This window comes from Paracidovorax citrulli (genome assembly GCF_900100305.1).
GTDB lineage: Bacteria > Pseudomonadota > Gammaproteobacteria > Burkholderiales > Burkholderiaceae_C > Paracidovorax > Paracidovorax citrulli.
Genome location: NZ_FNEY01000009.1, coordinates 1 through 53,855, shown reverse-complemented (window position 1 = coordinate 53,855; position 53,855 = coordinate 1). Strand labels below are relative to the sequence as shown.

Below are 53,855 nucleotides of genomic sequence, written 5' to 3'. Positions count from 1 at the left end.
CTGCAGGCCCTGCCCGAAGGCCGCACGCCCACCGTGGCCGACTGGCGGCGCCTGTCGGCCGCCTGGCGCGAGGAACTCGACGAACGCATCGCCACGCTCACGCGCCTGCGTGACCAGCTCGATGGCTGCATCGGTTGCGGCTGTCTCTCGTTGCGCGCCTGTCCGCTGCGCAACCCGGACGACGCCCTGGGCGCGGAGGGGGCGGGTCCGCATTTCTCCCCCGACCCGGCCGCGCGCCGGCGGACACGCTGACCCTCCGCGGCCCCGGCTGTCCGCGCTGCCGGGCCTGCGAAAGGCGGGGCCTGGAAAACTTCAGGACGCGGCGGGCGGCCCGCCGCCCGTGGAGCCGGTCTCGCTGCCATGGTCCTGCGCCGACGAGGGCGATCGCGCCCCTGCCGCGGCCCGGCGTTCCCCGGCTGCCGCCGCGTCGTCCTTCGCGGGGGCGCTGCGCCCGTACAGCAGCCGCTGCGCGATCGGCTCCGCGGCCAGCACCAGCAGGGCCAGCAGCGTGCTCAGCAGCGCGGTCGCCTCGCGGCCCAGCCCCGCCGCCACGCCGATCGCCGCGGTGAGCCAGATGCCGGCGGCGGTGGTGAGCCCCCGGATCTGGTGCGCGCCGTCGCTCTTGAGGATGGTGCCCGCGCCCAGAAAGCCCACGCCCGCGATGATGCCCTGCAGCACGCGGCTGTTGTCCGCGGGCGCGATGCCTTCCTGCTCGGCCACCAGCACGAACAGCGCCGCGCCCATCGACACCAGCATGTGCGTGCGCACCCCGGCGGCCTTGCCACGGTGCTCGCGCTCCCAGCCCAGCAGCCCGCCCAGCAGCCCGGCCATGCCCAGGCGCACCACGATGCGCGTGGCCTGCTCCAGGTCGGGCAGGTCGGAGAATTCGCCGGCCGCCGTGGCCAGGATCACCTCCCACCACTCCGTCATGCGGCGCCTCCGCACCGGCATGGGCCGGAAGGTGCCTGGAGTCTCCTGCTGTCAGGGCGGCGGGATGCGGTGCTGTGCATGGCGGGAATCAAGTCTTCGGAAGTGGCCCCGACTGTGCGCCGCGGGCAGCCGGCATCCCGGCAGCACCCGTCGCGACAGCGGGTAGGACGGCGCCTACCCGGGCGCGGCAAGGTCTTCCTGCCGGGCTCGACATGCGCGTTCCCCGACGGACTGCGGCGTCAGCGTCCCGGGGCGGCTGCATCGCCGCGGGGGACCCAGTCGAGGCTGAGGACGCGCGCCTGCCAGTCGTGCAGGTCGGGCGCGGCCGCCGGCATCTCCGCCGGGCCCGCCCCGCCCGGCGCAGCCGTCGTGCCGGGCAGCGGCCCGCCCCGCAGGCCGCTGTCCACCACCACCGTCTCGCCCGTCGCCGGATGCGGCAGCGCCAGCCGCCAGGCGTGCAGCCAGAGCCGCTGCAGACCCAGCCGCTGCGCCCACCAGCGGTTCAGCGGGCCCTTGCCATGGGTGGCGTCGCCCAGGATCGGATGGGCGATGTGCTTGAGGTGCCGGCGGATCTGGTGGCGGCGGCCGGTTTCCGGCAGGGCTTCCACCAGCGAGGCCCGCGTGGTGGCGAAGCGCGCATCGCTGGCCTCGGGCAGCTCCAGCCGCGCCAGGCAGCGCAGCGCCGTGCGGGCCGGCTGCACGGCGGCATCGGGCGGCGCATCGTCCGGGCGCAGGGCATGGTCCACCTGCACCCGGTCCGGTGCATGGCCGCGCACCAGGGCCAGGTAGCGCTTGTCCACCCGGTGCTGCTCGAAGGCCTGCGACAGCGCGCGGGCTGCCTCCGCGTGCAGCCCCATCACCAGCACTCCGCAGGTGCCCTTGTCGAGCCGGTGCACCGGGTACACCCGGCGGCCGAGCTGGTCGCGCAGCGCCTGCATCACGAAGCGGGTCTCGCCCGCGTCCAGGCCCGTGCGGTGCACGAGCCAGCCGGCGGGCTTGTACACGGCGACGAGGTCGTCGTCCTGCCGGAGGATGGCCAGGGGCGGATGGCGGGGGGCGTTCGGAAGCGGCATCGGGCGCGCAGCATACCCCGGGGCGCGTCCACCGCGGCCCGGCCGCTCAGCGCAGCACGCGGCAGTTGCCGAACTCGCAGCGGATCGCCAGCGCGTCGCCGCTGTCGCAGGCCACGGTATAGGTCTCGAAGCCCGGCCCCTTGGCCGCCAGCGCCGCGACCGGCTGGGCGCTGCAGGCCTGGGCGCGCGCCAGCTGCTGGGCGCTGAAACTGTCCACCCCCAGCGCGATGGCGGGCAGCGCGGGCCCGGTCACCGTGCCGGGAGCGGGTTCGGCGGGCGGCGGCGGGAGCGGCGCCGCGGGGTAGGGCCCGGCCGCGTGGCCGCGCGCCTGCATGCAGCTGTCCACCGCGCGGCGGCGGCGCTCCAGTGGCTTCAGCCCCTGGGTGGCCCCGAGCGCGCCGCCCGCCACGGCCCAGTCGCGCACCGCATCGTGGCTGCCGCCCGCGGACCATGCGAGCGATGCCAGCACCAGCGCGCCGGTCAGCATGCCGTCCAGCGTCTCGATCACCACGCCGATCTGCTGCGCATAGCGCTGGCATTCGGCCAGGTCGGCCGCATGGCGCTGCACCTCGGCCGGGTCCGCGCCGGAGGGCGCGGGCACCGCGCTGGCGCATCCCGCGAGCGCCAGCGCGGCCGCCAGCAGGCCGGTTCAGGCCAGGCGTGCAGGGGCCTTGCGGCCGGGGCGGAGGGGGTGGATTGCGGGCATGCGGGGCTCCTCGGGCGGAGTGGGGCGGGGGGCAGGGCGGGGCGGCACCGGATGCCTGCCCCGCCGATTGCGCCATTGTTCCGCGCCGCGCGCGAGCGCGCCAGCCCCGATGTCGCCGACAATCGCGCCCCTATGACCACCACGACGACTTCCGCCCCCGCCATCGCGCGCACCCTGCTGCCCCAGACCCTGCTCATGGCCCCGTCGCCGGACGACCCTTCCCCCCTGGTGCTCTACCACGGCCGCTGCGCCGACGGCTTCGGCGCCGCGCTGGCCGCCTGGCGCTACTACGGCGGCGAGGTCGAATGCGTGGGCCTGTCCCACGGCCAGGCGAAGTCCGTGGACGACCTGCCGCCCCTCGAAGGCCGGTACGTGTACATCCTGGATTTCTCGTTCCCGCCCGATCTGCTGCGCGCCATCGACGAGCGCGCCGCCCGCCTCGTGATGCTGGACCACCACAAGAGCGCCGCCGAACAGCTCACCGGCTTCGCCTGCCGCTGCGGCGTGGTCCATTTCGACATGGACAAGTCGGGCGCGCGCCTCGCCTGGGATTTCTTCCACGCGGAGACGCCGCTGCCCGATCTGGTGCGCTACATCGAAGACCGCGACCTCTGGAACTGGAAGTACCCTGAAACCGCCGGTTACGTCGCCGCGCTGGACATGGAGCCGTTCGACTTCGCGCGCTGGGACGCCATCGCCCGTTTCACGCCGGACCAGACGCAGGCCTTCGTCGCGCGCGGCGAGGCCATGGACGAGAAGTTCCGCCACCTCGCGGCAGATGTCGCGGGCGGCGCGCAGCCGCTGGTGTTCGACGGCGAACAGGGCCTGATGGTCAATGCGCCGGGCGCCTTCCACAGCCTGATCGGCGAGATGCTCTCCCAGCAGTCCGGCACCTTCGCGCTGATGTGGGTGCTGGGCAAGGACGGGCAGGTCAAGGTCGGCCTGCGCTCGCAGCGCGGCTACGACTGCTCGGTGCTCGCCACCCGCATGGGCGGCGGCGGCCATGCGCAGGCCTGCGGATTCCGCATGGGGCGGGATCGGTTGCCGGAATTGCTGACTGGCGTGTTCCAGTCCAGTGCGCCGGCACAGGGCTGAGGCACGGCGCCGCCACGGTTCCGTGGCCGGGCCCGGGCGCGTCTTTCACGCCAGCCGCAGGTCCTTCGGTTTCGCTCCCGGGAACACCCGGGCGAGCGCGTTCCCGTTCAGCCCGTACATGCGCCCGAAAATGCCGCCCAGCACGCCGCGGTAGTCGTTGAGCACGGGGTAGTCGCGGTTCTGGAACAGCGTGGTCGCGGCCAGCGCCTGCTGCTCGCCCACGATGCGCCCGCCGGCGATGCCGCCGCCCAGCACCCACATCACGCTGCCGTGGCCGTGGTCCGTGCCGCGGTTGCCGTTCTCGCGGAAGGTGCGGCCGAATTCGCTCACCACGACCACGGTGGTGCGGGCCCAGGCCGGGCCCATCTCGTCGGCGAAGGCGGCGAGCCCCCGGCCCAGCTCCTCGAAGCGGTTGGCCAGCGCGCCCGTGGCGTTGCCCTGGCCCACGTGCGTGTCCCAGCCGCCCACGTCCACGAACCCCAGGTTGTAGCGCGACTGCATGAGGCGCGCCATGCGCCGCGCCGTGCCCTCGAAGCCCTTGGTGCTGAGCGCGTTGCGGCTGGCGGCGTCCATCTCGCCCTGCATGGTGCGCGCCACCTCGTCGCGCGTCTGGAAGCCCTCGGCCACGGGCGCGGCCAGCGGCGTGCCCTGGTACATGGAAGCGATCAGCCCCGCCTGCCGTTCGTCGATGCCCGGCTTGGACACACCGGCCGCGGCCAGGGCCGTGTTGGGCACGTCGTAGCCGCCGCGCAGCACCAGCGGCAGCGTGTCGGTGAAGGCCATGGGCGAGAGATGGTCGTGCCAGCGCGGCTGGGCACCGAGTTCCATCGCCAGCCGGTTCAGGAAGCCCGAGCGGTAGTCGCGCCGCGCGCCCACGGGCTGGCCCAGCTCGATGCTGTCCTGCGTGTCGAAGTGGCTGCGCGTGAGATCGTCGGTGCCCGAGAACGGCACGAAGGCGACCTGCTTCTTCGCGTAGAGCGGCTGCAGCGAACCGGCCAGCGCCGGGTGCAGGCCCCAGTCGGCGGTGAGTTGCAGGGCGCCGCCCTCGGCGCCGGGGCGGGCGATGGCGATGTTCGGGCGGCTCTCGTAGTAGAAGTCGCTCGAGGTGGGCACCAGCAGGCTCGCGCAGTCGTAGCCGCCGCGCAGGAAGACGAGCAGGAAGCGCGCGTCCGCCGTGCCCTGCGGCGTGGCCGCCAGGCTGGCCTGCAGCACGCCCGGCGCGGCCAGGGCGGCGAGCGCCTGCAGGCAGCGGCGGCGCGTGGGCGCGATGCCGGCGAGGCCTGGCGCGGCGCTGGCGGCGTCACGGGGCAGGGAAGAGCGTTCGGGAGTGGCGGAATGCGGCATGGCAGGCCTTTCCTGGATCAACGGGCAGCTCCGTGGGCGGTTGCATTCGCAACGCCCTGGCGGCCGTCAGGCGTACATGAATTCGGGGGCGGACAGCAAGAAAGTGTTCCATTCCGCGGGCGAGCCGGCACGCGCCAGCGCCACGCGCGTGGCCGGCGCCAGTTGCGGCTCCATGGCGCGGAAGGCGGCGTTCTGCGCGATCGCGGGGGGCCGCACCTTCGGCGGCGGCGCCCCCTCGGCGCGGTAGAGCGCGCCGGTCCCGGCCCCGCCCAGCGCCCGCGCGATCTCGAAGCGCACGGCCATCTGGCCGGAGCTGGTCCAGGCGGCCGCGTCCAGCGGATAGCCGTCCGGCGTGACGCGGCCGTAGAGCGGCTCGGCCAGGCGCTGCAGCCACGAGAGCGCCGGATCGGGGTTGGCCAGCACGCGGTCGGAGTAGCCCAGGCGCAGGCCGGCCATCACGTACTGCACGGGGTCGCGCAGCCGGGTGCCGAGCGAGGCCTGGAACGCCTCGCTCGTGAACAGCGTCTGCAGCACCGCGCCGATGTGGCCGTCGGTCTGCTGGAAGCGCTCGGCCATCGCCTGCAGCAGCGCGGGCGGCGGTGCATCGCCCACCAGGTAGGCGGCCATCTTGCGGGTCACGAAGCGGGCGGTGGCCGGCGCGCGGGCGAGCCGGTCCAGCGCCTCGTCCAGCTCCGCCATGCCCTGGCCCTGCAGCGGCTGGCCGAGCAGTTCCTTCGGGTCCCAGTCGTGGCGCTGCGGATGGAACTCGTACAGGCCGCGGCGCACGTACTGGCGTGCCCATTCGGGCTTGAGCTTCGGTGGCGGCTCGTCCAGCGGGCGCAGCGACACGCCGTGGCCGGTGAGCACGCGCGCCATCTCCTGCACGTCGCGCTGGCTGTATCCGCCGTCCACGCCCAGCGTGTGCAGCTCCATCAACTCGCGCGCGTAGTTCTCGTTGATGCGGCGGGCGGCATTCTGCGCGTTGTCCAGGTAGCGCAGCATGGCCGGATGCCGCACCGTGGCGCCCAGCAGGTCGCGGAAGCGCCCCAGCGCATGCGGGCGGATGGCGCGGTCCTCGTAGTCGCCCACCATGGCGCGGATGTCCGCCTTGCCGGCGAACACGTTGAAATGGTTCATCCAGAACCAGGTCATCTTCTCCTGCAGCTGCGCCGGGGAGTACACGGCCCGCAGCACGAAGCGCCGCTCGGCCTCGCGCTGCAGCGCCCGCATGTCGCGCTGGTAGGCAGCCTGGGCGGCCTTGCGGGCCTCCTCGGTCGGCTCGTTCCTGATGGCCTGCTGGCGGGCCTGCATGTCGATGGCCAGGGTTTCCATCGGCGTGAGGGTGATGGCCATGGCGTCGATCTGCGCCTGCGCCTCGGGCGGCAGCGGGGCGTTCGGGGCAGGGCGCAGCAGCGCCGCCACGGTGGCCGCCGGGCCGACGTGCTGCAGGCCCTCCAGTGCCGCGGCGTTGGCGCCCCAGGTGAGCCGGTCCAGCAGGCGCGCGCCCTCCGCGGGAGAGCGGGGCGCGTCGCGATCGCTTTCGGCGGCGAAGGCCCCGGGCGGTGCGGCCAGCGTGAGCCCGGCGGCACCGCACACCCCCACGGCAGCGGTGGCGAGCCATTGGCGGCGCCCGACGGCGGGATACCCGGGCCCGGGATCTTCGGGATCGCGCAGGGACGCGGCACGGGCAACAGCGGCGTTCACGAAGGACAGCATGGTGTTGGAGGAAGAGTGGCTGTGGCGCGCATGGTGCGCCGCCGCGCAAGGCCCCGCAAGGGGGCCGGCGAGGTTTTACCCGGCGGACACAGATGTATCGCCGCGTGCCCTCCATCTCATCAGGAGAAAAGCACGGAATCCCTTGCCCGCAATGGACGGGGTGCTATTGATTTGATGGCGAATGGGCGGCGCCGTGCCGGCGCCCTCATCGCTCGGGCCCGACCGGCCCGGTGCCCAGGATCAGGTCCTTGAGCCGTTGCGTGGCGCGCGCGTCGTCGATGCGGCCCTGCAGGTGCTGCATGACGATATCGTTGATGTGCTGCTGCACCGAGCGCGGCGACAGCGCAGAGAAGGCCGCGAGCACCGTGCGGCGCATGTTCGCGCTGCGCAGGTCCCGGATGGCCTGGCGGCCGCACAGGTCCGCCCCCGTGTCGGGCACGTCCACGCGCGCGGGCGCCGCGCCGCTGGCGATGCCCATCTCGCGCTGGAAGTCCGTGTCCATCACCATGCGCATGAAGACGCGCTGCGCGGCCGGGTCCACCTGCGCGCCACGCACGAAGCCGACCTGGTCGCCGATGTAGAGCACCATGCCCTGCGTGTCCGGAAAGCGCGGACACAGGTAGTCCTGGCCGGCCTCCATCCCGCGCTGGCGCAATTCGCCGTTCAGCCAGCTGCCCTGCATCTGCAGCAGCGCCTTGCCCTCTTCGACCATGTCGCTGGCGCTGCTCCAGTCGCGGGAAGCGGCGTTCGCGCGCAGGTAGGGCCGCAGCTGTGCCATGCGCGCGAAGATGCGGCGCACGATGGCTTCGTCGTACGCGCGCCGGTCGTGCTCCAGGAAAAACCGCCGGTAGAACTCCGCGCCGCCCGCGCCGGCCGCCACGGACTCGAACCAGAACGAGTATTCCCACGCATCGGCGCCGATCCCGACCGGCACGATGCCCGCCGCCTGCGCGCGGCCGAGCAATTCCAGCAGTTCGTCCCAGGTGTCGGGCACGGTGCCGCCCAGGCGGTCCAGCAGGGGCTTGTTGAACCACAGCAGGTTGGTGGAATGCACGAACAGCGGCGCGGCGATCCAGTGGCCGCGGAAGCGCGCCCAATCCTGCAGGGCATAGGGCACGACTTCCTCCCACTCCTGCTCCCGCGCGATGGCGTCCAGCGGCAGCAGCAGGCCCTTGGCGGCCAGCGGCGGCGCGCCTTCGCCCGCCGTCATCACCGCGGCGGGGCGCGGCAGGCGATGCTGGAAGCGCTGGGTGAACACCGACAGCGCGCTGTTGCCGTTGCCGCACACCGGCTCCTCGATCGTCCAGTGCAGGCCGTGCCGCGCCAGGTGCCGCGCCAGCACCTCGCTGCGCTGGTGCTCGCCGGGCGAGGCCCAGCAGTGCCAGATGTGCAGTGCCGTGGGCTCGGCCGCCCGCGGTGCGGGCCGGGCTGCTTCCCGTGGCTTGACGGGCGATGCGCCCGCGGCCGCGGCGGCCCAGGCCGCCAGCAGCAGCCCGGCCAGCCATCCGGCAACCCGCGCGGGCAGGCGACCTGCGCGGAAATGAGCGGCAGTGCCGCGGCCCGTGGCGGAGTGCATGGAGAACGCGTGTCGTGGAGGTGGAACGGAGGAGGTGGCGCGGATTCTAGTGCGCAGTCCACCTCGTCCCCTTCCGCGGCGCCCCCGGCCGCGGGCCGGGTCAGCGCAGCGCCAGCCGGTGCCCGGGCTGTGTTTCGGAGCCGATGCCGGCACCCGTTGCCGCCGCGCCGCCGGCGATCCCTGGCACCCGGAAGACCGACACCGATTGGTCCAGCCGCCGGGCCTGGTCGCGCAGGCTGGCCGCCGCCGCCGCGCCTTCCTCCACCAGCGCGGCATTCTGCTGCGTGGCCTGGTCCATCTGAGCCACGGCCTGGCCCACCTGCAGCACGCCGTCGCTCTGCTCGGCGCTCGCCACGCTGATCTCGCCCACGATTTCGCTCACGCGGCGGATCTCCGCCACGATCTCGGCCATGGTGGTCCCCGCCTGGGAGACCAGGGCGGCGCCCCTGTCCACCTTCTCCACGCTGCCCAGGATCAGCGCCCGGATCTCCTTGGCCGCCTGCGCGCTGCGCTGCGCCAGCGTGCGGACCTCGGCGGCCACCACGGCGAAGCCGCGCCCCTGCTCGCCCGCGCGCGCGGCCTCCACGGCCGCGTTCAGCGCCAGGATGTTGGTCTGGAACGCGATGCTGTCGATCACACCGGTGATGTCCGTGATCTGGCGTGAGCTGGCGCTGATCTCCTGCATGGTGTCCACCACCTGCTCGACGATCTGGCCGCCGCGGTTGGCCACGTCGGTGGCGCCGGTCGCCAGCTGGCTCGCGGTACGGGCGTTGTCCGCGTTGTGGCGCACCGTCGCGCTCAGTTCTTCCATGGCCGATGCCGTCTCCTGCAGGGCGCTGGCCTGCAGCTCCGTGCGCCGGCTCAGGTCCGCGTTGCCGGTGGCGATCTCGCTCGATCCCGTGGAGATCGAATCCGAGGCGAGCCGCACGTCCGTCACGATGTGGGCCAGCGTCGAATGCATGCTCGCCAGCGAGGCGAGCACGCTGCCGGGCACGACCGCGCCCTGGCGCTGCATGGGGGAGAGGTCGCCGCTGGCCACCTGCTCGGCGATCTGCCGCAGCTCCGCGGGCTCGCCCCCGAGCGCGCCCGTGAGCCGGCGCGTGATGACGAGGCCAGCCACGGTGGCGATGATGAACGCCAGCACGGCGGCGGCGATCAGCGCGGTCCGCTCCGCCCCGAGCCGGTCCTCGGCGTCGTCGGCCAGCTCGTGGGCCCTGCTTCGGGACAGCTGTGCGTACTCGGAGGTGACGGCCGCGAACTGGTCGAGCAGCGGGCGGCATTCCCGGTTCAGCTTCGTGATGGCGGCGTCGCGTTCCCCGCGCGCCGCGAGGTCGATGATCCCGAGGGCGACGGGCGCATAGCTCTGTTCGATCCGGTCCATCTGCGCCACCAGCGCGCGTGCCTTGTCGGAGGTGTCCGTGGCCTGCGCCATCAGCTGCTTGAGCTCCGCCATTGATTTCTGGACCTGGGCGTGGGCCTGCTCGCCGCGCGACTTCTCCGTCTGCACCTCGGCCGGCGTGGTCGCCAGCACGATGTTGCGCGCGGCGATGGCGCGCTCATCGATCGCGGTGCGCAACTGGGCCGTCATGGCGGTCCGCGCTCCGATGCCATGCACGTAACCCTGGAAGCGCGTGGTCGCGTCGCCCAGCGCCGCGAGGCCGAACAGCGACATGAAAAGGATCAGCACCCCCATCGTGCCGAAAGCCACCATCAGCTGGGTGCGCACTTTTGCATTTTTGTTCATACGGTTCTCCCGAAAAATGATTCCATCAGAAAACGATGGTCCCGCATTTCCGGAGAAGCCCCGAACTACACAAAAGATCACATCGGTGAATTGGTAAAAATACCACATTCACCAAGGAGGGATCGAGAATCAATGGGGACGCGGTGGCTCCGCGCCCGGCCGGGGCGATGCTTCTTCGAACCGGTCCACCCGCCGCAACGGCTTGAACATCCAGGCCCAAGCCCCCACCACTCCGAGCGTGCACAGGCCGCCCACCACGGCCGCGGGCACGGTGCCCAGCCAGGCAGCGCTGGTGCCGGCGCGGAATTCGCCGAGTTCATTGGATGAGCCGATGAACAGCATGTTGACCGCGCTCACCCGGCCGCGCATGGCGTCGGGCGTGGAGAATTGCACCAGCGAACCGCGGATGTACACGCTCACCATGTCCGCCGCGCCCGCGACCACCAGCGCCGCGAACGACAGCCAGAACACGGTCGAGAACGCGAACACCAGGTTGGCCACGCCGAACACGGCCACCGCGATGAACATCGTCGCGCCCACCCGGCGGTTGAACGGCCGCAGGCTCAGGTAGAAGCCCATGCCCACCTCGCCCATGGCCATGGCGCTGCGCAGCGCGCCCAGGCCTTCCGGCCCCACGTGCAGCACCTCGTGCGCGTAGATGGGCAGCAGCGCGATCACTCCGCCCAGCAGCACGGCGAACAGGTCCAGCGAAATCGTCCCCAGGATGATGGGCCGCGACCGGATGAAGCGGATGCCCTCGCCGAAGCGCTCGCGCATCGTGCCCAGCACCGGTCCCAGCGGGGTCGCGTGCGCCACCGGCACCCGCAGCATCAGCGCGGCCCCCACGGCGAACGCCACCAGGCACACGGCATACGTCAGCTCGCCACCCCCGGCCGCGTACAGCAGGCCACCCAGGAACGGACCGGCGATGGCCGCCGTGCGCATCAGCATGGAATTGGCTGCGATGGCCGAGGCCAGCCGCTCCCGCGGCACCACCTGCGGCAGCAGGCTCTGCAGCGCAGGGGCCGAGAACGCGCGCGAGGCGCCGAACAGCACCAGCACCGCATAGATGCCCGTCACCCCCGCGGCGCCGTGCCCGGCGAGCCACCACAGCGCCGCGCTGCACACGGCGCCCACGGCCCAGCTCGCGCAAAGAATGCGCTTGCGCTGCACGCGGTCGATCAGGTCGCCTGCGGGCAGCAGCAGCGCCAGCATGGGCAGGAACTGCGCCAGCCCCACACAGGCCAGCGCCAGGGGTTCGCGGGTCAGGTCGTACACCTGCCAGGCCACCACCACCGCCTGCACCTGCGTGGCGAACATGGCGGCCACCCGCGCCACGATGAACGCGAGAAAGCCGGGATGCTGGTAGATGCTGGAGGAGCGGGGCGCCGGGACGGACGGGGCGGGGGAGGGCTGGGGGGACGGAGGAACAGGCACGGCCCGCATGCTACCGCTTCGCATGCCCCGCCGACCGGAATCCGCCGCCGGCGCCGCCATGCCCGCCCCGGAACCGGCACGGCGCGCGCCTGAACGTCGTTCCGGAGATCGTGGCCAAGGGCCTGCGCGCCGGCCAGCCGGTGGAAATGGCCGGCGCCGCGCCGCCCGTGGGCTTCAAGACCGACCGCAAGCTCGCGCCCGTGGCGGAATTCGCTGCCGCCCGCGACCTGCGCATCGACCGGGTGCGCATCGAGGTCTGGTCCGGCATGCGGCCCTCGTCGCTGCTGGAAACCTTCATGGCCTGGATCCCGCTGTTCTTCGGCCTGACGTTCCTGGCGCTGTTCCTCTGGTGGCGCAGGCGGTGATGCGCTCCCGCTGACCTGCCGGCCCGCGGGGTCAGAGATCCAGCGGCTGGCCCGGCTTCCACGCGTCGGCGCGCCGCTGCGCTTCCGCCGCGTCCTGCGCGCCCAGGGCGCCCAGGGCGCCTGCCAGCCGCGTCTGGGCGGCCCGCGCGGCCAGGGCACTGTGACCCGCCGGCAGCAGCACGTCGTCCCGGCCCGATCCCGCATGGGCGCGGGCCGCGAGTTCCATCAGCATGCAGGCGGTGATGGGCCGCTGCACCACGGTGTCGCTGCCCCGCGCATACAGCGCGCCCAGGCTGTAGAGCCCGGCGGCATCGCCCTGGCGCGCCGCGCGCAGGTACCAGTTCTCCGCGGCCGACAGCTGGCGCGGCTCGCCGTCCCCGCCGCGCTCGTACATCGCTCCCAGCCGCACCGCCGCGAGCGCGGAGCCGCCGTCCGCCGCCTGCGCCAGCCAGCGCACCGCCTCGGTGCGCTCCGCGGGCGTGCGGCGATGGTCAGCGGGCGAGGAGGGGCCTGGTGCCATATGCGTCCTGTGCGGGTGGCGTTGCCGCGGCGGTGCTGCCTGCAGCGGCCGTGCGCGGTGGAATGGCCGCGATTGTCTCTCCTGCGCAGCCGCCTGCGCGGTCATTGCCCGGTTCGCCGCGACCCGCTGCCGCCCGGCGTCACATCCGGTGGGTGCCGGGCCGCCGGACCGCGAGGGCCGCGGGAATTTCCGCCTCTGCCCAGGTGCCGGGTGCCAGCCCGTCGAGCGCGAAGGGGCCGATCGCCGCGCGCACCAGCCGCAGCGTGGGATGCCCCACCGCCGCCGTCATGCGCCGCACCTGCCGGTTGCGGCCTTCGCGGATCACCAGCTCGATCCAGGTGTCCGGAATGTGCTGCCGCACGCGGATCGGCGGCTCGCGCTCGCCCACGGGCGGCGGCACATCCAGGCGCCGGGCGCGCGCCGGCAGCGTCGGGCCGTCGTTCAGCTGCACCCCGCGCTCGAGCGCCTGCAGGGCCGCCGCATCCGGCACGCCCTCCACCTGCACCCAGTAGGTCTTTTCCATCTTGAAGCGCGGATCGGCGATGCGCGCCTGCAGCCCGCCGTCGTCGGTCAGCAGCAGCAGCCCCTCGCTGTCGGCATCCAGCCGGCCCGCCACGTACACGCCCGGCAGGTCGATGAAATCCTTCAGCCCGCGCCAACGGCCCTCGGGCGTGAACTGGCTCAGCACGCCGTAGGGCTTGTGGAAGCGCAGCAGGCGGGACGGCCCGGCCCGTTCCACCGGTTCGAGCCGCACCCCGGGCCGCGGGCTGGGTCTGCGCCGGCCGTCGCCAGGCCGCATCGGCGGCGGAGCGCCATGTTCGCGGCGCGTCATGCCGGCAGGAACAACGCCGGATCCACCATGGTCCGGTTCAGCATCACGCCCCAGTGCAGGTGCGGCCCGGTCACGCGCCCCGTGGCGCCCACCTTGCAGAACGGCTGGCCGGTGGCGAGCGTATCGCCCACCTGCACGTCGATCGCGCTCAGGTGGCAATACATCGTCAGCAGGCCGCCTCCATGGTCGAGCCACACGGTGCCGCCGTTGAAGAAATAGTCCCCCGTGTCGATCACCTTGCCCGGCAGCGGCGCCACCACTGGCGTGCCGGTGGCCGCCGCGATGTCCATGCCGCTGTGCGGATTGCGCGCCTGCCCGTTGAACACGCGCCGCAGCCCGAACGAACTGGACCGCCGCCCGGGCACCGGCTGGCGCATCGCCAGGTCCGCGGCGCGCGGCAGCGGCGTGGAGAAGGTAGCCATCACCTGCTGCTGGTGCGCCCGTTCGCGCTCGTAGCGCGCGTTGTCCTCGGCGGACAGGTCCACCGTGCGCGGCGCCACCGTCAGCCGCTGCTCCTTGTACCGCTTGGGCTCCACGCGGTAGGCGATGTCGCGCGGGGCCTCGCCCTTGGACTGCACCCGCACCGACGCCGTGCCCGTGGGCGCCGACAGCGCGATGCCCACGATCGCCGTCCATTCGATGGCATCGCCCAGCACCAGCAGCGGCACCTCGCCCGCATGGGCCTGGGGCCGCTCCGCAGCCGGGCCCAGCGACAGGCGCGCCACGCCGCCCGGCACCTGCAGCGCCCGGGGCCACACGCCTTCCGGCGCTCGGCCCGCGGCTGGTTTCGCCTGCACCGCCCCCGCCCGCACGGCGGCCGCCAGCGCGGCGCCGGCGGCCAGCACCCCGCGGCGCGAGGGCATCCATGGACCGGCGGCCGCGCCGGAAGGCCCGGCGGTGTCCGGGGAAGGCAGGGAAGGGAAGGCGAAGCGGGAGGATGGCGGAGGCATGGTCTGCAGGAATTCAATCGATGGCGCGCGGCGCCCGTCCGGGTAGGCCCGCCAGTGTAGGCGGCTGGAGGCGCCGGCCTACAGGGGCGGCCCGCGGCGGCTTCGACAATCCCCTGCCATGCAGACACCCGGCCGTACGCTGCGCACAGCGCTGATCACCTTCATCGCGACCGCCGCCGCGGCGTTGCTGGTACTCAATTTCACCGCGGGCGAGCCGCAGGTCCGCCAGCAGCTGCCGCGCCTCTACGGCACCTCCAGCCCCCAGTTCGAGCGGGCCATGGGCAACCTGCTGGGGCCTTCCATCGTGGAGGGCAACGACGTGATGGACCTGCAGAACGGCGACCGCATCTTCCCGCCCATGCTCGCCGCCATCCGCGCCGCACGCCGTTCCATCACCTTCGAGACCTACATCTACTGGTCCGGCGACATCGGCAAGCAGTTCGCCGACGCCCTGAGCGAACGCGCCCGCGCGGGCGTCAAGGTGCATGTGCTGCTCGACTGGGTGGGCAGCTCCAAGATGGAGGACAGCTACCTCGACGAGATGCGCGCCGCCGGCGTGGAGATCGAGAAATTCCACAAGCCCCACTGGTACAACCTCGCGCGGCTCAACAACCGCACCCACCGCAAGCTGCTCGTGGCGGACGGCGTGGTGGGCTTTACCGGCGGCGTGGGCATCGCGCCCGAGTGGACCGGTAACGCGCAGGACCCGGACCACTGGCGCGACTCGCACTACCTCGTGCGCGGCCCGGCGGTGGCGCACCTGCAGGCCACCTTCCTGGACAACTGGCTCAAGGTCACCGGCCGGGTGCTGCACGGCGACGCCTATTTCCCGAAGCTCGCGCCCGCCGGCACGCAGCGCGCGCAGATGTTCTCCAGCTCGCCATCGGGCGGCAGCGAGAGCATGCAGCTCATGTACCACATGGCCGTCACCGCGGCCGAGCGCAGCATCGACCTTTCCGCGGCATATTTCGTGCCCGACGAACTCACCCGCGCCCTGCTGCTGGACGCGCTGCGCCGCGGCGTGCGCGTGCGCATCGTCACCCCGGGCGAGCACACCGACACCGAAACCGTCAAGTCCGCCTCGCGCGGCACCTGGGGCCCGCTGCTGGAGGCGGGCGCGGAGATCTACACCTACGGCCCCACCATGTACCACTGCAAGGTCATGATCGTGGACCAGCGCCTCGTCTCGGTCGGCTCCACCAACTTCGACAACCGCTCCTTCCGCCTCAACGACGAAGCCAACCTCAACGTCTATGACGAGGCCTTCGCCCGGCGCCAGACCGAGGTCTTCGAGCAGGACATCCGCCAGTCCCGCCGGGTCACGCACCAGGAATGGCTGAACCGGCCCCTGCGGGAGCGGCTCGCCGAGCGCATCACCGGCCTGCTCGAGTCGCAACTCTGAATCAGCCAGGAATCTCCGGCTCCACCAGCAGCGCCAGCAACTGCAGCGACTCCTGCCACCCGAGATAGCAGGCCTCGGTGGGAATCATCGCGGGAATGCCTTCACCACGCGCAGCTCCGTGCCCACCGACACGGCACGGAGCTCGACCGTGGTGCGCATCTCGCCAGGCAGTTGCGCCGCATCGAAGCGGTCGGTGTGCACGATGCGCTCGCCCGGCACCAGCTCCAGGTACTCGCCGCCGAATGCATGCACCTGCCCGTTGCCCCAGTGCGTGAACTGCATGCGGTAGCGTCCGCCCACGCGGGCATCCATCTCCAGCACCCGGCCGGTGAAGCCGTGCGGCGGCAGCCACTTCACCATCGCGTCCGGGTCCAGGAACGCGCGATAGATCCGCTCGGCCGGCGCGCGCAGCACGCGGTGCAGGGTCACGGTGCCGGTACCGGCGGGGGTGGAAGCAGGCATGCGTCTCTCCTTGCGCAGGGTGCGCGGAACGGGGAAAGCCGCCAACTTAGCTGCCCGCCGAAGCGCCTTCAAGCGGGGCTTCCCGCATATTCGGTGCCGGCGCCGCGGGCGGGGCCGAGGCGATGAACCCGGCCACGTCGTCCAGTACCGGCGCCACCCAGCGCAGCGGCCATGCGAACGCGCCCACCAGCGTCGTATGGCTGGCGCGCGGATAGAGCTGCAGCACCACGGGCACGCCGGCCGCCTGCAGTGCCTGCGCCAGCTGCAGCGTGCTGCGCTGCGGGCTCACCAGCCGGTCCTTCTCCGGCGCGCCCAGGAAGGCCCGGGGCACCTGCGCGGGCACGGCCGGGTGCGCGAACTCGATGGGTTGGGCGCGTGCGGGGTAGTTCGGGTGGAAGAACACCGGCTGCGCCTCCGGGTTGTCCGTGGGAAAGAAGTCGTACGGCCCCGCCAGCCCGATCCAGCCCGCCAGCTCGCGCGGCGCATGCCCCGTGGCTGCCAGCCAGCGCGGATCCAGCGCCACCATCGCCGCGTTGTATGCGCCTGCGCTGTGCCCCATCGCGAACACCCGGCGCGGATTGCCGCCGAGCCGCGCCGCATGCTCGAGCCCATAGGCCACCGCCAGCGCGCTGTCGGCGACGAAATCCGGATACCGCACCTCCGGATACAGCCGGTAGTCCGCCACCAGCGCCAGCACCCCGCGCGACGCCAGCGCCTGGCCCAGAAACAGGTAATCGCCCCGTTCCCCGCTGTTCCAGGTGCCGCCATAGAAGAACACCACCACCGGCCAGCCGCCGGCCGGGGCGGCCACCGAGGGACGGTACACATCCAGCCGCTGGCGGGGCAGGGTGCCGTAGGCCACGCCGGTGTCCACCGCGGCGGCGCTGCGCGGCGCGAGGGCATTCAGAGTACCGACACCGGAGCAGGCGCTCAGCCCGGCGGCCAGGGCCAGGAGGCCGGCAAGGCGGGCGGCGCGTTTCCAGAAGGACGTAGGGGGCGGAAATATAGGGGGCACGTGAGTTTCCCATGCAAGGGGTTTACAGTTTTGTACGTTTTCTGCCGAATTCTGGATTTTTGAATGAAAAATTTTGTTTCATTCCCTTGACAAAATATTATAAATGGCCGGGTTTTTCGAAATTTTGTGATCGAGATCGATTTATAAATAAATTTTATGAATTAATTCATTGAATTTTTTATAATCATACTTTGATGCTTGATGGACTGGTTGAAAGCTGGGAAATAATATTTGTGAAGGATGTGCACATCTCTAGCACATTTGTTGCAAATGAAATTCATCAGCGAAATAAATGAACCCATAGTCGTTGCGGTTGCCAGAGATAGATATCTATCCCCCATTCATCCATTTGCCGACGGCGTGCATCTGCCTTCCGTTCCCGCTCCTCGATATGGATAGGATATTACCTATGGCTGTAGAGCGTCGGCGCCGCAGCGGCAGAGTGTCGGGGACACGGTAGACGTGCTGAAACCCAAGATGGAAAATTGCTGGGAATTTTTGCCAGGGCAGATACCACCGGAGTGGCGCGAACATTATTTTTCGAATTTCTCAGAGAAAATCGGAAGGGCGTTGAGTATTTTGAAGATCCACGTTTGACGGGGCTGGTCTCCAGTCATACCAACATGGAGTATTTTTGCAGTGCAGCGCTGTCCGCTCCCAATCCCCCTATAAGACCCCTGGCAGGATTCGTATTCACCAGGCACTCAAGGATGCTGATTGGAACATCAGGAACCTGCAGGTGCCGATGGACCTGGGTGTGCCTGCATTTAATGCCGGTAGCCAATTTTTCGCAACCCAGGACTATGGCAACGGCCTCGGTCTGATGATCAACGGCGTCCAGCATGTCTATGTGATAGCCACTGCCTACGGGTATGATCGTGAGAGAGGGCAGTACCAAATAACATTGAAGTTTGTCTTGTACGACGTTTTTGGCCTGGATGATGATGACTTGAGAGAATATGGCGCTCAATCCGATGGTGGTTTTTCTTTCGCTCAAAGTGTCGGTATCACGGCTTGGTGGCAACTCCAGCACCAATTCGCTTACCCTCCGCTGGTCACCCGGGTGGTATTGACCAGAAGCTACGAAGCGCCTGCAGTATGAAATGATGCAACAACATTCTTGCGCCCGTTGGGGTTCACTCGGCTTGGCTTCCGTCATGCTCGGCTTGGCGATGATGCCGTTTTTCTATCTCGGTATCGGTGCATGGCAGGAGTTGTCGACTGTCGCGAGTGCGACGGTTTTCCTGGCCGCCTTGGTTTGCCTTGGTTTCATTTGCCTGCGACTGCTACCCCATGGAAATCCCACTTGGGCCGGAGCGCCCCGTCTGTGGTGGGTCGAGGCTGCCGCTTGGATCATATTGGTTTATCTGGGAGCCATGCTGACAGGCATGCGCCTGCAGACCGGGTTTGCACGGTTCGGGAGCTTCGCTCTGGTGTGGCTGGTGGCCAGCGCAGCGATGTTTCCGGTGGTGGGTTGTTTCTTCCGTAGGTCGGTTTTGGTGCGGCGTGCATCCGCTTGGCGTTTTTCCGTGCTCGCAACCGCAGTCTGGCTGTTGATCGCTTCCAACATCGCCACGGCATTCATTTTCATGCCACAGAGGTTTGTCTGACGAAGCCATCAGCTAGAGCGAGCGGCCTCGCCTCGGAAACACAGTGAGGGCAGGGCAGCTGCCCCGGCCGCTTCGTCAGGATGAAGCCGCGGGCACCAGCCGCACCCCATAGGCCACGTCGCCCTTCGCCCACTCCACCAGCCGGTCGATGTTGGGATGCTTGCCGGGATGCGCCTGGGCATCCGCCGTGTGCTCCGCATACCACTCCAGTCCCAGCGTGGCCGCGGCGGGCGTGATGCGGACGCCGTACAGCTGGCCCAGCGCGTGGTACACGGCCAGCGAGCCGGCCTGGCCAGGCTTGTTCTCCAGCGTGGCGACGGTCTCGCCGCCGGGTGCCAGCAGATGCAGGGCGGAAAGGTGGGCGACGGAGGGGAGTTGCTTCAGGCGCTCGGAAAAATGCATGGTGGTGAATTGGAAAAATTGCGTGGAAGCGCGGCCTTCCGCATGGAGGCTGCGGGCAATCGCCGGTCTGTCGAGAGTGCGCTCGGCTGCGTATTGTGACAGCGTTCATCGCCAGCAGAGGCGATGCTCCATGAATCGCGTCGCGGATTTATTTGATTGTTTGGGGCTCGAATCGCAATTCTTCGCCTTGTTTGTTCTTCAGGATCAGTTCGGTATTGGTGCCGCGAATGATCTTGTAGCTGTCAACCTGTGAAATGAAATGAATTATGTTGCCTTCCAGGTTCATGATTTCTGGTTTGCAAGCTATCAGCGTGACTCCTGTAATGCGAAATCGGATCCGATTGTTTTTCTTGGGAATGAAGTTGAAGCTGATACCATTGCATGAGTTGACCACGAATAATATGTCCGGCTCCTCGAATGCCAGTTCGATATTTTTCTCCGGGCTGAAGTCATCGCTCTTCATCCAGTCTGGCAGCTGTTTCAGTGTCCATCTGTTTTGAGTGAGTTCTTTGACGGCCTTGCGTTGGTTCGGTCGATGAATGGCTTGTGATTCCTCTTTGGAATTTGCTTCCAGAGAGAATGCCATGGAGAAAATTAAATAAACCATCAAGCAAAATGATGATTTGATTATCGATCTGTTTCTGTCTCTCATGATGATTGGTTCAGCCGCTGCAGGTAGGGAAGGCCGCTTTCCATCGACTGGCGCGGCATGCCCGGTCCGCAGGCGGGTCAAGGTGCCCGCGACAACGCGGGCCCCGTCGCTGCAATGGAAAGAAGATCGGTGCATCGTAGCGTCCGGGCGTGGCCCGGGCCCGCGCCACGTAGTCGGCCAGGCTGGCGATGCTGGTGCCCGGATGCACCACGAGGATCTGCGGATTCACCACCGCCTTGTGGATGGGCTTGAAGCTCTTGTCCCTGTCGTAGGGCAGTCCCCGGGAACAGGATGAGGGTGGGCGCTGCCAACCCTCGTGCGTTCTGTGATCGATCGCGCGCCGCTCGCGGGACCGGGATGATTGCCGGTTCTCCGTCGCAGCCTCGAGATCTGCCGTTCGGGTTGCTCCGAGGCCTGCGATCCATTGATCACCGGATCTGCATCTGTCAGCAAGTCTGCGTTGACGTGACTATCTACTAGTAGGTAGAATTGGCGCCATGGGTACTTCAGACACTGCTGCCGAGATCCTCGCAGCCGCGAGGACGCTGATCGTGGCTGGCGGCTATGACAGCTTCAGCTACGCCGACATCGCCAAGGTGGTCGGGATTCGCAATGCCAGCATCCATCATCACTTTCCGAGCAAGGCTGAGCTGGTGCAGGTGCTGGTCAGGCGGTACCGCGAGGAAGCTGCGGCTGGCATGGCAGCTTTGAGCGCGAGCGTGCCGGACGCCCTGGCGCAGCTTCGCGCCTATGTGGACTATTGGCAAAGATGCATCCTGGACGGCAGTGCGCCTTTGTGCATCTGCGCATTGCTCGCAAGCCAGATGCCCATCCTTCCCGGGACTGTGGCGCTGGAGGTCCGTGCGCACTTCAATGCCCTGTCGGCTTGGCTGGTGCAGGTCCTGCGAGCCGGCATGCGGCAGAAGTCTGTGCATTTGACGGGGACTGCCGCCGCCGAGGCCGAAGCCTTCATGGCCACGGTCCACGGGGCCATGTTTTCAGCACGCGCCTACGGAGATCCAGCCGTGTTCGACACGATCGTCGGCCCGCTGCTTCAACGCCTTGGAAAGCCTTCCCAGGCCTGATCCCGCGCCGCAGTCGTGCGGTCGGCTCGCGCCGAAGCTCTCAGTTCACCCACTACAGGAAACCCCATGTCCGGAATCTCACCCCTCGGTTGGCTGCACACGCTGGGCAGCCTGCCCGCGATACCCGCGGCCGTCTACATGTTTGCGCGCAGCGGGAGGATCGTGCCCCGGTCACGTCCCGGCTTGCTCTACCTGGTCTGCATGCTGATCGGCGCCAGCACGGTGTTTCTGGTGACTCGGCAGGCGGCCGGATATGCTGTCGGCGCGCTGACGCTCTTCTTCCTGGCGATCGGGTATGGCGTCGGACATGTCCGTGCTTTGAAGCGAGCTTCGATCTATATCGGGACGATCGCTCTCACGCTGACGGTCTTCCTGCTGATGGTTCCTACCGCGACCGAAACGCTGAGGCGTTTTCCGCCCGGTGATCCCGTCGTGTCGAGCCTTCAATCGCCGTTGCTTCGGGGCGTACACATAGCGCTGCTCGCTTCTCTTGTGGTGGGTCTCACGGTCCAGATCCTGCGTCTTCGCAGGAGGAATGGTTCCCCCGGTCAGAGCGATCTTCTCTGAAACCTCGCCTGGGGGCGTCCCGGCGAACGGTCGATCGCGACGCGGCCCGTGAGCGTCTCCAGCGGCTGGCCATGCAGGTGGAAATGCAGCGCGGGCTCGGTGCCCGCTGCGGCGGTGCTGTGGATGTCGTCGGGCAGGAAGACGATGGGCGCGCCCGGCTGCACAGTGAATCCGCGTGCCATGTGGATGCGCACGGCGGCCATCTCGCAGCAGGGAAACCATGGGCCACCCGGGGCGGCCCCGGTATGGGGGGCGGAAACGCCCCGGCCGCGCTACAGCCAGAACGGCCCTGCCGCCGGCCCCGTTTGGATCGTGAAACGCAGTCCCTTGAACACATGACCGGCCACCCACAGCGCGAACGCCGTGATGGCCCGGTGGAGCAGGAAGTGCGTGAGGTCGGGCAGCATGGCGGGGCGCCTGCGTTCCGCGGGTATCGCCGGGGCTACTTGCCCCAGCTGTCCTTCAGGCCGGTCGCCCGGTTGAACACCGGCTTGCCCGGCGCATGGTCCTCCCGGTCCGCCACGAAGTACCCGAACCGCTCGAACTGGAACTTGTCGTCCGGCTGCGCCCCGGCCAGCGAGGGCTCGACATAGGCGGTCACCACCTTCAGGCTGTCCGGGTTGAGCAGCGCCAGGAAGTCCTTGCCGCCCGCGTCGGGCTGGGCGTCGGTGAACAGGCGGTCGTACAGGCGCACCTCGGCGGGCACGCCGTCGGCCACGCCCACCCAGGTGATGGCGGCCTTCACCTTCACGCTGTCGGCCCCGGGCGTGCCGCTTTTGGTGTCGGGCACCACGGTCGCGAGCACCTTGGTCACTTTGCCTTCGGCATCCTTCTCGCAGCCCGTGCATTCGATGACGTAGCCGCCCTTCAGCCGGACCCTGTTGCCCGGGAAGAGGCGCTTGTAGCCCTTGGGCGGGGTTTCCTCGAAGTCCTCGCGCTCGATCCAGACGTCCCTGCCGAGCGTGAAGTGGCGCACGGGCGCTTCCGTGCCTTCGGGCGGATGGGGCAGGGCGGGCAACTGGCAGGGCTCGAGGTGACCGGCGCCGAAGAGCTCGTCCCAGTTGGTGAGTTCGAGCCTCACCGGGTCCAGCACGGCCATGCCGCGGTGGGCCTGGTTCTCCAGGTCCTCGCGCAGGCAGCCTTCCAGCGTGGCGTAGTCGATCCAGGAATAGTCCCTGGTCACGCCGATGCGCTCGCAGAACAGCTGCAGGGCCTCGGGCGTGTAGCCGCGGCGCCGGAGGCCGACGATGGTGGGCATGCGGGGGTCGTCCCAGCCGCTCACGATGCCGTTGTCCACAAGATGCTTGAGCTTGCGCTTGCTGGTCACCACGTAGGTGAGGTTCAGGCGCGCGAACTCGTACTGGCGCGGCTGGGGCGTGGCGATCAGGCCGCCTTCGGCCAGGCGGTCCAGCAGCCAGTCGTAGAAGGGCCGCTGGTCTTCGAACTCCAGCGTGCAGATGCTGTGGGTGATGCGCTCCAGCGCGTCCTCGATGGGGTGCGCGAAGGTGTACATCGGGTAGATGCACCACTTGTTGCCAGTGTGGTGGTGCTCGGCGTGCTTGATGCGGTAGATGGCCGGATCGCGCAGGTTGATGTTGGGCGAGGCCATGTCGATCTTCGCGCGCAGCACGGCGGCGCCGTCGGGCAGCTTGCCGTCGCGCATTTCCCGGAAGCGTGCGAGGTTCTCGGCGGGCGTGCGGGCGCGGAAGGGGCTGTCCACGCCGGGTTTGCCGAAGTCGCCGCGGTTGGCGCGCATCTCCTCCGGGCTCTGCTCGTCCACGTAGGCGTGGCCGGTCTCGATCAGGTACTCGGCCGCGCGGTACATGAAGTCGAAATAGTCGCTGGCCTGGTAGGGCGCGGCGGTGCCGGGGGCCTGGCCGATCTGCGCCCAGTCGAAGCCCAGCCAGTGCACGGCGTCGATGATGCCATCGACGTATTCCTGGTCTTCCTTCTCGGGGTTGGTGTCGTCGAAGCGCAGGTGGCACACTCCGCCATAGTCGCGCGCCAGCCCGAAGTTCAGGCAGATGCTCTTGGCGTGGCCCACGTGCAGGTAGCCGTTGGGCTCGGGCGGGAAGCGGGTGCGGATCTTCGCGGGGTCGGGCTGGCCGCAGGCGTGGTGGGCGGCGTCGCCCGGCGTGCCGGCCCAGCGGGCCTGGGCGTAGGTGCCCTGGGCAAGGTCGGATTCGATGATCTGGCGCAGGAAATTGCTCGGTTTGGCGGACTCGGCCGTCGCGGGGGAGGGGGCGTGCGAACTCATGGACGCATTCTAGGGCGCTGCCCCTGCCGGTAACCCCCTGCAACAAACGCCGCTACGTCCGGAAACAAGATTGTTCGGCATTTGTGCCATCCTGCGGGGCATCTGGCGCGTTATAGAGCGCACGGGGCCGGTCCCCCGCCTTCCCGGCGGCGCCGGGCCATTTCCCAAGGAGAACTTCCATGACCAAAAACCGTTCCTTCGCAGCCATCGCCGCCGCGGCCGGCGTGGGGCTGGCCCTGCTGGCCGCCTCGGGTGCCGCGCAGGCGCGCGACGTGTTCTGGTCCATCGGTGTCAATTCCCCCGGCGTCTCGGTGGGCGTGGGCGCCGGCCCGGGCGTCATCTACAGCCCGCCCGTGACCTACGTGGCCCCCCCGCCCGTGTATTACTCGCCCCCGGCGCCCGTGTACTACGCCCCGCCGCCCGTGGCCTACGTGCCGCCACCGCGCCCGGTGTATTACGCGCCGCCCCCTCCGGTGGTGTATGGCGGGTACGGCTATTACAGCCGGCCCCCCCACTGGCACCGCGGCGGCTACTGGCGCTGAGCCCGGCCTGCGCATCCTCCCGGGCGGCCCGTTCGCCACGGCCGCCCACTTGGGCCCCCGCAAGGGGGCCCTTCTTTTTTGCGGCATGGATAATGAAGGACGACGGATGCGCGCGGCGGGCCGTGCCGGAGAGTCGGCAGGGCGCCGGTGCCCGTCCCAGGAGTGAAGCCCCCGTGACCACGCCCCGTTCCGTTTTCGTTCTCAACGGCCCCAACCTGAACCTGCTGGGCACCCGCGAGCCTGCCGTCTATGGCTCGCAGACCCTCGCCGACGTGCAGCAGCTCTGCGAAACCGCCTGCGCCCGCCACGGGCTGGCGCTGCAGTTCCGCCAGAGCAACCACGAAGGCGACCTGGTGGACTGGATCCACGAGGCCGGCCGCCTGCATGCCGCGGGCCAGCTGGCCGGCGTGGTGCTGAACGCGGCGGCCTACACCCATACCAGCGTGGCGCTGCTCGACGCAGTGAAGGGTACGGGGGTGCCGCTGGTCGAACTGCACATCAGCAACGTGCATGCGCGGGAGAGCTTCCGTCACCATTCCCATATCGCCGGCGCGGCACGCGCCGTGATGTGCGGCTTCGGGGTGCCGGGCTATGCCCTGGCGATCGACGCGGTGGCCGGCTGGTGATGGCTGCTGCCTCGCCGGTACCTCCCATGCCCGCCGAGGCGGCCACGCTCGCCGCGCAGGCCTACATCCGCACCACACCCTGCGGCGACGGCGCCATCGTCTGGCACGTCTGGCAGGCCGCCGGCCACCCGGAGCCTGCAGCGCCGCCGCTGGTGCTGCTGCACGGCGGCAGCGGCAGCTGGACGCACTGGGTGCGCAACATCGATACGCTGCGCTCCTGGGGACGCACGGTCTGGGTGCCTGACCTTCCGGGCTTCGGCGATTCGGCCGTGCCACCCGGAGGTGCCGACGCCGATGCGCTGGTGGCCCCGCTCGCGCAGGGCATGCGCGCGCTGTGGGGCGATGCGCGCTGCGACCTGGTGGGTTTCTCGTTCGGGGGGCTCACGGCCGGGCTGCTGCTCGCGGCCGAGCCGTCGCTGGCCCGCCAGCTGGTGCTGGTGGGCGCGCCCGCCATGGGCGTGGTTCCTGAGCGCCAGATCACGCTCAAGGGCTGGCGCCACCTGGCGTCCCCGGCGGCGCAGGAGGCCGCGCACCGCCACAACCTGGCCGAGCTGATGCTGCACGATACGTCGCTGATCGACGGGCTCGCGCTGGACCTGCACCGGGCCAATGTCGTGCGCGACCGCATGCCGCGCCGGCGCCTGGCCCATACCGACGCGCTGGCCCGTGCGCTGCCGTCCGTGCGCTGCCCGGTGCATGCCATCTATGGCGCGCGCGACACGCTCTACCGCGAGTGGATCGCAGCGCTGGAAGGCGCCTACCGCATGGCCGCGCCGGATTTCCGGGGGCTGGCCCTGGTGCCGGACGCCGGGCACTGGGTGCAGTTCGAGCGGCCGGGGCCCTTCGAGGAAGCGCTGCGCGCCGCGCTGCACGCCGGTGCCGCGGCTGCCCGGGGCGCCTGACGCCATGGCGGACGGTACGCCCCGTATGCCCCCTGCGGCCGGCCGCGCGCCCCTGCGGGTGGACGAGCGCGAGATCGTCTTCACCGCCATGCGGGCCCAGGGTCCGGGCGGCCAGAACGTGAACAAGGTGTCGAGCGCCGTGCAACTGCGCTTCGACATCGCGGCCTCGTCGCTGCCCGAGGACGTCAAGGCCCGGCTGCTGGCCCTGCCCGATGCCCGCATCACGCAGGCAGGCGTGGTGGTCATCAAGGCGCAGCAGTTCCGCACGCAGGAGGCCAACCGGCTGGATGCGCTGCAGCGGCTCGACGCCCTCGTGGCCCGTGCCGCCCGGCCGCCGCGCGTGCGTCGGGCCACCCAGCCTTCCTACGGCGAGCGGCAGCGCCGCCTGCAGGACAAGCGCGAGCGCTCCGGCACCAAGGCGCTGCGGGGCCGGGTGCGGGACACGGGCTGAGCCTTGTCCCGGCCGGGCTGCCTTCCTGCCCGGATTGGTGCGACAGCTGCAACGATGTGTTTGCCGCGCGGGCCTTGGGTTCGTGGCTGCGCGCGCATACATTCGGACAGGGCACTGTCCCGCGCCATCTTCCGTTGTCCTGCCACGCCGACCGGGCCGCCATGTCTTCGACCGCACCGCTCTCCGCCACGCCTTCTTCTTCCCCTGTGCCCGTCACTGCGCCGGGGCGCGAAGTGCCCGCGCTGTTCGTTTCCCACGGCTCGCCCATGTTCGCCCTGGAAGCAGGGGAGACCGGCCCGGCGCTGCGTGCCTGGGCGGACGGGTTGCGCCGGCGCTTTCCCGCGCTGCGCGGGGTGGTGGTGATGTCGCCGCACTGGATGGCCCGCGGCGTGCGCGTCATGACCGGCGCGCAGCCGGCCACCTGGCATGATTTCGGAGGCTTCCCGGAGCCGCTCTATGCGCTGCGCTATCCGGCATCCGGCGCCCCCGGCCTGGCCGGGGAAGTCCTCTCGCTACTGCAGGCCGCCGGCTTCGACGCCCAGGGTGACGCGCAGCGGCCCTTCGACCATGGCGCCTGGGTGCCGCTGATGCACCTCTTTCCAGATGCCGATCTGTCGGTGGTGCAGGTCGCGCTGCCCGCCGGTGCGGGCCCGCGCGAGGTGTATGACCTGGGTACGGCGCTGCGCGGCCTGCGCGCGCAGGGCGTCCTGGTGATGGGCTCCGGCAGCATGACGCACAACCTCTCCGAGTTCTTCGGCGGCGCGCGCGGTGCGCAGCCCTATGTGGCCGAGTTCTCCCGGTGGGTGGAAAGCGCGCTGCAGCGAGGCGACGTGGAGGAACTGCTGGAGTACCGCAGCCGGGCCCCGCACGCCGTGCGCGCGCATCCCGGCGACGACCATTTCCTGCCGCTGTTCTTCGCGCTCGGCGCGGCCGGCGAACACCGCGCGCCGGCCTACCTGAGCCGGGAGGTGATGCATGGCTCGCTGGCCATGGACGCCTTCGCCCTCGGGCCCGGCGCCGCGGCCGCGTGAAACTCCGGGACGGCCAGCCGCTCCAAGTCCCGATGACCCAGTCCACTTCCTTCGCGCCGCCCCCCCTGCTGGATTTGCCGCTCGCCTTTCTCGGCCGCCGTGCCGCGCCGGATACGGCGCAGCCCTGGCTGCTGGTGCTCATGCACGGCGTGGGCAGCCATGAAAAAGACCTTTTCTCGCTCGTGCCCGCCGTGCCCGGGCACTTCCACGTGCTGAGCCTGCGTGCGCCCTACGCCATGGGGCCGGGGGCGAACACCTGGTTCGAATTCTCGGTGGAGCCCGATGGCAGCCGCACCATCCATGAGGCCCAGGAGATCGCCAGCCGCAGCCTGCTGGCGCGCACCGTGGAAAGCGCCGCCGCGCAGCTCGGCGTGCCGCCGGAGCGCGTGGTGGTGGGCGGGTTCAGCCAGGGCGGCATCATGGCGTTGTCCCTGCTGCTCACCCGGCCGGAACTGCTGCAGGCCGCCATGGTCTGGCACAGCCGGCTGCTGCCCCAGGTGCTGCCCCATGCGGTGGAACCTGCCGCGCTGCGGGGCCGTGCGCTGTGGGTGAGCCATGGCGAGCAGGACAACGTGATCCCGCTGGCGAGCGCCCGCGCCCTTCGCGACCATGCGCGCGGCCTGCCGCTGGCCCTGACCTACCGGGAATACCCCGGCATGCACGAGATCCGCCCCGGCGAGCTGCGCGAGGCGATGGACTGGCTGGCCGCCCTCGGTGAGGCCGAGGCGCTCGCGCGCTGACGCCGCCGGGGTGGCGGCTGCCTGCGCATCCGGTCACATGCGCTTACCGCGCCGCTCGCGGCGCGGCTCCACAATGGGCGGTGGCGGGGCTGCTTTCGCAGGCCCTGCATTCCGCCGCGGCGCGCGCCGCGTTTCCGTTCGCGAAAGACATCCGCATGCCCGATTCCGATCCCCAGGATTTCCGCCCGCCGTCCTCTTTGCCGCGCCGCGCATCGCCCGTGGGCTGGGTACTGGCGGGCGTGGCCGGTGCCGCCGCGCTGGCGGGTGCCGCCTGGTGGTTCGGGTGGATTCCGCCGTCCTCCCGCATGGCGGAGCCTCCACCGGCCACCCGGGCGCCCGAGCCCCCCGTGGCCGAGGCGCCGGCATCCGTGCCGGAGCCCGTGGCCTCCGGGCCGCAGCACCCCGTGGACTCCGCGCAGGCGCCGCCGCCGCCCGCGCCGAAGGACTCCGACGCCTTCATCGCACAGGCGCTGGGCGAATGGCTGGGGAGCGATCGCATCGCCGCCCTGCTGCATCTGGACGACATCGTGCGGCGCATCGTGGTCACCGTGGACAACCTGCCCCGGACCCAGGCGCCGTCGCGCCTGTGGCCCGTGCAGCCCGCGCCGCAGCACCTGGCGGTGCAGGCGGAGCCCGGCAGTGCGGTGGACGAGAACGGCGCGCCGCTGCACGCCACCATCGCTGCGGCCAATGCCGCGCGCTACCAGGCCCTGGTCGCCCTCGTGGAAGCGGTACCGCGCGACCGCGCGGTGGCCCTCTACCGGCAGCTCTACCCGTTGTTCCAGCAGACCTATGTGGACCTGGGCTATCCCAAGGGCTACTTCAACGACCGGCTCGTGGCCGTGCTGGGTCACCTGCAGGAAACGCCCGAGCCGCGCGGGCCCCTGCGCCTGCAGCTCACCCGCGTGCAGGGCGACGTGCCGTCCACCCGGCCCTGGGTGCGCTACGAATTCGCCGATCCGCACCTGCAGGCGCTGTCCAGTGGCCAGAAGATGATGCTGCGCATCGGGCCGGAGAACGCACGCCGGGTCAAGGCCGTGCTGGCCGACCTGCGCCGCCGGCTGGTCTCGGCCAATGCGCCTGCCCAGGCCGCCGCCGTGCCTGCTCCGTCGGTGGCCGCGAGCGCCGCACCCTGATCAACCCACGACGCCCGCCATGCCTCTTTTCATCGCCATGAACCGTTTCCGCATCGTCCCCGGCCGCGAGGACGAATTCGTCGAGATCTGGCGCCAGCGCGACAGCCACCTGGCCCAGGTGCCCGGCTTCCAGTCGTTCCACCTGCTGCGTGGCGAGACCACCGCGGAGCGCACGCTGTTCGCCTCGCACACGGTGTGGCAGTCTCGCGCGCACTTCGAGGACTGGACGCGTTCGGAGGCCTTCCGCGCCGCGCATGCGAACGCCGACCAGAAGCGCGACTTGTACCTGGGCCCTCCGCAACTGGAGCTGTTCGACGCCGCGTGGTGAGGCCGCGGTGGCCGCGGCCCTGCGCAGTCACGCGGGCGGCAGTGGAAGCGGCAGGGCGGTCTTGTAACGCACCTGCTTGAGCGCGAAGCTGGAGCGGATCTTCTCGATGCCCGGAATGGGCGTGAGCTGCTCCAGGATGAAGCGCTCCAGAGCGCCGATGTCGGCGACGGCCACGCGGATCAGGTAGTCCGAGTCGCCGCTCATCAGGTAGCACTCCATGACCTCGTCATGCTCGGCGATGCGACGCTCGAACTGCGCCAGTGCCTCCTTGGCCTGCGATTTCAGGCTGATGCTGATGAACACGTTCAGCCCCAGGCCCAGCACGGCCGGGTTCGCCAGGGCGACGTAGCGCGCAATCACCCCCGAGGCCTCCAGCGCCTTGACGCGCGCGAGGCAGGGCGAGGGCGAAAGATGCACGCGCCGCGCCAGCTCCACATTGGAGAGCGAGCCGTCGGCCTGCAGTTCGGCCAGGATGCGCAGATCGATCGTGTCCAGCTTCATGTGCCGCAGTTTAGAAGATCGCCGGCATGAAATGCTGTCATTCGGGGTTTGCCAGGATGCCGAACAGCCGCCCATGCCGCGCCGGGGCCGGTAGAGTGCTTCGGCATGAACGCTCCGCTGCCGCTCCATGCCCTGGGTGCCCAGGCCGCCACCACGGCCTTAGGCACTCCCGTTGCCGATGCCGATCCGCAGGAAACCGCCGAATGGCGCGATGCCTTCCTGGCCCTGGTCGCCACCCAGGGGCCCGAGCGCGCCCGCTTCGTGCTGGACGAACTCGCTGCCCTGGCGCGCCAGCAGCACACCGGCTGGCAGCCCACGCTGAACACGCCGTATGTCAACACCGTGGCCGTGGAGGCGCAGCCGGTGTTCCCCGGCGACCTGGCCATCGAGGAGCGGCTGGCCTCCCTCATGCGCTGGAATGCCCTGGCCATGGTGGTGCGCGCCAACCAGGCCTATGGCGAGCTGGGCGGTCACATCGCCAGCTACGCGAGCGCGGCCGACCTGTTCGAGGCCGGCTTCAACCACTTCTTCCGCGCACGCGAGGGCACCGGCCCCGGCCAGCACCGGGGCGACCTCGTGTTCTTCCAGCCGCACAGCGCGCCGGGCGTCTATGCGCGCGCCTATCTCGAAGGCCGGCTGACCGAGCACGACCTGCAGCACTACCGCCAGGAGATCACCGCGCCCGCGGCGGGCGCGCAGGGCCTCTCCAGCTATCCGCACCCCTGGCTCATGCCCGACTTCTGGCAGTTCCCCACGGGCTCCATGGGCATCGGCCCGATCAGCAGCATCTACCACGCGCGCTTCATGCGCTACCTCACGCACCGCAACCTGCTCGATTGCCAGGGCAGGAAAGTGTGGGGCGTATTCGGCGATGGCGAGATGGACGAGCCCGAAAGCATGAGCGCATTGACGCTCGCCGCGCGCGAGGGGCTGGACAACCTCGTCTGGGTGGTCAACTGCAACCTGCAGCGGCTCGATGGCCCGGTGCGCGGCAACGGCCGCATCGTCGATGAGCTGGAGCGCCTTTTCGCGGGCGCGGGCTGGAACGTGGTCAAGCTGCTCTGGGGCAGCGACTGGGACGGCCTCTTCGCGCGCGACCTGACCGGTACGCTGGCGCGCACGCTGGGCGGCACGGTGGATGGGCAGATGCAGACCTTCGCCGCCAAGGACGGGCGCTACAACCGCGACCATTTCTTCGGCCAGTCGCCGGAACTGGTGGCGCTGGCCCAGGGCCTGACCGACGAGCAGATCGACCGCCTCAAGCGCGGCGGCCACGACCTCGTGAAGATCCACGCCGCGTATGCCGCGGCCGCCGCCCACCGCGGCCAGCCCACGGTGGTCCTGGCCCATACCAAGAAGGGCTATGGAATGGGCACGGCAGGCCAGGGCAGGATGACCACGCACAGCCAGAAGAAGCTGGATGAATCCGACCTGCTGGAGTTCCGCAACCGGTTCAACCTGCCGCTCACCGATGCGCAGGCCACGGGCCTGGCTTTCTACCGCCCGGCCGGTGACAGTCCTGAAATGCGCTACCTGCGCGAGCGCCGCGCCGCACTGGGCGGCACGATGCCGCGCCGCGAGACCGCCTGCGACGTGGTGCCCGTGCCACCCGTGGCGCAATACGCCCAGTTCGCGCTGCAGGCCCAGGGCAAGGAGATGAGCACCACCATGGCCTTCGTGCGCATGCTGGGCGCACTGCTCAAGGACTCGCAGCTGGGCCCGCGCATCGTGCCCATCGTGGCCGACGAGGCGCGCACCTTCGGCATGGCGAATCTCTTCAAGCAGGTGGGCATCTACAGCAGCCTGGGCCAGCGCTACGCGCCGGAGGACATCGGCTCGGTGCTGAGCTACCGCGAGGCGCTGGACGGCCAGATCCTGGAGGAGGGCATCAGCGAGGCCGGCGCCATCGCCAGCTGGACGGCCGCGGCCACCAGCTACAGCGTGCACGGCCTGGCGATGCTGCCGTTCTACATCTACTACTCCATGTTCGGCTTCCAGCGCGTGGGCGACGCCATCTGGGCCGCGGCCGACCAGCGCGCGCGGGGCTTCCTGCTCGGCGCGACCTCGGGCCGCACCACGCTGGGCGGCGAAGGGCTGCAGCACCAGGACGGCTCCAGCCACCTCGTGGCCGCCACCATTCCCAACTGCAAGGCCTACGACCCGGCGCATGCGGGCGAGCTGGCCGTCATCCTGGATGCCGGCATGCGCGAGATGCTGTTGGAGCAGCGCGACGTGTTCTATTACGTCACGCTCATGAACGAGAACTACGCCCAGCCCGACCTGCCGCCGGGCGCGGAGGAAGGCGTGCTGCGCGGCTGCTATGTGTTCAGTGGTCCCACGCCCCCCACGGCCAGGCCGACGCGCCCGCGGTCACCCTGCTGGGGTCCGGCGCCATCCTCACCGAAGTGGTCCATGCCGCGCAGGCCCTGGCGGCCGAGGGCGTGCAGGTGACGGTGGTGAGCGTGACCAGCTGGAGCGAGCTGGCGCGCGACGGCGTGGCCTGCGAGCAGCGCCTGCTGCAGGGCGACGCCGAGCCGGGCACGCCCTGGCTCGCGCAGGTGCTGAAGGGCACGCACGGCCCCGTGGTTGCCGCCACGGACTACGTGCGTGCCGTGCCCGAGAGCGTGCGTGCCTTCCTGCCCGAAGGCCGCCGCTACGTCACGCTGGGCACCGACGGCTTCGGCCGCAGCGACACGCGCGCCGCGCTGCGCAGCTACTTCGGCGTGGATGCGGCCAGCGTGGCCGAGGCCGCGCGCAGCTTGCTGCGCCGGGACGGCGCAGCGGCTTGATCCTGCGTGGGCTTCAGCGGTCCCGACCGGCTGGGGCACTGGCTGCGGATGGGCTCGCCATGGTGGCCTCGGTGATGTGCTCCACGAAAAGCCGCACGGCCTCCGAGGCATGGTCGCGGCTCCAGACCACGCCCACCGGGCCGAAGGGGATGGCACGGTCCAGCGGCAGCACCCGCAGGTTGCCCAGCGTGGCCTGGTACTCGGCCATGGCCCCGGAGCACACGCCCACGTTGTCGCCCTGGTGCAGCAGGGCCTGCAGCGTGGTGATGGCGGCGGTCTCCACCTTGGGCAGCAGCCAGGACGCACCGCTGTCGAGCAGGGCCGTGTCCAGCTGCGAGCGCATCAGCGTGCCCTTGGGCGGCATGATCCAGTTCTCCTGCAGCAGGTCGGCCAGGCGCACGGGCCCGGGCGCATCCCAGAAGCGGCTGGCGCGGCCCACCACCAGGCAGACGTTGTCCTCGAACAGCTCGCGGTGTTCCAGCCGCCCCTGCCAGGCGCGCGCGTCCAGCGAGCCGATCACCACGTCCAGCTGCCGGTTCTCCAGCCCCTCCAGCAGGTTCCCGAACGGACTCTCCGACACGGTGACCGAGATGTACGGGTGCAGGGCCTGGAACTGCGCCAGCGCCTGCGGCACCCCGCGTGCCACGCCGGCCCACACGCTGCCGATGTGCAGGCGCGCGCTGCGGCCCGCGGCCACCGCGCCCAGCTCGAGCTGCGTGCGCGAGATGTCGCCCAGCACGCCCACGGCCAGCCGCTTCATGATGACCCCGGCCGGCGTGAGCTGGATGCGCCGCCCGCGCGTGACCAGGGGCATGCCCACCAGTTCCTCCAGGTCCGCCAGCCAGTGCGACATGGCCGACTGCGTCATGTGCATGCGCGCGGCCGCCTCGGTCAGCGTGCCGGCCTCGTCCAGCACGAGGAAGGATTCGAGGTGCCGGATCTTCAGCCGGCGTGCCCAGGCCACGTGTTCAAGAGACATGAGTAAATGCTAATGGATCCATCGGGCGAATTCGCTGGTCCCGGGGCATGCACCTCCGAATAATCGCTCCAGGAAGGCCGGCATGGGCACGGCTGCACGCACCCTGTTTCTTCGGAGATTGCATACCATGAACAAAACTTCTTGCCTGGCCCGGTGGGCTGCCGTGGCGCTCACCTGGGCCGTGGCCGGCGCCCCGGCCCTGGCGCAGGACGCCGCGGGTTACCCCGGCACCCGTCCCATCCGCCTCGTGGTGTCCCAGCAGGCTGGCGGCAGCTCCGACACGGTGGCCCGCCTGTGGGCCGAACACGCCGGCAAGGCGCTGGGCGCCAATATCGTCGTGGAGAACAAGCCCGGGGCGGGCGGCATCATCGCGGCGCAGCAGGTGCTCGGCCAGCCGGCGGACGGCTACACGCTGATGTTCGGCGGGGTGTCGCAAATGGTGCTCAACAAGTTCGTGTACAAGCCGCTGCCATACGATCCCGAGAAGGACTTCACCGGCGTGGGCATGCTCAGCACCGTGCCCTTCGTACTGGTGGCCAACCCCGCCACGGGCTTCAAGTCGCTGGACGATCTCGTGAAGTACGCCAAGGCGCACCCGGGCGAGCTGAACTTCTCGTCCTCCGGCCTGGGCAATTCGACGCAGCTGGCGGTGGAACTGCTGCAGAAGAAGCTCGGCATCTCGATGACGCACGTGCCTTTCAAGGGCGAGCCCGACGGGCTGATGGCGACCATCGGTGGCCAGACCCAGGTGATGGCCCCGGTGGCCGGCACCGCGCTGCCGCACATCAAGAACCGCAAGGTGGTGCCGCTGGTGGTGCTGGCGCCTTCGCGCCTTGCCGAACTGCCTGATGTGCCGGCCGCCAACGAGCTGGGCGTGAAGGACTTCGATACCATGGGCTGGAGCGGCATCGTCGCCAAGGCCGGCACGCCCCCCGCGATCATCGCGAAGTTGCACGAGGGCACGCGCGCCTTCCACGCCAGCACCGAGGTGCAGGCCAAGCTGCGCGCCATGAACGCGATCCCCATGGCCGGCCCCGCCAGCCAGCTCATGGAGGTGGCGCGCCGCGACACCCAGGCCTGGGGTCCGGCGCTCGACGCGCTGAACCTGAGCGGCAAGTGAGGTCTGAGATGTCCCTGAACAAGCAAGCCATGGTGTCCTGCCCGCAGCCCGAAGCGGCCGAATCGGGCATCGAGATCCTGCGCGCGGGCGGCAACGCGGTGGACGCCGCCGTCGCCACCGCGCTGGCCCAGACCGTGGTGGACCCGCTGATGTGCGGCATCGCCGGTTTCGGCACGGCGGCCGTCTACATGCAGGGCGCCAACGGGCCGGCGGCGCATGAATACTTCGACTTCCACGCACCCGCGCCGCTCGCCTGCCGCGAAGACATGTGGGCCGGCCTGCTCGAAGGCGAGACCCGGGACGGCTTCGGCTTCATCCTGAAGGGCCGCGTCAACGACATCGGCCCGCAGTCCATCGCCACGCCGGCCACGCTCAAGGGGCTGGAGGCCATGCACGGCGCCCATGGCCGCCTGCCGTGGAAGGATGTGGTCGCGCCTGCCATCGCGTGGGCGCGCGACGGCTTCTTCGTGCGGCCCGGCATGCATGCCTTCTGGATCGACGAGCCCACCATGGGCCGCGTAAGCAACCTCGACCGCCTGCGCTACAGCGACGAAGGCCGCGCGCTCTACTGCCGTCCGGACGGCTCGCCCAAGCCCATCGGCACGCCGCTCGCCAATCCCGGGATGGCGGACGTGCTGGAGCAGGTGGCGCAGGAGGGCATCGCCTCCTTCTACGAAGGCGAACTCGCGCGCCGAATGGTGGAGCATGTGCAGTCGCTGGGTGGCCTGCTGTCGCTCGACGACCTGCGGCGCTATGCCGTGCGCCGCGTGGCGCCGCTGGTGGGAAGCTACCGCGGCCGCTCCGTCACCACCAACCAGCCTCCGGGCGGCGGTGCCATGCTGCTGCAGATGCTGAACATCCTGGAGAACTTCCCGCTCGCGGAGATGGAGCACAACGGCCCGGCCTACCTGCGCCTGCTCAGCGAGGCGATGAAGAAGGCCACATCGGACAAGGACCGCCACATCGGTGATCCGGCCTTCGTGGAGGTGCCGCTTCAGGAACTGCTCTCCAAGGACGGCGCGGCGCGCGTGGCCGAGGCGATCCGGGCGGGCGAGCGCTTCCGCGTGGAGCGCGTGAACCCGGGGGCGCCCGTGCCGCGCGACACGACGCACCTGAGCGTGGTGGACGGCGACGGCAACTGCGTGTCGATGACGCATTCGCTGGCCATGCCCTCGGGCGTGATCACGCCGGGCATGGGCTTTTTCTACAACGGCTGCATGGGCGTGTTCGATCCGCGGCCGGGCCGCGCGGGCAGCATCCAGCCGGGCAAGAGCCGTTTCACGTCGTCGTGCCCGAGCATCGTCTTGCAGGACGGCCGGCCGGAAATCGTACTGGGTGCCCCGGGCGGCACGCAGATCGCGATGGGCGTGCTGCAGGTGCTGCTCAACATGATCGACCATGGCATGGGCATGCAGGAGGCCGTCTCGGCGCCGCGCTTCTCGTCCACCAGCAATTCCATCGACGTGTGCAACCGCATTCCGCGCCACGTCACGCGCGCATTGCAGGCGGACGGCTACGAGGTGTTCCGCAACCCGTACAACTACACGATCGGCTGGGTGCACGGCGTGCAGGTCGGGGCGGATGGCCGGCTGCACGGCGGTGCCGATCCGGGGCGCGACGGGGTGGCCTACAGGACGTCGGTGGACTGAGAGGCCGACCGGCGGAAGAATGCGTCCAGCATGGGCATCAGCGTCGGGAATTCCTGCGCGAAGCGTTCGCGGCTGACGAAATAGGCCTCGCAGGCCACGGCGAAGAATTCCGCCGGCGCGGTGGCGCCGTAGGCGTCCAGCCAGGGCCGCTCGCCGCCGAAGCGCTCGGCGATGATGACCCGCTCCCTGAAATCCTGGTAGGCCGGTTCCCAGGCTGCGCGCCACCGCTCGCGTGCCGCACGGGCGCCCTGCGTGCCAAGGAAACCCGGGGGCAGGGGAGGATAGCCGTCCGCGCCGCCGTTGCGCATGTCCAGCTTGTGCGCGAACTCGTGCACGACCACGCTCGTGCCGCTGCCCTGGTCGCCGACCGCCAGGGGCCGGCCCGCGCCGTCCACCGCGGGCCAGCTCAGCATCACGGGGCCGCGGTCCATGGCCTCGCCCAGCAGCACCTCGTCGTAGTCATGCACCACGCCGGCCTCGTCCACGGACTGCCGGCGCGCCACAGCCTCGCCGGGGTGGACGACGATGCCCACGAAATCGTCGTACCAGGCCAGCGCCCCGGCGGGCTCTCCCCAGTGCAGCAGCGGCAGGCAGGCCTGCGCGGCGATGGCCACCGCCATGGCATCGGTCACCTCCAGCCCGTGGGCACCGGTGAACTCCTTGCGCTGCAGGAACAGGGCGCTCAGCGCGCGCAGCTTGGCCTGGTCGTGCAGGGGCAGTTCCGCGAGGAAGCGGTAGCGCGATACCGTCTGCAGCCACAGCGCGGCGGGAATGTCGGGAACCGGGGCGATCGTCGAGCGCACGCGCCGGGAGAGCTTGCGCACCAGGCGCGTGAAAGCGGAGGCAGGGGCCATGCCGCTATCTGGGGACGAGGCTGATGCGTTCCAAGCCCGCGGCCGTGAGGCGCAGTGCCTCAGCGCGCGGCGTCCGTGCGGACAGGTCCCAGTCGGTGAGCACGTGGCGGGCGAGGGCGGTGTCGCCGTCCCCCTGCAGCACGTGGTCGGCGGGCAGGTGGGTGTGGCCGTGGATCAGGGCGCGCGCCTGCGCGGCCTGCAGCCATTGCACGGCCGCGGCATTGTCCACGTCGCCGTAGAAGGCGGTGCCCGACTGCTTGCGGGATTCGCTCTCGGCGCGCGCGCTGCGGCCCTGGGCGCGGCGCGCGGCCAGCGGCAGCGCGAGCAGTTGCGCCTGCCATTGCGGGTCGCGCGCCATGGCGCGGAATTTCTGGTAGGGCAGGTCCGCGAGGCACAGCGCATCGCCATGGCTCAGGAGCCAGCGGCCGCCAGCGAAGACCAGCACCGTGGGGTCCTGCAGCACGGGGATGCCCGTGGCTTCCGTGAACCCGGCACCTACCAGGAAATCGCGGTTGCCGTGCATGAAGTACAGCGCCCTGCGGGACGCGGCGCGGCGCAGCACCGCGCAGCACGCGGCCTCGAAGCTGCCGGCCTCCTGGATCGCGTCGTCGCCCACCCAGACCTCGAACAGGTCGCCCAGCAGGAACACGGCGTCGGCGGACGTCGTGTCCAGGTAATGCGAGAAAGCCTCCACCGTGGCCGGGTGGTCCGCCTCCAGGTGCAGGTCGGAAATGAAATCCACCGTGCGCCACGCGCCGGGCGCAACGAACTCCCGGATGTCGGGTGCAGGCATGCTCATGACCATACGGGAGCAGGAGTGCGCTTGCGCCAGGCTCATGGCCCTCTCACCCGCGCGGCGCCCGCGGTCGGAAGGCCGCGGAGCAGGCCACGCCAGCAGGCGCCGCAGAACCGGCTTTGCCGGGCTGCCGGCGTCGTCCCCCAGGGGGGAAGGCGCGAAGCGACTCAGGGGGGAATCAGGCCACCACGGCCTTTTCGATGATGACGTCGTCCTTCGGCACGTCGTCGTGGAAGCCCTTGCGGCCCGTTTTCACGCCCTTGATGGCGTCCACGATCTCGGTGCCCTTGACCACCTTGCCGAACACGGCGTAGCCCCAGCCCTGGGCGGACGGCGCGGTGTGGTTCAGGAAGCCGTTGTCGGCCACGTTGATGAAGAACTGCGCGGTGGCCGAGTGCGGATCGCTGGTGCGGGCCATGGCCACGGTGTACTTGTCGTTCTTCAGGCCGTTCTGGGCCTCGTTCTCGATGGGCGCATCGGTGCCCTTCTGGTTCATGCCGGGCTCGAAGCCGCCGCCCTGGATCATGAAGCCGGGGATCACGCGGTGGAAGATCGTGTTGTCGTAGTGACCCTTCTTCACGTAGGCGAGAAAGTTCTCCGTGGACTTGGGCGCCTTGTCGGCGTCGAGTTCGAGGACGATCACGCCGTGGCCGGCGATATGGAGTTCGACTTGCGGGTTGCTCATTGCGTTTCCTTATGGGGATCCCGGGTGGGGATGTTGCAGATGCGGGCGAGGGTGGCTCACTGCACCACGGTGGCGGATTTGATCACGACCGGCGTCGCGGGCACGTTCTGGTGCATGCCGCGGCTGGCGGTCTCCACCGCCTTGATCTTGTCCACCACCTCCTTGCCGCTCACGACCTTGCCGAACACGGCGTAGCCGTGGCCGTCGGGGTTGGGCGCGTTCAGCGCGGCGTTGTCCTTCACGTTGATGAAGAACTGCGAGGTGGCCGAATCGGGGTTGCCGGTGCGCGCCATGGCGATGGTGTAGGCATCGTTCTTCAAGCCGTTGCCCGCTTCCAGCGGAATCGGGGCGCGCGTGGGTTTCTGCTGCATGCCGGGCGTGAAGCCGCCGCCCTTGATCATGAAGCCGTCGATGACGCGGTGGAAGATCGTGCCATCGTAGTGCTTGTCCTTCACGTACTGCAGGAAGTTCTCGACCGTCTTCGGTGCCTTGGCGGGATCGAGCTGCAGCACGATGTCGCCCAGGCTGGTCGCCAGCCTGACCTTCGGCGCGGCCGCGGCGGTCTGCGCGGAGGCGGCGGGCGCGAGCGCCGCGAACGCGGCGCCGGCCAGCGCCAGGGCGGCGAATCGTCTGGAAATCAGGGTCGTCATCCAATCACTCCTTCGAAAAATATCTGCCATTGCTGGCCCTTGCGCGTCCAGTACTGGCGCTTGACGGGGCCGGTGCGGGCCCCTTCGGCGACTTCGCCGAACGTTACCACCATGGTGTCGGTGGCATCCGTCCAGCGCAGCAGCGTCCGGTCCTTGAGGTGCAGAGGACGGCCGCGCAGCGCGCGGACCTCGGCTTCGAGGCTCCTGGCGTAGTCGGCGATCGCCATCTTGCCGTAGCTCTGGAAATCAGCCGCATAAAACGACAGCAGGCGGCGCACGTCGCCCTGCGACTTGGCGGCTCGCCAGGCATCGAGCACGGCCTCGAACTGCCGGCGCTCGGCCAGCACCGCCTGGGGCTGCACCCACTGGATCTGCCGGGCGATCACCACCGGCGTGGAGCGGGGCTCCACGGTGCGCAGGATGCGCTCCAGGTCCGGATTGGCCAGGGCCAGGCAACCGTCGGTGGACAGCGGCGCTCGCGAGAACTGCTCGGGCGGCGTGCCGTGCAGCCAGATGCCGCTGCCCGTCTTGCCCCGGCTCACGTCCAGCGGATTGGGGTAGTTGATGGGCAGTGCGCCGGCGCCGTAGAAATCCTTGAGCGTGGCGGGGTCGAGCCGGCTGGTGATGAAGTACACGCCCAGCGGCGTGCGCTGGTCGCCTTCCAGCGCCTTCTCGATCCCGAGCTTGCCGACCGAGGCGTAGTAATCCGCGATCAGCTCCATGCCTTGCTCGGTGTTCTGGAACAGGTACAGGCGCGAGCGCGAGGCATCCACGGCGATCGCATGGCGGGACCGCGCCGAGAGTTCGATGAACTGGGCAGGAATGGCGCGGGCCCCGGGGCGGACGCGCAGCGCGTCCGAGCGCTGCCGGGATTCCGCGCGCAGCTCGGCCAGCACCTCCGCGGCAGTGGGCGAGGGGGACTGGGGCGCATCTCCCTGGCCTGCCGGGACGTCGCCGAACTGGCGCACCGGCCGGGTGCGGGCGGACAGCAGGTCGCCCAGCGCGAGCTGCGCCAACTGGAAATTCGGATAGTCGCGCGCCAGGCTCTCGGCCTTGGCGAGCGCCTCGCGGCTGCGGCCTTCGCCCGTGAGGCGATAGACCTCCATCAGGCGCTGTTCCGCCTGCCCGTCGCGCAGGGGCGCCGGCTGACCGCGCGCCGCGGGCTTGGCCGCAGCGCGCTTGTTGCGCGCGAGGACGCGTTCCTTGTCGCCCTGGGCCAGGGCCGCGGGCGCGCAGAGCGCGCCGCAGACCACCGACAAAGCGGTTGCCGCCGCGAGCGCGCGGCTACGGAAGGGAATCGCGATCGACATCGGCTCAGCGGAGGGGGGTGCAGGCCGGCGGCAGGCCGGAGCCGGCACCGCCGCACGGTGCCTGGAAGAAAAAGGGCCAGGGCGCCCGCCGGACCGCCATCAGCCGCCGGTGGTCTCGCGCACGATCAGCCAGCGGCCGCCGGTATGCACCAGATCGAGGGTCTTGCGGCTGTTCACGCTGTAAGAGCCGGAACTGTAGCCCTGGCGGAAGCGTGCCTGGGCCTTGTTGTCCTTGACCGTGACCTGGAGGTCGTTGATGCTGACATTGATCTTGGCGCGGCCCACGATGCGGTCGCGGCGCTCCTTTTCCCAGGCGGCGCGGCTCTGCTTGCCGGAAGGGGTGAAGGACGGGTCGTAGGCACCCAGGTAGCCATGCATGTCCTGGCTTTCCCAGGCGCTGGCCCAGGCGCGCACGGCGGCCGCGACTTCCTTCTCGGCCGCGGCCGGGGATGCCGCCGCGGCAGGCGCCGGTGCAGGAGCGGGCGCCGGTGCCGGCGATGGGGCGGGCAGGTTGGCAGGGGCCGGCGCGGGGGGCGTGGAGGGTGCGGGAGCCGGTGCTGCGGCACGCGTGGGTGCCGCTGCCGGAGATGCCGCCGGTGCTGGCGACGACGCGGGGGCGCGGGCGGTCGCGGTGGCCACCGGGGTGGCCGATTTCGCCGCGGCGGACTTGCCGGCGTCGCCCGAGAACAGGTCCCGGATCAGGTTCAGCTTGGGCCGCAGCGTGTTGGCGTTGGAGGCGTCCAGCTGCAGGGCCTTGTTGTAGGCCTGGCTGGCGAGCTTCGCGTAGATGTCGCCCAGGTTCTCGTGGGCCGTGGCGTAGCTCGGGTTGGTGCGGATCGCCATCTCGAGGGCCGTGCGCGCCTTGTCGAGCTGGTTCTGGTTCGCGTAGAGCACGGCCAGGTTGTTGTAGGGCTCGGGCAGCTCGGGGTAATCCTCGGTGAGCTTGGTGAACGTCGCCACCGCATCCGCCTGCTTGCCCGAATCCGCCTGCGCCACGCCGCGCAGGAAGCGCAGCTGGGGATCGCGCGGATTGGCCAGGAGGCGCTGGTCCGCCTTGGCCAGCGCTTCCTGGCTCTTGCCGGACTTGAGCAGCTGGGTGATCTCTGCATAGTCGTCAGCGTGGGCCAGCGGCGCCCCCAGCAAGGCCGACAGCACCAGCAGTCGCAGGAGATGGGGGAGTGGGCGGCGGGCTTGCGTCATGGGTGGTGGCAACGGGTATGAAAGTGTCGATCGGTAACGGGCCTTATACTGCGGCGGATTGTAGCCGAGGGGTTTTGCCATGCCGGTGCGCTGTTGCCGCTCCTGATTCGCGTGTCGCGCAGATGCTGCGCATACCTCGCACGCCGGCCCGTCCGGCGCCACGGTCCGCTGAGGCCGGGGCCGCCGGCCCGCAGTCCAACACCCCCTCTTCACTGATATTCCATGAGTTTGCGCATCTACAACACGCTGTCGCGTGCGATGGAGGACTTTTCCCCGCTCGAACCCGGCCATGTCCGCATGTACGTCTGCGGCATGACCATCTACGACCTCTGCCACATCGGCCACGCCCGCATGATGATGGCGTTCGACGTGGTGCAGCGCTGGCTCCGCAGCAGCGGCTTGCGCGTTACCTATGTGCGCAACATCACCGACATCGACGACAAGATCATCCGCCGCGCGGTGGAGCGGGGCATCACCATCCGCCAGCTCACGGACGAGATGACGGCCGCCATGCACGAGGACATCGGCGCCCTGGCGATCGAGCCGCCCACGGTCGAGCCGCGCGCCACCGAATACGTGCCCCAGATGCTCTCGCTCATCGGCACGCTGGAGCGCAAGGGCCTGGCCTACCGCGCGGGCAGCGGCGACGTGAACTACGCCGTGCGCCGGTTCGAGGGCTACGGCAAGCTGTCGGGCAAGTCCCTGGACGAATTGCGCGCGGGCGAACGCGTGGCCGTGCAGGACGACAAGCAGGATCCGCTCGACTTCGTGCTCTGGAAGGCCGCCAAGCCCGGCGAGCCGCCCGAGGCGAAATGGGACAGCCCCTTCGGCACCGGCCGGCCGGGCTGGCACATCGAGTGCTCGGCCATGAGCTGCGCCACGCTCGGCGAGAGCTTCGACATCCACGGCGGCGGGGCGGACCTGCAGTTCCCCCACCACGAGAACGAGATCGCCCAGAGCGAGGGTGCCACCGGCAAGCCGCTGGCGCGCTTCTGGATGCACAACGGCTTCGTGCGCGTGGACAACGAGAAGATGAGCAAGTCGCTCGGCAACTTCTTCACCATCCGCGAGGTGCTGCAGCAGGTCGATGCCGAGACGCTGCGCTTCTTCATCGTGCGCACGCACTACCGCAGCCCGCTCAACTACAGCGACGTGCACCTGCAGGATGCGCGCGCTTCGCTCAAGCGGCTCTACACCGCGCTCGCCCTGGTCGCGCCGGAAGACATCGGCGCCATCGACTGGGCCGATCCCCATGCGGCCCGTTTCAAGGCGGCCATGGACGAGGATTTCGGCACGCCCGAGGCGGTGGCCGTGCTGTTCGAGCTGGCGGGCGAGGTGAACCGTACGCGGTCTGCCCGTCTGGCCGGCCTGCTGAAGGCACTGGGCGGCTGCCTGGGGCTGCTGCAGGGAGATCCGCAGGCCTTCCTGCGGCAGGGGGTGCAACTGGACGCGGCCGAGATCGCCGCCCGCATCGCCGCGCGCGCGGCCGCCAAGGCAGCGCGCGACTTCGCCGAAGCCGACCGCATCCGCAACGACCTGCTCGCGCAGGGCATCGTGCTCAAGGACTCCCCCGCGGGCACGACCTGGGAGGCCGCGCAGTGAGCCCGGGCCGCCCCTTCCGTTTCCCGCACCGCCGGTCTCCCCTCCAGACAAGGTAAGCCGTGGCCCCCAGCAAGAAAACAGCGGGGACGGCCGAGCCGTCCACCGCCCCGGGCTACTGGGCGGACGCCTGCCGCCACCTGGTCAAGAAGGACCGCGTCATGAAGCGGCTGATCCCGCAGCTCGGCGACGTGGCCCTCGTGGCCCGCGGCGACGCCTTCACCACGCTGGCGCGCAGCATCGTGGGGCAGCAGGTCTCGGTCGCGTCCGCGCAGAAGGTCTGGGACAGGTTCGCCGCGCTGCCCCGCAGCATGACGCCGGCCGCCGTGCTCAAGCTCAAGGTGGACGACATGCGCGCCGCGGGCCTGTCCGCCCGCAAGGTGGACTACCTGGTGGACCTGGCGCTGCATTTCGACACCGGCCGCCTGCACGTCAAGGACTGGGATGCGATGGACGACGAAGCCATCGCGGCCGAGCTGGTCGCCATCCGCGGCATCGGCCGGTGGACGGCCGACATGTTCCTGATCTTCCACCTGGCGCGGCCCAACGTGCTGCCCCTGGACGACGCTACCCTGCTGCAGGGCATCAGCCAGCACTATTTCTCGGGCGACCCGGTCAGCCGCAGCGATGCCCGCGAGGTCGCCGAGGCCTGGAAACCCTGGTGCAGCGTGGCGAGTTGGTATATTTGGCGGTCGCTCGCCCCCCTGCCGGTGGACTATTGACCGTCCGCCAGGACACTGCGTGCCGCGCGTTCCGCGCGCGCCGAGGCTACAGCCCAAGGAGAAAACAATTGGCGAAAAAGACTTTTCTGGACTTCGAGCAGCCCATCGCCGAGCTGGAATCGAAGATCGAGGAACTGCGCTACGTGCAGACCGAAAGCGCGGTGGACATTTCCGAGGAAATCGACCAGCTCAGCCGCAAGAGCCAGCAGCTCACCAAGGACATCTACAGCGAGCTGACGCCCTGGCAGATCACGAAGATCGCCCGCCACCCCGAGCGGCCCTACACCCTCGACTACGTGCGCGAGATCTTCACCGATTTCGTCGAGATGCACGGTGACCGGCACTTCGCCGACGACCTCTCCATCATCGGCGGCCTCGCGCGCTTCAACGGCCATGCCTGCATGGTGATCGGCCACCAGAAGGGACGCGACACCAAGGAGCGTGCCGCGCGCAACTTCGGCATGAGCCGCCCCGAGGGCTACCGCAAGGCCCTGCGCCTCATGAAAACGGCCGAGAAGTTCCGCCTGCCCGTGTTCACCTTCGTGGACACGCCGGGCGCCTACCCCGGCATCGACGCCGAGGAGCGCGGCCAGTCCGAGGCCATCGGCCGCAACATCTTCGAGATGGCGCAGCTGGAAGTGCCCATCATCACCACGGTGATCGGCGAGGGCGGCTCCGGCGGCGCGCTGGCCATCAGCGTCGCCGACCAGGTCGTGATGCTGCAGTATTCGATCTATTCGGTCATCAGCCCCGAGGGCTGCGCCTCCATCCTCTGGAAGACCGGCGACAAGGCCCAGGACGCGGCCGATGCCATGGGCATCACCGCGCACCGCCTCAAGGCCCTGGGCCTGGTGGACAAGATCGTGAGCGAGCCCGTGGGCGGCGCCCACCGCGACCACAAGCAGATGGCCGCCTTCCTCAAGCGCGCGCTGGGCGACGCCCACCGCCAGCTGGCGGACCTCAAGCCGCGCGAACTGCTGGACCGCCGCTACGAGCGGCTTCAGAGCTACGGCCGGTTCAACGATACCCGCGCAGAAAGGTGAAGCACCCCCCCGAGGCCCTGCGGGCCTTCCCCCCGCTCTCGCCGTGCTGCGCACGGCGGGCAGGAGGACGACGCCGGTGGCCCGGCGGAGCCGGTTCCACGGCGTCTGCTGGCTTGGCCTGCTCCGCGGCCTTCAGACAGGTAAGGCCGCTGGGGGCCTCCACTGGCCCCGGGGTTTTGGATTACCGCCGACTGCTGCATTCGGGTTGGCACTCTTCGTCGCTGCCATGTGCGTGGGCGAGTCGAGCGTGCTGCGCCACGAATGATTGATATGTTCAGGGCATTCGTATCCATGCCTGCTGCACGGCCCTTCGGGGCCGTTTTCGTTTTCCCTGGGCGAGGGGCGGCGCGATGACGCTGGCTTTCGATACGGCCATGGACCGTTTCCGGCCGGCGCTGCCCCTGGGCGTGGCGCTGAGCGGCGGGGCGGATTCGACGGCGCTGCTGCACGCCTGCGCGCAGCGCTGGCCGGGGCAGGTGCATGCGCTGCACGTGCACCATGGATTGCAGGCCGCGGCGGATGGTTTCGAAACTCATTGCCGGGCGCTCTGCGGGCGGCTGGGTGTGCCGCTGCGCATCGCGCGTGTGGATGCGCGCCATGCTGGGGGTGAGAGCCCCGAGGATGCGGCCCGGCAGCGGCGCTATGAAGCCCTGCGGGACCTGGCCGGCGGCCAGCAGGGAGCCCATCAGGCAGGTACGGACGGGGTCATGCCGGAGATGGAAGCGGGGCAGGGCGGACCGGGAGGCGATGGGGACCCGGATAGGCCCGCGGCCGGGCGACCCGTGCTGGCCTCCGTTGCGCTGGCCCAGCATGCCGACGACCAGGTGGAAACCGTGTTGCTCGCGCTCTCGCGCGGCGCCGGGGTGGCGGGGCTCGCCGCCATGCCGGCCTTCTGGCGGCGGGGCGGCATCGACTGGCACCGGCCGCTGCTGGACGTCGCAGGCGCGGACGTACGCGCCTGGCTGACCGCGCGCGGCGAGGGCTGGGTCGAGGATCCGACGAACGCGGACGAGCGCTATACCCGAAACCGCATCCGCGCGGGGCTGCTGCCGGCGCTGCAGGCCGCGTTTCCCCAGTTCCGCGACACCTTCGCGCGCAGTGCCTCGCACGCGGCGGAAGCTGCCGTGCTGCTGCGCGAACTGGCCGGGGCCGATCTGCAGGCCACGGGCCTTCCTCCGCGCATCGCCGTGCTGCGCGCGCTGGGCCGGGAACGCCAGGCCAACCTCCTGCGCCACTGGCTGCGCACGGCGCATGCCACCACGCCCACGGCTGCGCAGTTGGGCGAACTGCTCGACCAGATCGCTGCCTGCGCCACGCGCGGCCACCGCATCCGCATCAAAGTGGGACGGGGCTTCGTGGTGCGCCAGGGCGACGAGCTCGGTTGGTACAATTGACGGGTTTTGGTCTTCTCTCTCATTCGCACGAAACACGGCGGCGCGCCAAAACACCTCAGCCACAGAGCATAGGGTGCCTACGAGGTCCCGGGGCCTGTGAGGCGCAGGGGGCCTTCCATCCCGCAGGTCCGCTCCTGTGTCTTTCCCTCCTTTCGCGCCGCGGCCTTCGTACCGTCATCCCGGATATCCAATGGCATTGATCGTTCACAAATACGGCGGCACATCGATGGGCTCCACGGAGCGCATCCGCAATGTCGCCAAGCGCGTCGCCAAGTGGGCACGGGCGGGCCACCAGATGGTGGTGGTGCCCAGCGCCATGAGCGGCGAGACCAACCGCCTGCTCGGCCTGGCCAAGGACCTCGCTCCCTCGCGCGCCTCCTCCGCCTACCACCGCGAACTCGACATGCTCGCCGCCACCGGCGAACAGGCTTCTTCCGCCCTGCTGGCCATCGCGCTGCAGGCCGAAGGCATGGAGTCGGTGAGCTACGCCGGCTGGCAGGTGCCCATCCGCACCGACAGCTCCTACACCAAGGCCCGCATCGAATCCATCGACGACCAGCGCGTGCGTGCCGACCTCGCTGCCGGCAAAGTGGTGATCGTCACCGGCTTTCAGGGCATCGACGAGCACGGCCACATCACCACGCTGGGCCGTGGCGGCTCCGACACCTCGGCCGTGGCCGTGGCGGCGGCCATGAAGGCTGCCGAATGCCTGATCTACACCGACGTGGACGGCGTGTACACCACCGACCCGCGCGTGGTCGCCGAAGCACGCCGCCTGCACACCGTGAGCTTCGAGGAAATGCTCGAGATGGCCAGCCTCGGCAGCAAGGTGCTGCAGATCCGCTCCGTGGAGTTCGCCGGCAAGTACAAGGTGCCGCTGCGCGTGCTCTCCAGCTTCACGCCCTGGGACATCGACATCGAGGAAGAGGCCCGCTCCGGCACGCTCATCACTTTTGAGGAAGACGAAAAAATGGAACAAGCCGTCGTATCCGGCATCGCTTTCAACCGCGACGAGGCCAAGATCTCCGTGCTGGGCGTGCCCGACAAGCCCGGCATCGCCTACCAGATCCTGGGCGCCGTGGCCGACGCCAACATCGAGGTGGACGTCATCATCCAGAACCTCAGCAAGGACGGCAAGACCGACTTCAGCTTCACGGTGAACCGCAACGACTTCGCGCGCACCGTCGATCTGCTCAAGGAAAAGGTCGTGCCCGCCCTGGGCGCGCAGGAAGTCGTCGGCGACGCCAAGATCTGCAAGGTGAGCATCGTCGGCATCGGCATGCGCAGCCACGTGGGCGTCGCCTCCAAAATGTTCCGCGTGCTGAGCGAGGAGGGCATCAACATCCAGATGATCTCCACGTCCGAGATCAAGACCTCCGTGGTCATCGACGAGAAGTACGTCGAGCTGGCCGTGCGCACGCTGCATAAGGCTTTCGAACTCGACCAGCCCTCCGCTGCCTGAACGCCCAAAAGCGCGCAAATTTTGGGTTAGAATAGTGGGATTGGAAACGTGACCGAGTGGCCGAAGGTGCTCCCCTGCTAAGGGAGTATGGGGTGTAGAGCCTCATCGAGGGTTCGAATCCCTCCGTTTCCGCCAAAGCATGAACCCCTAAGTGATTGATTCTCTTAGGGGTTTTTTGCATCTGGCTCACGGCCTTGGGAGTCCATCCCTAATCCATCCCTAAATCGCCTTTTTCTGGTCTTGCGCCGGGCCAGAAATCGCAGCGTTCACGGCGGCGCGATTCGCCCCGCGGTCGGCCGACGGGATCCACTTGGCATAGTCCCGCATCATCACCTGCACGCTGTGGCCATGCTGCAGGGCCACCCACATCGGGTTCGCCCCGGCCATCAGCGCGAGCGTCACGCTGGTGTCGCGACACTCCTTCGGCGCGCGGTATCGCACCCCCGCCTTCCGGAGGGCGGCGCGCCATACTCGGCGCTGCGACTGCTCATCAACGAAGGGCTTGCCGGTGTTAGGGTTCCAGAACACCTCCCGGCCCGTGGCCTCGGTGCGGGCACGCTGGCGCCGGATGGCGTTGTAGGCCCGATCGTTCAGCTCCACCTGCCGCTCGACATTGGTCTTGGTGCGGTCCTTGTCCTTGGTCAGCACCCTGGTGCGCCACACCGGCGCCGTCCGGCTGCGATGGTCCACATCCTCCCAGAGGAGTGCGATCTGCTCGCTTGCACGGAAGCCGGCGAAAAAAGAGAACTCGAAGTAGTTGGCCCATGCGCTTCCGGCTTGCTCTTCCAGCGCGCGCAGGATCGCCTCCACCTCGTTGGGAGAGAAGGGGCCGGGCATGGCCTTCTGCACCTTCTGGTTGTCGATCCCGTCGGTTGGATTCAGCACATCGCTGCGGGCCTTGCAGATCAGCTCGAACACCCCCCGCAGCGGGATCAAGATGTTGTTCTGCGTCTTGCGCGCCAACGCGCGGCGCTTTTTGCCCGTCTTCTCGTCCAGGCGGGGTGCTGACAGGTCGGCCAGACGCTCGAGCACCATGACGTGCGTGATGCGCTCCGGCGGCAGGTGGCCGAACACCGGGAGCCAGTAGGCGGCCAGGTGGCGGAGGTAGACGAGGTGCGAGGAGTGCTCCAGCCCACGGGCCGACAGCCGGCCCCATACCTTCGCCCAGTCCTGGAAGAGGCGGGATTCCTCGTCCGTAGCGGGCTGCGCGACCGCCAGGTTCTTGTAGTCGGGGAAGTGCTCGGCGAAGCGAAACTTGCCCTGGTTGATCTCCTCCACGATGGTGGCGCGCAGCCGCGCCGCGTGCTTGCCTGCGGTGTCGGCCAGCCCGTCAGCCAAAGCGGCACTGCTTGCCCCAGCGCCAGGCCGAAGCCATTCCCGTTGCCCGTGCGCGCTTTGCATTCCTCGCGCCGCTGCTGCAGGCGCTCCACGTCCTTTGCTTCGAATCCGCTCGCGCTGGGCATCGGCCACGGCGCACCAGTAAAGCCTGTCTCGGATATGCGGAGCACCGACGCCCGCAGCCGGGAACGGGACCGCTCCGACCCGGTATCCCAGGCCTTCCAGGTCATCCTGTACAAGGTCGATCCAAGGGTCTGCGTCGCGGCTTGCAACCTGCTCTCCAAGGACCGCTGGAGGTCGGCGCTCCGCGATGAGGTGGTGGAAGTCCGGCCAAAGGTGCCGCTCGTCAGCAAACCCAGTTCCCGCGCCTGCCGCGCTCAAAGGTTGGTAAGGACAGAACCGGTCCAAACAGGTCGGTCGTCTGGCCAGCTGGCGCGGCGCAGGGCCAGGGACCAGACCCCAATGCCGGCGAAGAAATGGCACTGCGCGAATCCGCGCAGATCGTCGGGGTGAACATCCTCGGTGCTCCTTTCGTCCACCACTCCGGACGCGATGTGCCCGGCAGCGATGAGGTTGCGCAGCACTGGGCCGGATACGGGTCGATCTCGTTGTAGTAGGCGCTCATTGGAAGAAAATAAATAATGCCGCTCGCTTTGCATGGATAATTCGCCATGTTTTGTTCGAGGGACCGCCATGGTTATAAAAGCTAGAGGCTCAACGCTGATTTTTATAGCTGTAGCTGCTGCTATGGCTGGGGTTTTATTTTTGTTTATTTATAGCGATTGGGCTTGGAAGTCTGCGGCGCCCAACAATCTCGATCGCATCATTGCAGCCTTTTCGGCAATTGGAACTTGCGCAGCAGCAGTGATTGCATTGTGGTTGTCGCAAATGCAAACACGGCGAAGTCATAAAGAGGCTCTCGAGCGAGCGCAGCTTTATGCTTCAGGAATGTCAGTGCAATTGCTGAAGACAGGAAGAGATCTTGAGTCAGCCGAAACCCTGTATGGTTTCGAGGATGCGTCAATAGAGAACAAAGATCATCAAGACCATGAATTCGTAAGACTGGTTCAACTTTTTAGCCGTGTGCTATACAAACCATCACATGAGGAACTTGTGGCGATTTTGCCTCTTCCTAATCAATGTGCGCATCGCATCGCTCGAGCATATGACATTATTTCGAAGTTGAGGACGGATTTGACGGATTCGTGGGAAGCGAAGACTTTCGGTTATGCTGCCGTCCACGCCCGTCAAGTCTGGTTGGACGCGTGGTATAGGCAAGTGCGCGAAGCGGCTGAATTGCTTTTGGCCGCAAGCATTCAGTTGGATGAGGCTTCAAAATCGTCCGCAACTCGTCCATCCTTGGAAGAGCTGGATCGGACTCCTTTCTAATGGAGGAGAAGAATGACGCAGAAGAATGAAACAGAAGCCGAAACAGGCGAACAGAAGGAGGGAGGGAATTGGTTCAAGTTTTTCTTTCCAGATGTGCCGGCGGCAGTTGCTCAAGGCCGTTTGCCATTAAAGTTCCATTCGCTGCATGAAGTCGCTGCCTGGGCCAAGAGCCACAAACAGGACGGTGAGACCGCGCTCCGACTTTGGCTCACCACCGAAGGAGTGGACGATTTATCTAGGCGACTCGTAACTGTCTGGATCGAACAGGCGGGAAGCCGTTCGAGCCGATGAAACCCGGCGGATTGGTTGACGCAGGCCATTCCGCAGCCGCAGCGCTGCCGGGCACCTTCGCTTCCACGAGGACAACTGCTTCGCTCAGCGAAAGAACTGCAACCTCCCGGGCGGCACGACCTACGCCGCTTTCAGGGCCTGCGTGGTGGCGCGCATCGGGGAAGAGCGTGTGCAGGCGCTTGAGCAGAACAACGGCGTTCGCAAATGGACGCACGACGAGCTGCGCGGCATCCGCGACCACTACCGCGCGGCGCTGAAGGCGCTGAAGCAGAACGCCTGATGGAGACGACCACAGTGAGCGACCCCATGGATTGGTTGGCGGCTCAGATTGGTGCGCGCCAGGAGCCCCCGCGCCCGCAGCACGCGAACCCTCGGCCGGCCGGCGTGATCCGCCCGGGCAGTGGGACGGACGTGCTGCTGCGCTTCCTGCGCCTGCATCCCCTGCGCTGGTTCTTCCACTCCGAACTGGTGCTGGCCCTGGGCCGGTCAAAGGGAGAGTGGATTGGGCTCTGCAGTACCTGACGGGGCAGGGTTTCATCCTGGCTGAGATGGCCGAGTTGCCGGGACGCAAGGCGGTACTGCGTTATCGTTTAATGTCTGGCTCCGGCGGGATCGCCTGAGTGATAATTTGTCTCTTGTTAAAATGGAGGAGCTATGGATTTCAGTCATAAAAATAAGCGCTTATTTCTTTTGAAAGAAATTAGGCCCATTATTAATGCGCTAGAGGCAGATCTACAGAGATTGGCTGAAAATCCAAAATTTCGATTGACAGGTGCGGTCGATCTGGAAATTAAAAAAATACTTGACTCGTTGAAGAGGTTGGCCGAATTGATTCGGCTGGATGATGATTATGTACGGTACGCAAAAATTTCTTTTGAAATACTGGCTTCTATTCGTCATTTGTTGGACGGTTTTGTAAATAAAATACTTCTTGACATTGATGAGGTGCAGCTTATCGATCGCTTAGGTGAAAATGCAGCATTACTAAATGATAGGTTGGCAAGTAACGCGGATGATGCAGAGAAGGAGGCAAAGAAGTTAAATAGTAGGCAAAATCAGATTGAAGCCTCTGAACTTCGGGCAAAATATGCCGCTCTCTCAGGCGCCGCTGAATCTATGGGGCAGAAGCTGGCTGCTGCGGAAGCTCGGATAGCTGCTTTAAGCGAGTTCGGTAGCAAGTCAGCGGAGACGATAGATGAGGTGACTAAGAATCTGGGGAGCGAAGCGAGGAAAGAGCTTGGTGTTCAGTTGGCTGCAATGAATGTTGATATAAATAATTTCTATGAAAACATTCGCTCACGTTCAGAAGAGTTCGAAGGCTATCAGAAGCAAGCAATTGATATGCTTGGGCAGATGAGTGCCACAGTTTTGTCTGGCGGGTATCTGGGCAGCGCTCAGCGCGAGGAGTCAGCCGCTAATTTATTCAGATGGCTCTGCATAGGGTTGATGGGCATCACCGTTGTTTTGCTGATATCCACTATTTATAAGTTGAGTTTCGATGGTCTTGATTGGAAGATTGCGTTGACGAGGTTGTTGGCGACCTTGTTAATGGCAGTTCCAACTGCATACTTGGCTAGAGAATCGGGAAAACATCGTATTCAAGCAAATAAACTAAGGAAGACGTCATTAGATTTTTCGGTGTTGGAGCCCTTCTTGAAGAGTGTTGAAGGTGAGGTAGGGACCACTTTGAGATCGGAACTCGCGCGGAGAGTATTCTTTTCGGATGTTAATGAAGATAAAACTTCATCATATACTGTTGAGCCTCAAATAATAATATTAAAAGCCTTAGACGCGATGGAAAAAATAGCCAAACGCTAGAAACTATCCCTTTTGGTTCCGCGCAATCAAGTGCCGGTGCCTTTTTTATTACGCAGCCCTTTGCAGTCGTGCCAAGCCTGACAGCTTCGGCATATGACCAAACCGACCTCCAAGAAGCCCATGCCCGCGAAGGGCAAGAGCGCCAGGCGCAGCGCCAAGGCCGGGGCTGCTCCCAAGAAAGCCCAGATCACCACCGAGGACCGGCACCGGCTCTTCGCGCGTGAGTTCGTCGCCAACGGCTTCAACGCCACCCAGGCCGCCGTCTCGGCCGGGTACAGCACCAACACCGCCGCGTCCCAAGGCGCACGCCTGTTGAGAGATGCCAAGGTCCAGGAATATGTGAGGGAGGCGAAGGCCGTGGTGATCGAGCGCGCCGAGGTGAAGGGCGAAGACGTGGTGCGCCGCCTGAACCAGATGCTCATGGCGGACCCGCGCGAGCTGGTGGAGGCCTTCGTGGCCTCGGAGCATGTCAAGGTAGTTGTCGCGTCGATCAAGCAGCCCGAGGCTGCGTATTCGATGCGGTCGCCGCGGCATTGGAGATGCCGTCGCGCTCAGGGTTGAGCGTGACCGATTGGACCGGCGCCCAGTTGCGGGTGCTGCCCGACCAGCGCGCGGGGTTGCGCTGTCGGGCCTGGGTGTAAAGGTGATGGCGAGCCTGCAGGATGGCCTGGTCCTGCCCGGCATGGCGCTGCGTCGGCGTGACGTAGCCGATCGCGCTGTGGCGGTGCTCGCAGTTGTACCAATGCACGAAGCCGCTGGCCCACTGGCGT

The 53,855-nt window shown here is 68.6% G+C and carries 55 protein-coding genes, 1 tRNA gene and 5 pseudogenes (1 of these 61 running past the window's edge); 31 read left to right on the top strand and 30 right to left on the bottom strand.

Annotation, left to right across the window (positions count from 1 at the left end; genetic code table 11):
* Positions 1–252, top strand: the 3' portion of a protein-coding gene (gene soxR, locus BLR99_RS08295) for a redox-sensitive transcriptional activator SoxR (RefSeq protein WP_011795390.1). Its footprint begins 303 nt before the window's first position; the window shows 252 of its 555 coding nt (coding positions 304–555); the start codon falls outside the window, past its left edge; the stop codon is at positions 250–252.
* Positions 253–312: 60 nt separating this feature from the next.
* Here the strand turns inward: soxR and BLR99_RS08290 are convergent, their stop codons facing one another.
* From BLR99_RS08290 to BLR99_RS08280, 3 genes are all read right to left on the bottom strand, one after another.
* A complete protein-coding gene (locus BLR99_RS08290) occupies positions 313–930 on the bottom strand; it encodes an MgtC/SapB family protein (RefSeq protein ID WP_011795391.1) in 618 nt (205 codons plus the stop codon).
* 239 nt (positions 931–1,169) lie between these two features.
* Positions 1,170–2,003, bottom strand: a complete 834-nt coding sequence (locus BLR99_RS08285; protein WP_011795392.1) for a pseudouridine synthase — start codon at positions 2,001–2,003, stop codon at positions 1,170–1,172.
* A gap of 46 nt (positions 2,004–2,049) precedes the next feature.
* Positions 2,050–2,604, bottom strand: coding sequence for a glycine zipper family protein (locus tag BLR99_RS08280; RefSeq protein ID WP_011795393.1), 555 nt, complete (start codon positions 2,602–2,604; stop codon positions 2,050–2,052).
* 237 nt (positions 2,605–2,841) lie between these two features.
* Here BLR99_RS08280 and BLR99_RS08275 point away from each other — a divergent pair, with 237 nt between their 5' ends.
* Positions 2,842–3,804 carry a DHH family phosphoesterase gene (locus tag BLR99_RS08275; RefSeq protein ID WP_011795394.1) on the top strand — a complete coding sequence of 321 codons (963 nt, stop codon included), beginning with the start codon at positions 2,842–2,844 and terminating at the stop codon, positions 3,802–3,804.
* A 45-nt stretch (positions 3,805–3,849) separates the two neighbouring features.
* On the opposite strand, the gene BLR99_RS08270 is transcribed toward BLR99_RS08275, so the two are convergent.
* The 5 genes from BLR99_RS08270 to BLR99_RS08250 form a co-directional block, all read right to left on the bottom strand.
* Positions 3,850–5,148, bottom strand: a complete 1,299-nt coding sequence (locus BLR99_RS08270) for a DUF1501 domain-containing protein (protein WP_011795395.1) — start codon at positions 5,146–5,148, stop codon at positions 3,850–3,852.
* Between the two features lie 66 nt (positions 5,149–5,214).
* Complete coding sequence (locus BLR99_RS08265) at positions 5,215–6,864, bottom strand: DUF1800 domain-containing protein (RefSeq protein WP_011795396.1); 1,650 nt, start codon at positions 6,862–6,864, stop codon at positions 5,215–5,217.
* A 205-nt stretch (positions 6,865–7,069) separates the two neighbouring features.
* Complete coding sequence (locus tag BLR99_RS08260; RefSeq protein ID WP_048857382.1) at positions 7,070–8,440, bottom strand: ABC transporter substrate-binding protein; 1,371 nt, start codon at positions 8,438–8,440, stop codon at positions 7,070–7,072.
* Between the two features lie 100 nt (positions 8,441–8,540).
* Positions 8,541–10,184, bottom strand: a complete 1,644-nt coding sequence (locus BLR99_RS08255) for a methyl-accepting chemotaxis protein (protein ID WP_011795398.1) — start codon at positions 10,182–10,184, stop codon at positions 8,541–8,543.
* 129 nt (positions 10,185–10,313) lie between these two features.
* Positions 10,314–11,681, bottom strand: coding sequence for an MFS transporter (locus BLR99_RS08250; protein ID WP_074687013.1), 1,368 nt, complete (start codon positions 11,679–11,681; stop codon positions 10,314–10,316).
* 50 nt (positions 11,682–11,731) lie between these two features.
* Between BLR99_RS08250 and BLR99_RS08245 the strand changes: the two genes are divergently transcribed.
* On the top strand, positions 11,732–11,986 hold the full coding sequence (locus tag BLR99_RS08245) for a hypothetical protein (protein ID WP_017440457.1): 255 nt from the start codon (positions 11,732–11,734) through the stop codon (positions 11,984–11,986).
* Between the two features lie 31 nt (positions 11,987–12,017).
* On the opposite strand, the gene BLR99_RS08240 is transcribed toward BLR99_RS08245, so the two are convergent.
* From BLR99_RS08240 to BLR99_RS08230, 3 genes are all read right to left on the bottom strand, one after another.
* Positions 12,018–12,506, bottom strand: a complete 489-nt coding sequence (locus BLR99_RS08240; protein ID WP_228194000.1) for a tetratricopeptide repeat protein — start codon at positions 12,504–12,506, stop codon at positions 12,018–12,020.
* Positions 12,507–12,645: 139 nt separating this feature from the next.
* Entirely contained in the window at positions 12,646–13,305 is a 660-nt protein-coding gene (locus BLR99_RS08235; RefSeq protein WP_011795401.1) for a pseudouridine synthase, read from the bottom strand.
* 29 nt (positions 13,306–13,334) lie between these two features.
* Positions 13,335–14,201, bottom strand: coding sequence for a M23 family metallopeptidase (locus BLR99_RS08230; RefSeq protein ID WP_048857383.1), 867 nt, complete (start codon positions 14,199–14,201; stop codon positions 13,335–13,337).
* Positions 14,202–14,406: 205 nt separating this feature from the next.
* Between BLR99_RS08230 and BLR99_RS08225 the strand changes: the two genes are divergently transcribed.
* Positions 14,407–15,690, top strand: coding sequence for a phospholipase D-like domain-containing protein (locus BLR99_RS08225; RefSeq protein WP_011795404.1), 1,284 nt, complete (start codon positions 14,407–14,409; stop codon positions 15,688–15,690).
* 1 nt (position 15,691) lies between these two features.
* Here BLR99_RS08225 and BLR99_RS08220 read toward each other — a convergent pair.
* Together BLR99_RS08220 and BLR99_RS08215 are read right to left on the bottom strand one after the other, a co-directional pair.
* Positions 15,692–16,152: pseudogene (locus BLR99_RS08220) on the bottom strand (SRPBCC family protein).
* Between the two features lie 46 nt (positions 16,153–16,198).
* Positions 16,199–17,167 carry an alpha/beta hydrolase gene (locus BLR99_RS08215; protein ID WP_063366160.1) on the bottom strand — a complete coding sequence of 323 codons (969 nt, stop codon included), beginning with the start codon at positions 17,165–17,167 and terminating at the stop codon, positions 16,199–16,201.
* 745 nt (positions 17,168–17,912) lie between these two features.
* On the opposite strand from BLR99_RS08215, the gene BLR99_RS08210 reads away from it, so the two are divergent.
* Positions 17,913–18,269 (top strand): hypothetical protein, encoded by a 357-nt coding sequence (locus BLR99_RS08210; protein ID WP_017438352.1) that lies wholly within the window; start codon positions 17,913–17,915, stop codon positions 18,267–18,269.
* A 1-nt stretch (position 18,270) separates the two neighbouring features.
* On the top strand, positions 18,271–18,777 hold the full coding sequence (locus BLR99_RS08205) for a hypothetical protein (RefSeq protein ID WP_048857384.1): 507 nt from the start codon (positions 18,271–18,273) through the stop codon (positions 18,775–18,777).
* A 75-nt stretch (positions 18,778–18,852) separates the two neighbouring features.
* On the opposite strand, the gene BLR99_RS08200 is transcribed toward BLR99_RS08205, so the two are convergent.
* On the bottom strand, positions 18,853–19,179 hold the full coding sequence (locus tag BLR99_RS08200; protein WP_017438350.1) for a DUF2322 family protein: 327 nt from the start codon (positions 19,177–19,179) through the stop codon (positions 18,853–18,855).
* Between the two features lie 148 nt (positions 19,180–19,327).
* Positions 19,328–19,966, bottom strand: coding sequence for an META domain-containing protein (locus BLR99_RS08195; protein WP_082081938.1), 639 nt, complete (start codon positions 19,964–19,966; stop codon positions 19,328–19,330).
* Positions 19,967–20,328: 362 nt separating this feature from the next.
* On the opposite strand from BLR99_RS08195, the gene BLR99_RS08185 reads away from it, so the two are divergent.
* Both BLR99_RS08185 and BLR99_RS08180 read left to right on the top strand, forming a co-directional pair.
* Positions 20,329–20,916 carry a TetR/AcrR family transcriptional regulator gene (locus BLR99_RS08185; RefSeq protein WP_017438348.1) on the top strand — a complete coding sequence of 196 codons (588 nt, stop codon included), beginning with the start codon at positions 20,329–20,331 and terminating at the stop codon, positions 20,914–20,916.
* A gap of 66 nt (positions 20,917–20,982) precedes the next feature.
* Entirely contained in the window at positions 20,983–21,483 is a 501-nt protein-coding gene (locus BLR99_RS08180) for a hypothetical protein (RefSeq protein WP_011795412.1), read from the top strand.
* Here the strand turns inward: BLR99_RS08180 and BLR99_RS08175 are convergent.
* The 3 genes from BLR99_RS08175 to BLR99_RS08170 form a co-directional block, all read right to left on the bottom strand.
* Positions 21,465–21,665, bottom strand: a complete 201-nt coding sequence (locus BLR99_RS08175) for a hypothetical protein (RefSeq protein ID WP_377703176.1) — start codon at positions 21,663–21,665, stop codon at positions 21,465–21,467. The genes BLR99_RS08180 and BLR99_RS08175 overlap by 19 nt on opposite strands.
* Before the next feature lie 90 nt (positions 21,666–21,755).
* Positions 21,756–21,890, bottom strand: a complete 135-nt coding sequence (locus BLR99_RS23660) for a hypothetical protein (RefSeq protein ID WP_017438346.1) — start codon at positions 21,888–21,890, stop codon at positions 21,756–21,758.
* A 35-nt stretch (positions 21,891–21,925) separates the two neighbouring features.
* Positions 21,926–23,740, bottom strand: coding sequence for a glutamine--tRNA ligase/YqeY domain fusion protein (locus BLR99_RS08170; RefSeq protein WP_011795413.1), 1,815 nt, complete (start codon positions 23,738–23,740; stop codon positions 21,926–21,928).
* Between the two features lie 179 nt (positions 23,741–23,919).
* Between BLR99_RS08170 and BLR99_RS08165 the strand changes: the two genes are divergently transcribed.
* From BLR99_RS08165 to hmuQ, 8 genes are all read left to right on the top strand, one after another.
* The gene (locus BLR99_RS08165; RefSeq protein ID WP_011795414.1) at positions 23,920–24,282 is read left to right on the top strand and encodes a hypothetical protein; all 363 of its coding nucleotides are present in this window, start codon (positions 23,920–23,922) and stop codon (positions 24,280–24,282) included.
* A gap of 173 nt (positions 24,283–24,455) precedes the next feature.
* Positions 24,456–24,908 carry a type II 3-dehydroquinate dehydratase gene (aroQ, locus tag BLR99_RS08160; protein WP_017438345.1) on the top strand — a complete coding sequence of 151 codons (453 nt, stop codon included), beginning with the start codon at positions 24,456–24,458 and terminating at the stop codon, positions 24,906–24,908.
* A 26-nt stretch (positions 24,909–24,934) separates the two neighbouring features.
* On the top strand, positions 24,935–25,810 hold the full coding sequence (locus BLR99_RS08155; RefSeq protein ID WP_085947469.1) for an alpha/beta fold hydrolase: 876 nt from the start codon (positions 24,935–24,937) through the stop codon (positions 25,808–25,810).
* Between the two features lie 4 nt (positions 25,811–25,814).
* Positions 25,815–26,261 carry an alternative ribosome rescue aminoacyl-tRNA hydrolase ArfB gene (gene arfB / locus BLR99_RS08150; RefSeq protein WP_011795417.1) on the top strand — a complete coding sequence of 149 codons (447 nt, stop codon included), beginning with the start codon at positions 25,815–25,817 and terminating at the stop codon, positions 26,259–26,261.
* 161 nt (positions 26,262–26,422) lie between these two features.
* Positions 26,423–27,292, top strand: coding sequence for a DODA-type extradiol aromatic ring-opening family dioxygenase (locus BLR99_RS08145; RefSeq protein ID WP_011795418.1), 870 nt, complete (start codon positions 26,423–26,425; stop codon positions 27,290–27,292).
* 32 nt (positions 27,293–27,324) lie between these two features.
* Positions 27,325–28,032, top strand: a complete 708-nt coding sequence (locus BLR99_RS08140; protein ID WP_011795419.1) for an alpha/beta hydrolase — start codon at positions 27,325–27,327, stop codon at positions 28,030–28,032.
* A 155-nt stretch (positions 28,033–28,187) separates the two neighbouring features.
* On the top strand, positions 28,188–29,168 hold the full coding sequence (locus BLR99_RS08135) for a DUF3014 domain-containing protein (protein WP_011795420.1): 981 nt from the start codon (positions 28,188–28,190) through the stop codon (positions 29,166–29,168).
* A 19-nt stretch (positions 29,169–29,187) separates the two neighbouring features.
* The gene (hmuQ, locus tag BLR99_RS08130) at positions 29,188–29,496 is read left to right on the top strand and encodes a heme-degrading protein HmuQ (RefSeq protein WP_011795421.1); all 309 of its coding nucleotides are present in this window, start codon (positions 29,188–29,190) and stop codon (positions 29,494–29,496) included.
* A gap of 27 nt (positions 29,497–29,523) precedes the next feature.
* Here the strand turns inward: hmuQ and BLR99_RS08125 are convergent, their stop codons facing one another.
* Positions 29,524–29,997, bottom strand: a complete 474-nt coding sequence (locus BLR99_RS08125) for an Lrp/AsnC family transcriptional regulator (protein ID WP_011795422.1) — start codon at positions 29,995–29,997, stop codon at positions 29,524–29,526.
* Positions 29,998–30,102: 105 nt separating this feature from the next.
* Here BLR99_RS08125 and mdeB point away from each other — a divergent pair.
* A pseudogene (gene mdeB, locus BLR99_RS08120) lies at positions 30,103–32,786 on the top strand (alpha-ketoglutarate dehydrogenase).
* A gap of 13 nt (positions 32,787–32,799) precedes the next feature.
* On the opposite strand, the gene BLR99_RS08115 reads toward mdeB, so the two are convergent.
* A complete protein-coding gene (locus tag BLR99_RS08115; protein WP_074687009.1) occupies positions 32,800–33,765 on the bottom strand; it encodes a LysR family transcriptional regulator in 966 nt (321 codons plus the stop codon).
* A 127-nt stretch (positions 33,766–33,892) separates the two neighbouring features.
* Between BLR99_RS08115 and BLR99_RS08110 the strand changes: the two genes are divergently transcribed.
* The gene (locus BLR99_RS08110; protein WP_011795424.1) at positions 33,893–34,885 is read left to right on the top strand and encodes a Bug family tripartite tricarboxylate transporter substrate binding protein; all 993 of its coding nucleotides are present in this window, start codon (positions 33,893–33,895) and stop codon (positions 34,883–34,885) included.
* Between the two features lie 14 nt (positions 34,886–34,899).
* Positions 34,900–36,534: a gamma-glutamyltransferase gene (gene ggt / locus BLR99_RS08105; protein WP_046059623.1), complete on the top strand. Its 1,635-nt coding sequence runs from the start codon at positions 34,900–34,902 to the stop codon at positions 36,532–36,534.
* Here ggt and BLR99_RS08100 read toward each other — a convergent pair.
* From BLR99_RS08100 to BLR99_RS08075, 6 genes are all read right to left on the bottom strand, one after another.
* Positions 36,513–37,388, bottom strand: a complete 876-nt coding sequence (locus tag BLR99_RS08100) for a M90 family metallopeptidase (protein ID WP_011795426.1) — start codon at positions 37,386–37,388, stop codon at positions 36,513–36,515. The genes ggt and BLR99_RS08100 overlap by 22 nt on opposite strands.
* 4 nt (positions 37,389–37,392) lie before the next feature.
* Positions 37,393–38,187: a UDP-2,3-diacylglucosamine diphosphatase gene (locus BLR99_RS08095; RefSeq protein ID WP_041827974.1), complete on the bottom strand. Its 795-nt coding sequence runs from the start codon at positions 38,185–38,187 to the stop codon at positions 37,393–37,395.
* 175 nt (positions 38,188–38,362) lie between these two features.
* Positions 38,363–38,869, bottom strand: coding sequence for a peptidylprolyl isomerase (locus tag BLR99_RS08090; protein WP_011795428.1), 507 nt, complete (start codon positions 38,867–38,869; stop codon positions 38,363–38,365).
* 56 nt (positions 38,870–38,925) lie between these two features.
* Positions 38,926–39,519, bottom strand: coding sequence for a peptidylprolyl isomerase (locus BLR99_RS08085; protein ID WP_074687007.1), 594 nt, complete (start codon positions 39,517–39,519; stop codon positions 38,926–38,928).
* Positions 39,516–40,829 (bottom strand): L,D-transpeptidase family protein, encoded by a 1,314-nt coding sequence (locus BLR99_RS08080; RefSeq protein ID WP_048857385.1) that lies wholly within the window; start codon positions 40,827–40,829, stop codon positions 39,516–39,518. Before BLR99_RS08080 ends, BLR99_RS08085 begins: the two co-directional genes overlap by 4 nt.
* Before the next feature lie 99 nt (positions 40,830–40,928).
* Positions 40,929–42,029, bottom strand: coding sequence for a L,D-transpeptidase Cds6 family protein (locus BLR99_RS08075; protein WP_011795431.1), 1,101 nt, complete (start codon positions 42,027–42,029; stop codon positions 40,929–40,931).
* Between the two features lie 222 nt (positions 42,030–42,251).
* On the opposite strand from BLR99_RS08075, the gene cysS reads away from it, so the two are divergent.
* From cysS to BLR99_RS08045, 6 genes are all read left to right on the top strand, one after another.
* Positions 42,252–43,631, top strand: coding sequence for a cysteine--tRNA ligase (gene cysS, locus BLR99_RS08070; protein ID WP_011795432.1), 1,380 nt, complete (start codon positions 42,252–42,254; stop codon positions 43,629–43,631).
* Between the two features lie 59 nt (positions 43,632–43,690).
* The gene (locus BLR99_RS08065; RefSeq protein WP_011795433.1) at positions 43,691–44,350 is read left to right on the top strand and encodes a DNA-3-methyladenine glycosylase family protein; all 660 of its coding nucleotides are present in this window, start codon (positions 43,691–43,693) and stop codon (positions 44,348–44,350) included.
* Between the two features lie 68 nt (positions 44,351–44,418).
* Positions 44,419–45,393, top strand: coding sequence for an acetyl-CoA carboxylase carboxyltransferase subunit alpha (locus BLR99_RS08060; protein WP_011795434.1), 975 nt, complete (start codon positions 44,419–44,421; stop codon positions 45,391–45,393).
* Positions 45,394–45,743: 350 nt separating this feature from the next.
* Complete coding sequence (locus tag BLR99_RS08055; RefSeq protein ID WP_011795435.1) at positions 45,744–46,787, top strand: tRNA lysidine(34) synthetase; 1,044 nt, start codon at positions 45,744–45,746, stop codon at positions 46,785–46,787.
* A gap of 190 nt (positions 46,788–46,977) precedes the next feature.
* The gene (locus BLR99_RS08050) at positions 46,978–48,249 is read left to right on the top strand and encodes an aspartate kinase (protein ID WP_011795436.1); all 1,272 of its coding nucleotides are present in this window, start codon (positions 46,978–46,980) and stop codon (positions 48,247–48,249) included.
* Between the two features lie 42 nt (positions 48,250–48,291).
* Positions 48,292–48,384, top strand: a tRNA-Ser gene (locus tag BLR99_RS08045).
* Positions 48,385–48,468: 84 nt separating this feature from the next.
* Here BLR99_RS08045 and BLR99_RS23265 read toward each other — a convergent pair.
* From BLR99_RS23265 to BLR99_RS23425, 3 genes and pseudogenes are all read right to left on the bottom strand, one after another.
* A complete protein-coding gene (locus tag BLR99_RS23265; RefSeq protein ID WP_046059571.1) occupies positions 48,469–49,587 on the bottom strand; it encodes a tyrosine-type recombinase/integrase in 1,119 nt (372 codons plus the stop codon).
* A gap of 177 nt (positions 49,588–49,764) precedes the next feature.
* Positions 49,765–50,070, bottom strand: a pseudogene (locus BLR99_RS23430) (hypothetical protein); the annotation flags it as partial.
* Positions 49,965–50,282, bottom strand: coding sequence for a hypothetical protein (locus BLR99_RS23425; RefSeq protein WP_228194042.1), 318 nt, complete (start codon positions 50,280–50,282; stop codon positions 49,965–49,967). The gene BLR99_RS23425 and the pseudogene BLR99_RS23430, both read right to left, overlap by 106 nt.
* Between BLR99_RS23425 and BLR99_RS22535 the strand changes: the two genes are divergently transcribed.
* The 6 genes and pseudogenes from BLR99_RS22535 (at position 50,281) to BLR99_RS08020 (ending at position 53,646) form a co-directional block, all read left to right on the top strand.
* A complete protein-coding gene (locus BLR99_RS22535; RefSeq protein ID WP_138919961.1) occupies positions 50,281–50,976 on the top strand; it encodes a hypothetical protein in 696 nt (231 codons plus the stop codon). The genes BLR99_RS23425 and BLR99_RS22535 overlap by 2 nt on opposite strands.
* 12 nt (positions 50,977–50,988) lie before the next feature.
* Positions 50,989–51,267: a hypothetical protein gene (locus BLR99_RS22530; RefSeq protein WP_138919962.1), complete on the top strand. Its 279-nt coding sequence runs from the start codon at positions 50,989–50,991 to the stop codon at positions 51,265–51,267.
* A gap of 88 nt (positions 51,268–51,355) precedes the next feature.
* Positions 51,356–51,547: pseudogene (locus BLR99_RS23420) on the top strand (recombination protein NinG); the annotation flags it as partial.
* Complete coding sequence (locus BLR99_RS08025) at positions 51,547–51,789, top strand: hypothetical protein (RefSeq protein ID WP_233427217.1); 243 nt, start codon at positions 51,547–51,549, stop codon at positions 51,787–51,789. The pseudogene BLR99_RS23420 and the gene BLR99_RS08025, both read left to right, overlap by 1 nt.
* 132 nt (positions 51,790–51,921) lie before the next feature.
* Entirely contained in the window at positions 51,922–53,085 is a 1,164-nt protein-coding gene (locus tag BLR99_RS22525; RefSeq protein ID WP_139160149.1) for a hypothetical protein, read from the top strand.
* A gap of 93 nt (positions 53,086–53,178) precedes the next feature.
* Positions 53,179–53,646, top strand: coding sequence for a terminase small subunit (locus BLR99_RS08020; protein ID WP_233249075.1), 468 nt, complete (start codon positions 53,179–53,181; stop codon positions 53,644–53,646).
* On the opposite strand, the pseudogene BLR99_RS23060 reads toward BLR99_RS08020, so the two are convergent.
* Positions 53,576–53,855, bottom strand: a pseudogene (locus BLR99_RS23060) (hypothetical protein); the annotation flags it as partial. The gene BLR99_RS08020 and the pseudogene BLR99_RS23060 sit on opposite strands and share 71 nt — an antisense overlap.

Excerpts from the sequence above, each read along its gene's own strand:
- BLR99_RS08290 (WP_011795391.1), bottom strand. The coding sequence starts at position 930 with ATGACGGAGTGGTGGGAGGTGATCCTGGCCACGGCGGCCGGCGAATTC.
- BLR99_RS08285 (WP_011795392.1), bottom strand. The coding sequence starts at position 2,003 with ATGCCGCTTCCGAACGCCCCCCGCCATCCGCCCCTGGCCATCCTCCGG.
- BLR99_RS08275 (WP_011795394.1), top strand. The coding sequence starts at position 2,842 with ATGACCACCACGACGACTTCCGCCCCCGCCATCGCGCGCACCCTGCTG.
- BLR99_RS08270 (WP_011795395.1), bottom strand. The coding sequence starts at position 5,148 with ATGCCGCATTCCGCCACTCCCGAACGCTCTTCCCTGCCCCGTGACGCC.
- BLR99_RS08265 (WP_011795396.1), bottom strand. The coding sequence starts at position 6,864 with ATGCTGTCCTTCGTGAACGCCGCTGTTGCCCGTGCCGCGTCCCTGCGC.
- BLR99_RS08260 (WP_048857382.1), bottom strand. The coding sequence starts at position 8,440 with ATGCACTCCGCCACGGGCCGCGGCACTGCCGCTCATTTCCGCGCAGGT.
- BLR99_RS08255 (WP_011795398.1), bottom strand. The coding sequence starts at position 10,184 with ATGAACAAAAATGCAAAAGTGCGCACCCAGCTGATGGTGGCTTTCGGC.
- BLR99_RS08250 (WP_074687013.1), bottom strand. The coding sequence starts at position 11,681 with ATGGCGGCGCCGGCGGCGGATTCCGGTCGGCGGGGCATGCGAAGCGGT.
- BLR99_RS08240 (WP_228194000.1), bottom strand. The coding sequence starts at position 12,506 with ATGGCACCAGGCCCCTCCTCGCCCGCTGACCATCGCCGCACGCCCGCG.
- BLR99_RS08235 (WP_011795401.1), bottom strand. The coding sequence starts at position 13,305 with ATGCGGCCTGGCGACGGCCGGCGCAGACCCAGCCCGCGGCCCGGGGTG.
- BLR99_RS08230 (WP_048857383.1), bottom strand. The coding sequence starts at position 14,201 with ATGCCCTCGCGCCGCGGGGTGCTGGCCGCCGGCGCCGCGCTGGCGGCC.
- BLR99_RS08225 (WP_011795404.1), top strand. The coding sequence starts at position 14,407 with ATGCAGACACCCGGCCGTACGCTGCGCACAGCGCTGATCACCTTCATC.
- BLR99_RS08210 (WP_017438352.1), top strand. The coding sequence starts at position 17,913 with ATGGACCTGGGTGTGCCTGCATTTAATGCCGGTAGCCAATTTTTCGCA.
- BLR99_RS08205 (WP_048857384.1), top strand. The coding sequence starts at position 18,271 with ATGATGCAACAACATTCTTGCGCCCGTTGGGGTTCACTCGGCTTGGCT.
- BLR99_RS08200 (WP_017438350.1), bottom strand. The coding sequence starts at position 19,179 with ATGCATTTTTCCGAGCGCCTGAAGCAACTCCCCTCCGTCGCCCACCTT.
- BLR99_RS08195 (WP_082081938.1), bottom strand. The coding sequence starts at position 19,966 with ATGCACCGATCTTCTTTCCATTGCAGCGACGGGGCCCGCGTTGTCGCG.
- BLR99_RS08185 (WP_017438348.1), top strand. The coding sequence starts at position 20,329 with ATGGGTACTTCAGACACTGCTGCCGAGATCCTCGCAGCCGCGAGGACG.
- BLR99_RS08180 (WP_011795412.1), top strand. The coding sequence starts at position 20,983 with ATGTCCGGAATCTCACCCCTCGGTTGGCTGCACACGCTGGGCAGCCTG.
- BLR99_RS08175 (WP_377703176.1), bottom strand. The coding sequence starts at position 21,665 with ATGGCACGCGGATTCACTGTGCAGCCGGGCGCGCCCATCGTCTTCCTG.
- BLR99_RS23660 (WP_017438346.1), bottom strand. The coding sequence starts at position 21,890 with ATGCTGCCCGACCTCACGCACTTCCTGCTCCACCGGGCCATCACGGCG.
- BLR99_RS08170 (WP_011795413.1), bottom strand. The coding sequence starts at position 23,740 with ATGAGTTCGCACGCCCCCTCCCCCGCGACGGCCGAGTCCGCCAAACCG.
- BLR99_RS08165 (WP_011795414.1), top strand. The coding sequence starts at position 23,920 with ATGACCAAAAACCGTTCCTTCGCAGCCATCGCCGCCGCGGCCGGCGTG.
- BLR99_RS08155 (WP_085947469.1), top strand. The coding sequence starts at position 24,935 with ATGCCCGCCGAGGCGGCCACGCTCGCCGCGCAGGCCTACATCCGCACC.
- arfB (WP_011795417.1), top strand. The coding sequence starts at position 25,815 with ATGGCGGACGGTACGCCCCGTATGCCCCCTGCGGCCGGCCGCGCGCCC.
- BLR99_RS08145 (WP_011795418.1), top strand. The coding sequence starts at position 26,423 with ATGTCTTCGACCGCACCGCTCTCCGCCACGCCTTCTTCTTCCCCTGTG.
- BLR99_RS08140 (WP_011795419.1), top strand. The coding sequence starts at position 27,325 with ATGACCCAGTCCACTTCCTTCGCGCCGCCCCCCCTGCTGGATTTGCCG.
- BLR99_RS08135 (WP_011795420.1), top strand. The coding sequence starts at position 28,188 with ATGCCCGATTCCGATCCCCAGGATTTCCGCCCGCCGTCCTCTTTGCCG.
- hmuQ (WP_011795421.1), top strand. The coding sequence starts at position 29,188 with ATGCCTCTTTTCATCGCCATGAACCGTTTCCGCATCGTCCCCGGCCGC.
- BLR99_RS08125 (WP_011795422.1), bottom strand. The coding sequence starts at position 29,997 with ATGAAGCTGGACACGATCGATCTGCGCATCCTGGCCGAACTGCAGGCC.
- BLR99_RS08115 (WP_074687009.1), bottom strand. The coding sequence starts at position 33,765 with ATGTCTCTTGAACACGTGGCCTGGGCACGCCGGCTGAAGATCCGGCAC.
- BLR99_RS08110 (WP_011795424.1), top strand. The coding sequence starts at position 33,893 with ATGAACAAAACTTCTTGCCTGGCCCGGTGGGCTGCCGTGGCGCTCACC.
- BLR99_RS08100 (WP_011795426.1), bottom strand. The coding sequence starts at position 37,388 with ATGGCCCCTGCCTCCGCTTTCACGCGCCTGGTGCGCAAGCTCTCCCGG.
- BLR99_RS08095 (WP_041827974.1), bottom strand. The coding sequence starts at position 38,187 with ATGAGCATGCCTGCACCCGACATCCGGGAGTTCGTTGCGCCCGGCGCG.
- BLR99_RS08090 (WP_011795428.1), bottom strand. The coding sequence starts at position 38,869 with ATGAGCAACCCGCAAGTCGAACTCCATATCGCCGGCCACGGCGTGATC.
- BLR99_RS08085 (WP_074687007.1), bottom strand. The coding sequence starts at position 39,519 with ATGACGACCCTGATTTCCAGACGATTCGCCGCCCTGGCGCTGGCCGGC.
- BLR99_RS08080 (WP_048857385.1), bottom strand. The coding sequence starts at position 40,829 with ATGTCGATCGCGATTCCCTTCCGTAGCCGCGCGCTCGCGGCGGCAACC.
- BLR99_RS08075 (WP_011795431.1), bottom strand. The coding sequence starts at position 42,029 with ATGACGCAAGCCCGCCGCCCACTCCCCCATCTCCTGCGACTGCTGGTG.
- cysS (WP_011795432.1), top strand. The coding sequence starts at position 42,252 with ATGAGTTTGCGCATCTACAACACGCTGTCGCGTGCGATGGAGGACTTT.
- BLR99_RS08055 (WP_011795435.1), top strand. The coding sequence starts at position 45,744 with ATGACGCTGGCTTTCGATACGGCCATGGACCGTTTCCGGCCGGCGCTG.
- BLR99_RS08050 (WP_011795436.1), top strand. The coding sequence starts at position 46,978 with ATGGCATTGATCGTTCACAAATACGGCGGCACATCGATGGGCTCCACG.
- BLR99_RS22535 (WP_138919961.1), top strand. The coding sequence starts at position 50,281 with ATGGTTATAAAAGCTAGAGGCTCAACGCTGATTTTTATAGCTGTAGCT.
- BLR99_RS23425 (WP_228194042.1), bottom strand. The coding sequence starts at position 50,282 with ATGGCGGTCCCTCGAACAAAACATGGCGAATTATCCATGCAAAGCGAG.
- BLR99_RS22530 (WP_138919962.1), top strand. The coding sequence starts at position 50,989 with ATGACGCAGAAGAATGAAACAGAAGCCGAAACAGGCGAACAGAAGGAG.
- BLR99_RS08025 (WP_233427217.1), top strand. The coding sequence starts at position 51,547 with ATGGAGACGACCACAGTGAGCGACCCCATGGATTGGTTGGCGGCTCAG.
- BLR99_RS22525 (WP_139160149.1), top strand. The coding sequence starts at position 51,922 with ATGGATTTCAGTCATAAAAATAAGCGCTTATTTCTTTTGAAAGAAATT.
- BLR99_RS08020 (WP_233249075.1), top strand. The coding sequence starts at position 53,179 with ATGACCAAACCGACCTCCAAGAAGCCCATGCCCGCGAAGGGCAAGAGC.